Source organism: Roseovarius sp. PS-C2 (assembly GCF_018862045.1).
Lineage (GTDB): Bacteria > Pseudomonadota > Alphaproteobacteria > Rhodobacterales > Rhodobacteraceae > Roseovarius.
The window spans coordinates 53,062-107,457 of record NZ_JAHKSQ010000010.1 but is presented as its reverse complement, the minus strand read 5'-3'; the positions used below and the strand labels follow the sequence as shown (position 1 = coordinate 107,457).

At 60.4% G+C, this 54,396-nt stretch carries 62 protein-coding genes (2 of these 62 cut by a window edge); 32 read left to right on the top strand and 30 right to left on the bottom strand.

The genetic code is table 11. From position 1 onward, the window contains the following. Positions 1–227, top strand: partial view of a hypothetical protein gene (locus KPG71_RS17045; RefSeq protein WP_216339534.1) — the 3' portion only. 61 nt of this gene lie to the left of the window's left edge; the window shows 227 of its 288 coding nt (coding positions 62–288); the start codon falls outside the window, past its left edge; its stop codon occupies positions 225–227. Between the two features lie 178 nt (positions 228–405). Continuing rightward, positions 406–747: a hypothetical protein gene (locus KPG71_RS17040; RefSeq protein ID WP_216339532.1), complete on the top strand. Its 342-nt coding sequence runs from the start codon at positions 406–408 to the stop codon at positions 745–747. 688 nt (positions 748–1,435) lie between these two features. Here the strand turns inward: KPG71_RS17040 and KPG71_RS17035 are convergent. The 4 genes from KPG71_RS17035 to KPG71_RS17020 form a co-directional block, all read right to left on the bottom strand. Then, entirely contained in the window at positions 1,436–1,963 is a 528-nt protein-coding gene (locus KPG71_RS17035; RefSeq protein WP_216339531.1) for a hypothetical protein, read from the bottom strand. Next, positions 1,960–2,301, bottom strand: coding sequence for a hypothetical protein (locus KPG71_RS17030; protein WP_216339528.1), 342 nt, complete (start codon positions 2,299–2,301; stop codon positions 1,960–1,962). The genes KPG71_RS17035 and KPG71_RS17030 overlap by 4 nt, the downstream gene beginning before the upstream one ends. Further along, the gene (locus KPG71_RS17025; RefSeq protein ID WP_216339526.1) at positions 2,291–3,655 is read right to left on the bottom strand and encodes a YfjI family protein; all 1,365 of its coding nucleotides are present in this window, start codon (positions 3,653–3,655) and stop codon (positions 2,291–2,293) included. The genes KPG71_RS17030 and KPG71_RS17025 overlap by 11 nt, the downstream gene beginning before the upstream one ends. Before the next feature lie 128 nt (positions 3,656–3,783). After that, the gene (locus KPG71_RS17020) at positions 3,784–4,665 is read right to left on the bottom strand and encodes a toprim domain-containing protein (RefSeq protein WP_216339524.1); all 882 of its coding nucleotides are present in this window, start codon (positions 4,663–4,665) and stop codon (positions 3,784–3,786) included. Positions 4,666–4,807: 142 nt separating this feature from the next. Between KPG71_RS17020 and KPG71_RS19860 the strand changes: the two genes are divergently transcribed. After that, entirely contained in the window at positions 4,808–5,122 is a 315-nt protein-coding gene (locus KPG71_RS19860) for a Rap1a/Tai family immunity protein (protein WP_216339522.1), read from the top strand. Between the two features lie 2 nt (positions 5,123–5,124). Here the strand turns inward: KPG71_RS19860 and KPG71_RS17010 are convergent, their stop codons facing one another. Beyond that, the gene (locus KPG71_RS17010) at positions 5,125–5,529 is read right to left on the bottom strand and encodes a hypothetical protein (RefSeq protein WP_253196328.1); all 405 of its coding nucleotides are present in this window, start codon (positions 5,527–5,529) and stop codon (positions 5,125–5,127) included. Positions 5,530–5,532: 3 nt separating this feature from the next. Beyond that, positions 5,533–5,718: an AlpA family transcriptional regulator gene (locus KPG71_RS17005; RefSeq protein WP_216339520.1), complete on the bottom strand. Its 186-nt coding sequence runs from the start codon at positions 5,716–5,718 to the stop codon at positions 5,533–5,535. A 346-nt stretch (positions 5,719–6,064) separates the two neighbouring features. Between KPG71_RS17005 and KPG71_RS17000 the strand changes: the two genes are divergently transcribed. Further along, positions 6,065–7,762: a patatin-like phospholipase family protein gene (locus tag KPG71_RS17000; protein WP_216339518.1), complete on the top strand. Its 1,698-nt coding sequence runs from the start codon at positions 6,065–6,067 to the stop codon at positions 7,760–7,762. A 112-nt stretch (positions 7,763–7,874) separates the two neighbouring features. Then, positions 7,875–8,072: a hypothetical protein gene (locus KPG71_RS16995; RefSeq protein ID WP_216339515.1), complete on the top strand. Its 198-nt coding sequence runs from the start codon at positions 7,875–7,877 to the stop codon at positions 8,070–8,072. A 224-nt stretch (positions 8,073–8,296) separates the two neighbouring features. On the opposite strand, the gene KPG71_RS16990 is transcribed toward KPG71_RS16995, so the two are convergent. Both KPG71_RS16990 and KPG71_RS16985 read right to left on the bottom strand, forming a co-directional pair. Further along, complete coding sequence (locus KPG71_RS16990) at positions 8,297–9,541, bottom strand: site-specific integrase (RefSeq protein WP_216339513.1); 1,245 nt, start codon at positions 9,539–9,541, stop codon at positions 8,297–8,299. A 375-nt stretch (positions 9,542–9,916) separates the two neighbouring features. Further along, positions 9,917–10,564 (bottom strand): hypothetical protein, encoded by a 648-nt coding sequence (locus tag KPG71_RS16985; protein ID WP_216339511.1) that lies wholly within the window; start codon positions 10,562–10,564, stop codon positions 9,917–9,919. 259 nt (positions 10,565–10,823) lie between these two features. Here KPG71_RS16985 and KPG71_RS16980 point away from each other — a divergent pair, with 259 nt between their 5' ends. From KPG71_RS16980 to KPG71_RS16920, 13 genes are all read left to right on the top strand, one after another. Further along, positions 10,824–11,453, top strand: a complete 630-nt coding sequence (locus KPG71_RS16980; RefSeq protein WP_073035629.1) for a helix-turn-helix domain-containing protein — start codon at positions 10,824–10,826, stop codon at positions 11,451–11,453. A 268-nt stretch (positions 11,454–11,721) separates the two neighbouring features. Beyond that, a complete protein-coding gene (locus tag KPG71_RS16975) occupies positions 11,722–12,615 on the top strand; it encodes a glutamine amidotransferase family protein (RefSeq protein WP_216339509.1) in 894 nt (297 codons plus the stop codon). A gap of 1 nt (position 12,616) precedes the next feature. Further along, complete coding sequence (locus tag KPG71_RS16970; protein ID WP_216339507.1) at positions 12,617–13,294, top strand: protein GlxC; 678 nt, start codon at positions 12,617–12,619, stop codon at positions 13,292–13,294. 11 nt (positions 13,295–13,305) lie between these two features. Further along, positions 13,306–14,649, top strand: a complete 1,344-nt coding sequence (locus tag KPG71_RS16965) for an FMN-binding glutamate synthase family protein (protein ID WP_216339505.1) — start codon at positions 13,306–13,308, stop codon at positions 14,647–14,649. 71 nt (positions 14,650–14,720) lie between these two features. Then, positions 14,721–16,052, top strand: a complete 1,332-nt coding sequence (gene glnT / locus KPG71_RS16960) for a type III glutamate--ammonia ligase (protein WP_216339504.1) — start codon at positions 14,721–14,723, stop codon at positions 16,050–16,052. A gap of 297 nt (positions 16,053–16,349) precedes the next feature. Then, positions 16,350–16,646: a hypothetical protein gene (locus KPG71_RS16955; protein WP_253196327.1), complete on the top strand. Its 297-nt coding sequence runs from the start codon at positions 16,350–16,352 to the stop codon at positions 16,644–16,646. A gap of 10 nt (positions 16,647–16,656) precedes the next feature. Beyond that, the gene (locus tag KPG71_RS16950) at positions 16,657–17,034 is read left to right on the top strand and encodes a hypothetical protein (protein WP_216339502.1); all 378 of its coding nucleotides are present in this window, start codon (positions 16,657–16,659) and stop codon (positions 17,032–17,034) included. Positions 17,035–17,060: 26 nt separating this feature from the next. Next, entirely contained in the window at positions 17,061–17,237 is a 177-nt protein-coding gene (locus tag KPG71_RS16945) for a hypothetical protein (protein WP_216339500.1), read from the top strand. A gap of 3 nt (positions 17,238–17,240) precedes the next feature. After that, on the top strand, positions 17,241–18,662 hold the full coding sequence (locus KPG71_RS16940; RefSeq protein ID WP_253196326.1) for an APC family permease: 1,422 nt from the start codon (positions 17,241–17,243) through the stop codon (positions 18,660–18,662). 12 nt (positions 18,663–18,674) lie between these two features. After that, positions 18,675–19,100: a universal stress protein gene (locus tag KPG71_RS16935; RefSeq protein ID WP_216339498.1), complete on the top strand. Its 426-nt coding sequence runs from the start codon at positions 18,675–18,677 to the stop codon at positions 19,098–19,100. Next, positions 19,097–19,777: a hypothetical protein gene (locus tag KPG71_RS16930; RefSeq protein WP_216339496.1), complete on the top strand. Its 681-nt coding sequence runs from the start codon at positions 19,097–19,099 to the stop codon at positions 19,775–19,777. The genes KPG71_RS16935 and KPG71_RS16930 overlap by 4 nt, the downstream gene beginning before the upstream one ends. Next, positions 19,761–20,054, top strand: a complete 294-nt coding sequence (locus KPG71_RS16925; RefSeq protein WP_216339494.1) for a hypothetical protein — start codon at positions 19,761–19,763, stop codon at positions 20,052–20,054. Before KPG71_RS16930 ends, KPG71_RS16925 begins: the two co-directional genes overlap by 17 nt. Positions 20,055–20,226: 172 nt before the next feature. Continuing rightward, positions 20,227–21,195, top strand: a complete 969-nt coding sequence (locus tag KPG71_RS16920) for a hypothetical protein (RefSeq protein ID WP_216339492.1) — start codon at positions 20,227–20,229, stop codon at positions 21,193–21,195. 120 nt (positions 21,196–21,315) lie between these two features. On the opposite strand, the gene KPG71_RS16915 is transcribed toward KPG71_RS16920, so the two are convergent. Further along, on the bottom strand, positions 21,316–21,882 hold the full coding sequence (locus KPG71_RS16915) for a YqgE/AlgH family protein (protein WP_216339489.1): 567 nt from the start codon (positions 21,880–21,882) through the stop codon (positions 21,316–21,318). 146 nt (positions 21,883–22,028) lie between these two features. Between KPG71_RS16915 and KPG71_RS16910 the strand changes: the two genes are divergently transcribed. Beyond that, the gene (locus KPG71_RS16910; protein WP_216339487.1) at positions 22,029–22,838 is read left to right on the top strand and encodes a protein-disulfide reductase DsbD domain-containing protein; all 810 of its coding nucleotides are present in this window, start codon (positions 22,029–22,031) and stop codon (positions 22,836–22,838) included. Between the two features lie 9 nt (positions 22,839–22,847). On the opposite strand, the gene moaB is transcribed toward KPG71_RS16910, so the two are convergent. Genes moaB through KPG71_RS16890 form a run of 4 tightly spaced genes read right to left on the bottom strand, consistent with a single transcriptional unit; the run spans position 22,848 to position 25,397 of the window. Further along, positions 22,848–23,390 (bottom strand): molybdenum cofactor biosynthesis protein B, encoded by a 543-nt coding sequence (gene moaB / locus KPG71_RS16905; RefSeq protein WP_216339485.1) that lies wholly within the window; start codon positions 23,388–23,390, stop codon positions 22,848–22,850. Positions 23,391–23,395: 5 nt separating this feature from the next. After that, positions 23,396–24,022 (bottom strand): LysE family translocator, encoded by a 627-nt coding sequence (locus KPG71_RS16900; RefSeq protein WP_216339483.1) that lies wholly within the window; start codon positions 24,020–24,022, stop codon positions 23,396–23,398. Then, positions 24,019–24,618, bottom strand: a complete 600-nt coding sequence (locus KPG71_RS16895) for a metallophosphoesterase (RefSeq protein ID WP_216339481.1) — start codon at positions 24,616–24,618, stop codon at positions 24,019–24,021. Before KPG71_RS16895 ends, KPG71_RS16900 begins: the two co-directional genes overlap by 4 nt. Beyond that, entirely contained in the window at positions 24,615–25,397 is a 783-nt protein-coding gene (locus KPG71_RS16890; protein WP_216339479.1) for a uracil-DNA glycosylase family protein, read from the bottom strand. Before KPG71_RS16890 ends, KPG71_RS16895 begins: the two co-directional genes overlap by 4 nt. Before the next feature lie 112 nt (positions 25,398–25,509). Between KPG71_RS16890 and KPG71_RS16885 the strand changes: the two genes are divergently transcribed. Genes KPG71_RS16885 through plsY form a run of 5 tightly spaced genes read left to right on the top strand, consistent with a single transcriptional unit; the run spans position 25,510 to position 29,324 of the window. Beyond that, the gene (locus KPG71_RS16885; protein WP_216339477.1) at positions 25,510–26,460 is read left to right on the top strand and encodes an aspartate carbamoyltransferase catalytic subunit; all 951 of its coding nucleotides are present in this window, start codon (positions 25,510–25,512) and stop codon (positions 26,458–26,460) included. Continuing rightward, positions 26,457–26,993 carry a hypothetical protein gene (locus tag KPG71_RS16880; RefSeq protein ID WP_216339476.1) on the top strand — a complete coding sequence of 179 codons (537 nt, stop codon included), beginning with the start codon at positions 26,457–26,459 and terminating at the stop codon, positions 26,991–26,993. The genes KPG71_RS16885 and KPG71_RS16880 overlap by 4 nt, the downstream gene beginning before the upstream one ends. After that, positions 26,990–27,442, top strand: a complete 453-nt coding sequence (locus tag KPG71_RS16875) for a hypothetical protein (protein WP_216339474.1) — start codon at positions 26,990–26,992, stop codon at positions 27,440–27,442. Before KPG71_RS16880 ends, KPG71_RS16875 begins: the two co-directional genes overlap by 4 nt. After that, entirely contained in the window at positions 27,439–28,719 is a 1,281-nt protein-coding gene (pyrC, locus tag KPG71_RS16870; protein WP_216339473.1) for a dihydroorotase, read from the top strand. Before KPG71_RS16875 ends, pyrC begins: the two co-directional genes overlap by 4 nt. Next, the gene (plsY, locus tag KPG71_RS16865; protein ID WP_216339471.1) at positions 28,719–29,324 is read left to right on the top strand and encodes a glycerol-3-phosphate 1-O-acyltransferase PlsY; all 606 of its coding nucleotides are present in this window, start codon (positions 28,719–28,721) and stop codon (positions 29,322–29,324) included. Before pyrC ends, plsY begins: the two co-directional genes overlap by 1 nt. Positions 29,325–29,417: 93 nt before the next feature. On the opposite strand, the gene KPG71_RS16860 is transcribed toward plsY, so the two are convergent. The 3 genes from KPG71_RS16860 to KPG71_RS16850 all read right to left on the bottom strand — a co-directional run bounded on the left by KPG71_RS16860 (position 29,418) and on the right by KPG71_RS16850 (position 32,087). After that, positions 29,418–30,788 (bottom strand): glutamate--cysteine ligase, encoded by a 1,371-nt coding sequence (locus KPG71_RS16860; RefSeq protein WP_216339469.1) that lies wholly within the window; start codon positions 30,786–30,788, stop codon positions 29,418–29,420. A gap of 64 nt (positions 30,789–30,852) precedes the next feature. Next, positions 30,853–31,365, bottom strand: coding sequence for a hypothetical protein (locus tag KPG71_RS16855; protein WP_216339467.1), 513 nt, complete (start codon positions 31,363–31,365; stop codon positions 30,853–30,855). Then, positions 31,362–32,087: a 16S rRNA (uracil(1498)-N(3))-methyltransferase gene (locus KPG71_RS16850; RefSeq protein WP_216339465.1), complete on the bottom strand. Its 726-nt coding sequence runs from the start codon at positions 32,085–32,087 to the stop codon at positions 31,362–31,364. Before KPG71_RS16850 ends, KPG71_RS16855 begins: the two co-directional genes overlap by 4 nt. Positions 32,088–32,098: 11 nt before the next feature. Here KPG71_RS16850 and ubiA point away from each other — a divergent pair, with 11 nt between their 5' ends. From ubiA to KPG71_RS16835, 3 genes are all read left to right on the top strand, one after another. Beyond that, positions 32,099–33,067, top strand: coding sequence for a 4-hydroxybenzoate octaprenyltransferase (gene ubiA, locus KPG71_RS16845; RefSeq protein ID WP_216339463.1), 969 nt, complete (start codon positions 32,099–32,101; stop codon positions 33,065–33,067). 62 nt (positions 33,068–33,129) lie between these two features. Further along, positions 33,130–35,043, top strand: a complete 1,914-nt coding sequence (locus KPG71_RS16840; protein ID WP_216339461.1) for an OmpA family protein — start codon at positions 33,130–33,132, stop codon at positions 35,041–35,043. Continuing rightward, positions 35,030–35,356: a hypothetical protein gene (locus KPG71_RS16835; protein ID WP_073035536.1), complete on the top strand. Its 327-nt coding sequence runs from the start codon at positions 35,030–35,032 to the stop codon at positions 35,354–35,356. The genes KPG71_RS16840 and KPG71_RS16835 overlap by 14 nt, the downstream gene beginning before the upstream one ends. Positions 35,357–35,361: 5 nt before the next feature. On the opposite strand, the gene KPG71_RS16830 is transcribed toward KPG71_RS16835, so the two are convergent. The 3 genes from KPG71_RS16830 to KPG71_RS16820 all read right to left on the bottom strand — a co-directional run bounded on the left by KPG71_RS16830 (position 35,362) and on the right by KPG71_RS16820 (position 37,668). Then, the gene (locus tag KPG71_RS16830) at positions 35,362–36,300 is read right to left on the bottom strand and encodes a sterol desaturase family protein (protein WP_216339458.1); all 939 of its coding nucleotides are present in this window, start codon (positions 36,298–36,300) and stop codon (positions 35,362–35,364) included. Next, complete coding sequence (locus tag KPG71_RS16825) at positions 36,297–36,689, bottom strand: hypothetical protein (RefSeq protein ID WP_216339456.1); 393 nt, start codon at positions 36,687–36,689, stop codon at positions 36,297–36,299. Before KPG71_RS16825 ends, KPG71_RS16830 begins: the two co-directional genes overlap by 4 nt. Before the next feature lie 76 nt (positions 36,690–36,765). Further along, complete coding sequence (locus KPG71_RS16820) at positions 36,766–37,668, bottom strand: DMT family transporter (RefSeq protein WP_216339455.1); 903 nt, start codon at positions 37,666–37,668, stop codon at positions 36,766–36,768. Positions 37,669–37,930: 262 nt separating this feature from the next. Between KPG71_RS16820 and KPG71_RS16815 the strand changes: the two genes are divergently transcribed. The 3 genes from KPG71_RS16815 (at position 37,931) to gndA (ending at position 41,571) form a co-directional block, all read left to right on the top strand. Then, complete coding sequence (locus tag KPG71_RS16815; RefSeq protein WP_216339453.1) at positions 37,931–39,115, top strand: aspartate aminotransferase family protein; 1,185 nt, start codon at positions 37,931–37,933, stop codon at positions 39,113–39,115. A gap of 88 nt (positions 39,116–39,203) precedes the next feature. Then, positions 39,204–40,130: an ornithine carbamoyltransferase gene (gene argF / locus KPG71_RS16810; RefSeq protein ID WP_216339451.1), complete on the top strand. Its 927-nt coding sequence runs from the start codon at positions 39,204–39,206 to the stop codon at positions 40,128–40,130. A 40-nt stretch (positions 40,131–40,170) separates the two neighbouring features. Then, positions 40,171–41,571: an NADP-dependent phosphogluconate dehydrogenase gene (gene gndA, locus KPG71_RS16805; RefSeq protein WP_216339449.1), complete on the top strand. Its 1,401-nt coding sequence runs from the start codon at positions 40,171–40,173 to the stop codon at positions 41,569–41,571. On the opposite strand, the gene KPG71_RS16800 is transcribed toward gndA, so the two are convergent. The 3 genes from KPG71_RS16800 to hrpB all read right to left on the bottom strand — a co-directional run bounded on the left by KPG71_RS16800 (position 41,572) and on the right by hrpB (position 46,156). Then, the gene (locus KPG71_RS16800; protein ID WP_216339447.1) at positions 41,572–43,071 is read right to left on the bottom strand and encodes an inorganic phosphate transporter; all 1,500 of its coding nucleotides are present in this window, start codon (positions 43,069–43,071) and stop codon (positions 41,572–41,574) included. 76 nt (positions 43,072–43,147) lie between these two features. Then, positions 43,148–43,606 carry an NUDIX hydrolase gene (locus KPG71_RS16795; protein WP_216339445.1) on the bottom strand — a complete coding sequence of 153 codons (459 nt, stop codon included), beginning with the start codon at positions 43,604–43,606 and terminating at the stop codon, positions 43,148–43,150. 75 nt (positions 43,607–43,681) lie between these two features. Beyond that, positions 43,682–46,156, bottom strand: coding sequence for an ATP-dependent helicase HrpB (gene hrpB, locus KPG71_RS16790; protein ID WP_216339443.1), 2,475 nt, complete (start codon positions 46,154–46,156; stop codon positions 43,682–43,684). A gap of 130 nt (positions 46,157–46,286) precedes the next feature. On the opposite strand from hrpB, the gene meaB reads away from it, so the two are divergent. Continuing rightward, positions 46,287–47,261, top strand: a complete 975-nt coding sequence (gene meaB, locus KPG71_RS16785) for a methylmalonyl Co-A mutase-associated GTPase MeaB (protein ID WP_216339442.1) — start codon at positions 46,287–46,289, stop codon at positions 47,259–47,261. A gap of 3 nt (positions 47,262–47,264) precedes the next feature. Here the strand turns inward: meaB and KPG71_RS16780 are convergent, their stop codons facing one another. The 3 genes from KPG71_RS16780 to KPG71_RS16770 form a co-directional block, all read right to left on the bottom strand. Next, complete coding sequence (locus KPG71_RS16780; RefSeq protein WP_216339440.1) at positions 47,265–47,945, bottom strand: amino acid racemase; 681 nt, start codon at positions 47,943–47,945, stop codon at positions 47,265–47,267. Positions 47,946–47,979: 34 nt separating this feature from the next. Next, positions 47,980–49,287 carry a histidinol dehydrogenase gene (gene hisD / locus KPG71_RS16775; protein ID WP_216339438.1) on the bottom strand — a complete coding sequence of 436 codons (1,308 nt, stop codon included), beginning with the start codon at positions 49,285–49,287 and terminating at the stop codon, positions 47,980–47,982. A gap of 156 nt (positions 49,288–49,443) precedes the next feature. Beyond that, the gene (locus KPG71_RS16770; protein WP_216339436.1) at positions 49,444–49,881 is read right to left on the bottom strand and encodes a low molecular weight protein-tyrosine-phosphatase; all 438 of its coding nucleotides are present in this window, start codon (positions 49,879–49,881) and stop codon (positions 49,444–49,446) included. 43 nt (positions 49,882–49,924) lie between these two features. On the opposite strand from KPG71_RS16770, the gene KPG71_RS16765 reads away from it, so the two are divergent. After that, positions 49,925–50,617: an NAD-dependent deacylase gene (locus tag KPG71_RS16765; protein WP_216339434.1), complete on the top strand. Its 693-nt coding sequence runs from the start codon at positions 49,925–49,927 to the stop codon at positions 50,615–50,617. Between the two features lie 56 nt (positions 50,618–50,673). Here the strand turns inward: KPG71_RS16765 and KPG71_RS16760 are convergent, their stop codons facing one another. From KPG71_RS16760 to KPG71_RS16740, 5 genes are all read right to left on the bottom strand, one after another. Next, complete coding sequence (locus KPG71_RS16760; RefSeq protein WP_216339431.1) at positions 50,674–51,153, bottom strand: copper chaperone PCu(A)C; 480 nt, start codon at positions 51,151–51,153, stop codon at positions 50,674–50,676. A gap of 46 nt (positions 51,154–51,199) precedes the next feature. Next, complete coding sequence (locus tag KPG71_RS16755) at positions 51,200–51,547, bottom strand: hypothetical protein (protein ID WP_216339429.1); 348 nt, start codon at positions 51,545–51,547, stop codon at positions 51,200–51,202. Positions 51,548–51,655: 108 nt separating this feature from the next. Beyond that, a complete protein-coding gene (gene rpmB, locus KPG71_RS16750) occupies positions 51,656–51,946 on the bottom strand; it encodes a 50S ribosomal protein L28 (protein ID WP_216339580.1) in 291 nt (96 codons plus the stop codon). 609 nt (positions 51,947–52,555) lie between these two features. Next, positions 52,556–52,924 (bottom strand): hypothetical protein, encoded by a 369-nt coding sequence (locus KPG71_RS16745; RefSeq protein ID WP_216339427.1) that lies wholly within the window; start codon positions 52,922–52,924, stop codon positions 52,556–52,558. Positions 52,925–53,895: 971 nt separating this feature from the next. Further along, positions 53,896–54,396, bottom strand: the 3' portion of a protein-coding gene (locus KPG71_RS16740) for an inositol monophosphatase (RefSeq protein WP_216339425.1). Its footprint extends 348 nt past the window's final position; only the last 501 of its 849 coding nucleotides appear in the window; the start codon falls outside the window, past its right edge — the gene reads right to left on this strand; it ends in the stop codon at positions 53,896–53,898.

Sequence of the window (54,396 nt, the reverse complement as noted above, 5' to 3'; positions counted from 1 at the left end):
AATCAGAGGTAACACAAGACTTCCTCGATCCGTTCAGCGCACAGTTCCGAAACATCCGTGCGGTAGATGTGTCGCTTGCCAACGGCCAACAAGAAAGGCGCGTGTGCGGTGAAGTGAATGGCAAGAACCGTATGGGAGGCTATGTCGGCTTTTCAATGTTCGGCGGAGTCATTGTTAATGGTGACTTCCAGCAGCGTGATTTTTTCTCGCCGTGTGAGAATTGGTGATTTAGTGCTTTCTAAAAATAGAAAAGCGAGAGCACGACGTGCGTCTGCAAATTTGCGTCGTGGTGCATTCCTGCATCAGGCCGAAATTTTCAGGGTTTCCGGTTCCTAACAGACAACCCCATCGTTAGCGTAACCTTCGTGATGCTCAAGCATCCAGCCAAGAATTCTGGAGGATTATATGAAGCCTGTAACATTATTGATGTGTTCGGCAATTGCAGTAACCGCAGCTTGTGCCAAAAAACCGGAAACCATTGATGCAGCTTATGTATCGCCTACCACTTATCAAGATTGGAATTGCCCTCAGTTAGCGGCTGAAGCTCGCCGCGTTGACAACGCCCTAGCAAAAGCCTCTGCGGCTCAAAACAAGGCGCGCGGGAACGATACAGCAGGCGTTATTTTGCTCGGCCTTCCGGTTTCCACGTTGTCTGGCGGAAATGTGGCCGATCAGATTGCACAGCTAAAGGGTCACAAGCAGGTCATTGAGCAGACACAAATCCGCAAGAACTGCATGCCCTCTTGATGTGTATGTAACCAAAATCGTTTGCGGCAGCCGAAAGAACCGGCTGCCGTTCGCTAGAGAAATTACCAAAATCGTATCAAGATTTCTCACCTAAGATGTCGGAGCACCGTGCTTCACGCATTAGTCGGTTAATCAGCCCGCGCAATGCAACGGCCTCTTGGCTGCGCTCCCCGTGTTTCCAGTTCGGATGCCCCTTACCGGGTTTTGCCCCGCCTCGCGCGCCGTGCATGCGACAGACAGCCCAGCCGCGCACCGCTGGATTGCGACAAGGCAGGCCGGTGCGTTTTGATTTCGCCGTGCAACGTGGCGCACGGTGCATGGGGTAAGCGTCAGAATTTAACATGTGCCCTCCCCCTTTTCATTGGCGGGCCAGTTAACTTCTACTACCTTTCGCAAACAAGAGAAAAACAAAGCCGATGCAAACCGCCCACCATGGGTGCTCAAACTTTGCCCAATTCCACATAGAGGATGGAATGCTCCAAGCTGCCTCTAAACCGGCGAACAGTGCAGCTAAGGGCACAAGCCATATCTCCCCCCACTCAATCGGCCCATTGAGAAAAAAATATATTGCCCGCCAGAAGAAGGCAAACGCTGCCATTATCACCCCCCATAAGAACGATGCGAAAATCCATAGGGGTGAGGTCACAAACAATAGAAATATTGCGGCTATCGTTTCCCAAAACAAAATCTATCTCTCCACGTTTCCGACTACTGCTTGTCCACCCTCGTTAACAGTAACACGCTCAACCCTGACTGTCTGTTTCCCCTTTGAGCGATACCGCTTGAGCGTATCCATTTGAGCCGCGAAGGTCCGGGCCAGCTTGTTCAAAGCCCGCTCGGCTGAGTCTTGTTGTGGTAGGTTCTCCACATGGTTCAAACGGCGCGCCATCATCATTGTCGCTTGATGGATTGCCGCCATTTGTGTTGTCAAAAGCACCTCGGCTGCATCCTTGGGCTTCATGGCGTCCACAAAGCCCAGCGCAAAATCGGTTGCTTCGGCGTCGATGCGCTTGCCATGTGAGCCAAGCACCGACAACTGCCCAACGATGGAATTTGCAACGCTCGTGTGTTCGGTTGCGTCCAGAATGCGCATGTAGTCGCCAGAAATTTCTATCCCGAGGGTGTTATCCTCTTTCCATTCAAGCGCCGCCCTGGGCGGCTTTCGCTGGGGGATATCCAGCGCGTCGGATTGTTGCTTTTCAGTCTTTTTGGTCATGTCTTTTCCTCTTGGTTTCCCCAGCGCCGATTGACGCCACACCAGAGCCGCCCGCACGGCCCGTGCCGTTCCCATTCTGTCAGGTTGCGCCACGCCTCCAGCGACACCACGCGCCCGGTGTAGGTGAGCGGCCTTCCCCCTGCGGATGCGCCGTAGGGAAAGACTGTTTCTGGCGGTTTTGCGCTGGGCGGCGTTTTGGGAATTTCAGCCTGCACACCTGCTACACCCGCTACATTCGCTACACGCGGGGTTTCCGGTTCTGCCGGGGGCGCGGAATTGGAGCGGGGCATTTCAGCCCCGTCCAGATGTTCCAGCGCGGCTTGTGCATCAAACCACATCGCCGCCCCCTCGCACGATGCGCCATGCCACCTTGCGCGCCGCCCCACGAATAACGATGCCGTCATCCAAGGGCGCAAGCCAGCCGTGCCTTTCCAATATTGTCAAAGCCGCCGTTGCCGTTTTGCTATCGCGTAAAGCGTTCGGCCCATATTGCAGCACCTCGCGCGGCATTATGTCCGCCTCTGGCCAGCTTTCCAGAAGCCACTTGCGCAACCGCTCGGCCCGGTCGATTTCAGCCGATACATTTGCCGCATCTGCCAGCCGTGCCGCCTCGGTCAGGTAGAACTGCGCCAGCGTGATTGCATCGGCCATATCCTGCGCGGCAACCTCAGCCGCCTGCAAATCCCGCCAGAGCGTCAAAACTCCTGCGATACGCGCGGCCTGTTCCGCCGCCTTCGATGCCGTGCCGGTGATGTGTTCGAGATTGCCGCCCTTGCCCTGCGCCACCTCGATAGCATCCGCAAACTGTATCAAGAGCGCCCGCGCATCGCCGCCCAGCGCAAGGGTGCGTGGCTGCAATTCACGGGTTTCAGCATCCATCGGCAAGGGTGTTTCAAGGATGGTGCGCAGCCGGTCCGAGAATGCCGCCAGCGCGCCATTGTCTGGCCTTACCTGCGCATGCAGCCGCGTCCCTATGTTGCTTTGCGGTTCGCATATCAGGAAGCGGGGCAGAAAACCGCTATCCGCCGCCAGCGGGTCAGCCATAAACGCCCGCGCCACACCCGGTTGCGCCATCAGATGCACCGCCAGCCGCCGCCCATAAAGCGCATATGCCCCGTCACCGGCCCGCGTGCGCCGTATCGGGTTGCCCTGCCACAAATCGTTTAAGGCGGTTAGCGTCTTTTGCCGGTTGTCGCTGTTCATGGCATGTCCGCCAAGGAATTGCCCGCCTTCATCCGAGAAGATGCCAAGCGACGGTTGCCCGGTTGCATAAAGCCGGGTCAGCCCTTCAAAGGTCGGCTCCGTCACCACGCGGTCTGTGCAAGGCGGTGCGGACGGCTCCGCGCCCAAGCCGTCCAGGTCAGCGCGTGCCGCCGTCTTTTTCTCGCCCTTTCCATTCTTGATAGCAGCCAAGATGCGCTTGCGTTCTTCGCTGTAAATCGCGTGCGCGTTTTGCCATGCCTGCACATCCTCGCGCTGGGCCTTGGCCTGTTCCTTTTCGTGTTCGCGCAAAGCGTCCATCAAAGGTGCATCGCAACTTGATTTGCGCTCCCCGCTTGCGGCGATGGTCAGGCAATAGAGAGACAGGGGGCGCGGCCCGCCAAGCGTTTCCACATTGGCAAAGCCCTGCACGGCCAGCGAGGCCACTGACAGCGCAGATTGCGCGGGTATGGCAACAGGGGCAAGAGACATGCCTTGCACTGTTTCTACAGCGTTTAACAGTGGGCCAAGCGCAACCACAGGGTAAGGCTTCCCATACGGGATTTCCCGTAATAGGGGTTGCGGTCCTTCGGATTTGAACGGGATAGGTTCGGGGGCGTTCATGCGGCTTCCCCTTTCATTGTCAGAATATCATTCCAGTCGCGGCCATCCGGTGCGGGCAAGAGCGATACCTGCCAGCCCAGCGCGTGCGCGCGTTCAGCCAAGGCATGCGCCGCCGCCTTTCCGGGTGCATCGCCATCGGGGGCAATTGTCAGCCGATGCGGCTTAGGGGGCAAATGCAGCCCTCGCATGCCTGACGTGGACAATGCCGCCCAAAGGGTCACAGGCTTGCCCAGAAGGCCACAGGCAAGGCTTAAGGCTGTCTCGATGCCCTCGGCCACCACAAGAGGCCCGTGCGCTTCTGGCAGCCTTACAGCGCCGCCAGAGACACGCCCCAGCATCAGCTTGTCAGGCTCAACGACAGCTTTGCCCCTGCCATCGGTGGCAAGGTAGGTGCGATGCACCGCAAAGCCTTGACCGCCGTCCACGCGGGCCAGCATCGCGGGAAACCGCTTTGCGTTTGGGTGCCAACATTCCGGCAGGAAACGCAGGGATTCAGGAAGGGGGCAGGATATGCCCCGCCCCCTCAGATAGGTTTCCGCCAGCGTGCCGCCGATAGGGTGCGCATCTTGCCAGAGCCGGTGCGCTTGCTTGGCCCGTTTTTCGGCCTCGGCCCGGTCCTGGACTTGGCGCGCGTGGCTTTCCAGCGGGTCGGGCGCGGCATAATCACCGGGGGCAAGCCCAGCCGCCGCCAGAATATCCCGAAAATCGCAGCCGGATTTCTTGCAATGCGCCAAGAGCCGCCCGCCATCGCCATCGGCCAGCGTCAAGGCGTTCTGCCCCTTGCGGCCTTCCGCCTGACATACCGGGCAAGGCGCGCTGCCATAGCGGCGATACCATTTGCCATGAAGGGCTTGGGTAATCTGTTTTGCGTCCATCATCCGCACGCCCCCCAGATTAAAGCCGCCATTGCATGCGCCTGCGCTTCTGTCAGCCCGTGCGCACGCATCAGGAAAGCGATTTGCAGCCGGTTCATGCTGCACCGCCTTGCGCCGATGAGCTTAATTGAGGCAAACTCAAATTATGAGATGGATTGCGATGATAGTGGCGATTTGGGCAAGCCCAAGTGGAGCTCAAGACGGAAACTTCCTTCTTGATATATGCACAAAAGGCGCGACTTACTCGCCTGACATGTGTGCAGGCTTTGTGGGCGGCGCGACTGGCCTCATACCCTATGCGCCTCAGTTCTCCTCCACGGTTTGTTTGCCTACGGGCGTCACGTATCCACAAATGACCGACGTAGTTATCGCTTATTTGCAAGATAACCCAGCGCAACGCCACAACTTTGCATCGCCTCTGATAGCAATAGCCTTGGGTGAAGCGTTTCCCTGCAAATAAAATCATGCTGCACCCCCTTTCCAGCCCAGAGACACACCAGAGCGCAGCACATAGCGCGCATGCGTGCCGGGAAACTCGCCTTCATGCGGTTCGGTGATGGTTTCGATTTCCACGCCCAGCGCCCGCAAATCGTGGACATAAGCGGCCCAACGTGGCGCGGGGTTGTGAATCGGCGTGCAGCCCTCAGCCCCTGCCTTGCGCAATTGTTCGAGCGCCCAACGGTCGCGGCCTGACACCACGATGCAGAAAGCCTTGCCTGCGCTGGGCGCGATGCGATAGGCAGTGCCGCTGCTATGGCGTTTGCTGCGCTTGCCTGTTATGTTTCGGGTGTTCGTCGCATCCGCAAACGATACATCTCGCGCCGTGCCAGCCTGCCCGCTGCACGGCGCTACTCTTTTGCCTCTCATGGTTCATGCCGCGTCTGTTGTGCGGCTTTCGAGCCATGCGGCAATATCGGATTCACGCCAGCCGACAGCGCGCTTACCAAGCTTGATAGGCTTGGGAAACTCACCTTCGGCCATCATGGCGTAAAGTGTTGAACGAGAAAGCCCTGTGATGCGTTCTACATCCGGGCGGCGAAGAGTCTTGGGAAGCATTTTGGCATCCTTCGAATTTGGATGCGCCGTCGAGCTATTTTCCACGACGCAAAAGTTAATCTGCGCTATAGCCCAACACTATCTTCACTAGTCTATTTTGTTCCCAAGGTCAACTCCGCCACCACATGTAGGCTCCGCAGGCAACGTTGAGGCCAAAGCGACCGATCTCTGCGAAAATTGTTATTATGCCGACTGGGTGAATACCAAGGCAGCCGACAAAGCGCCTTTTGGATCGGTGTTAATTGAAGATACTACTTACCTATCTGCAGGGGGCGCTGGAAAAATTCGCTGAAAAATGTATTAGGAGGATATAGGAAAACGCTATTTGAATAGTCGGGTTAAAGAAATGATAAAGACATTCTGTGTGTTTGAAGGCGGGGGTGCGAAAGGTGTCGCACATGCCGGAGTGTTGAAGGCAATTGAAGAAATCAATGAGTTCAAAGTTCAAGGATACGCAGGCACTTCAGCGGGAGCAATTGTAGCAGCACTTGCAGCTTCTGGTTGGAGCGCAGATGAGCTTTTTGAAAAGGGGGCAGACAAAAAAATTAGTAGCAAGGCTTTCTCTAGGTTGTCCTGTAGAGACGTATCTTCGTTAGCAGATATTCTAAGTGGAGACTGGAAGAGGTTGGAACGCTTTGTGCGGTCTTTCCGAGCGCTTAAGAACCCGAGAAGTATCCAGGCTCGTCGAGCTAAGCTATATTTCGCTTTTGCTGCATTTCTGTTTTTCTGGCCTTTGATTTACCCTTTGGCTAGCTTTGGCATTGCTAAGCTTGAAGTTGCTTTGCCTAAATTTGGATCGCTTATAAGTATTGTCTTTTACGCTATAGTAGCACCAGTATCATGGGTCGGATATTTTGGCGGATTGCTGCTGATATTGGCGGTCATTTACTATTTGTTTTTTAAATTCAGAGGGGTATCGGACTTACGACATGCAGTCGAAGCGCTGGATGAATTGCTTTCCGAAAAAATTACACCTATGAAAGGAAACCGAGTTTCCTTCTTGGACATCAAAGAGCAGAAAAACTGTGATCTAAAGATTGTTGCCGCCAATATTCGCACCGGCGTAATGAAGTTGTTTGATGCGACATCAACCCCCGACGTACCTGTTTCAGATGCAGTGGCAGCATCAGCCGCAATTCCAATTGTGTTTCGGCCAATTTCTATAGGTGGTTCTCAGTATTGTGATGGTGGACTAGTTTCTAATCTCCCGGCATGGACGTTTGATCGAGAGCGCCTTGTCGACGATGAATGCGTTGTAATTACTAGTGAACTTTCTGACCAGATCGAAGCAATTGATGACTCTCTCAATACACCACAACCCGTGACGAAAGCTGGGTTTGAGTTGCTGGAGCGGATAGCCAGAACGGCTGTTTTCGGAGCATCGGGCCTAAACACTAGGGGGTTGCATCATCATATTAGCTTAAAGTTGGATGCGGACATTGGTGTTTTGGAGCTGGATAACACTGAGAAACACGCGGCCATCATTGAAAATGCGCGTATTACTGCATCTGGGAGACTTAAAGACTACATCGACGAACTCAAAAGCTTAAAGTTTGCGTATGAGGCTGCGGAGCGTTTGTTGATCGATAAAGGCGTACCGAAAGGAACGCTTCGTGCAGGTTTGGTTCGTGAAGTTAAGCTGGTTGATAGCGAATGCGCAGCTTATCAGCTTTGGCATTCACAGGGTTTTGATGAGCATTTTGATGACAGGGTTCTTTTGCCAGTGAATGAATCTTTGGTTGGGGGCGCCGTACTGGATAAGCGTTGCGTATCACTAGACCTTACGATTGAGCAAAATAGAGATAAATTTTATCATCTGAACACAGTGTTTTTCAGGAGAAAGTTTGTCCCTTCTGATCGGGATTGGGTGGTTGTAATCCCTTTAAATCGCGAAGATGTGGGCACTTCTGGATTTCCGCCGGATCATATCTCGATAGCAGTTACGTTTGACGGGAGCACACTTGCCAAGCTTTCGGTGGACGAATTAATGACCGATTTGCGAGGCATCGTTGATGCAAATACCATATTTACGCCTTACTCGTAGCGTAAATTTTAAGGAAATGTTAATTTTAGGCTTGGTCACAAATACATGATGTGGTTGCCGGGAGTTGAAATAACATGGTGCTCATGCTTAGATTCCGAGGGAGGAGGCAGTCATGCATAATCAACTGATAGATTCAGAAGTGGTTTATGATGATGAGGAGGAGGACAACGGCGCGTCTCTCAAAGCAAGATATGAGGGCAGGAGAAAGAAGCTCAGTGAGTTGATTGATGAAATGGAAACGGAAGATCGAAAAATGGCGCGTTCGGCTCGGCGAATTCTGTTTCCTTCGCATCAAAAGCGAGCTGGCTAACCCTATAATTTGAACGGTGAGTGGAGGTGCAGGAATATTCTGCCTCCCTGTAGTGTGCTTGATTTTGGACTGCCGATTGTCCAGCAGTGGTGGGCGAAAATGAATAGAAGGTTTTCGATGGGCTTGGTCTGGAAGGCCCAGCCCGAAACCTACCGAGATTGAGCGAAATAATTCGACATATAGAGTTAATAAGTCTGTCGCCATCAAGAATTCTTGAAACTTGCTCAAGTTTCGCGCTTTGAAGCAAGAGCAACAACCTCACCGCCGCGCGCTTCCAAATGCCCCGCCCAGCTTTTCATCATCTTGCGCCGTTTCTCGAACATATCGGAGCGGGCATAAGCGGCCTCGGCTTTATCCTTCACCACATGGGCAAGGGCGGCTTCTGAAACTTCATTTGGGAAATTCGTTTGCTCCTGCGCCCAAGTCTTAAATGAAGTGCGGAAACCGTGAACATGCACATCAAAGCCCTGTTCCTTCACCAGCTTGGAAAGCGTCATGTCGGATAGCGGCTTATCCCGAGCGGACGGAAACACCAGCCCGGATGCGCCGCGCAATGCCTCAGCCTCTTTCAGGATTTCCAGCGCGCGGCCTGACAGCGGCACGCGATGCGCCTTTTTCGCCTTCATGCGGCTGGCCGGGATTTCCCATGTAGCAGATGTAGCGGATGTAGCGGCGTCGCCGCCGTGAAATTCAATTTCCTCCCAGAGCGCGCCGCGCACCTCGCCAGAGCGGGCTGCAGTCAGGATAAGAAACTCCAACGCTAGCTTTGTTGCGGGCCATGCGTTCGACGCCTGCACCGCCCCGATACACTCTGACACCTCGGCATAGGGCAACGCCTTGCGATGGTTCTTTGTGGTTTCGTGCTTGGGCAATGCCTGCCCGATATTCTCGGCAGGATTGTCTTGCCGCCAGCCTTGCGCAATCGCCCATTTCATAACAACGCCAACCCGTTGCCGCACCCGTCGCGCGGTTTCGGGCTTTTCCAGCCATATGGGTTGCAGCACCGCCAGCACATCCGCCGTGGTTATGTCGCCAACCCTAACCGGCCCTATCTTTGGGAAGGCATAGGATTCCAGCGTGGTGATAAACTGCGCAGCGTGCTTCTTGTTGCGCCAAGTCGGCTTGCGGATTTCGTGAACCTTGCGCGCGGCCTCGGCAAACGTCAGCACCGCCTGCGCCTCGTGCTTGGCCTGCAACGGGTCGCCACCAGCCCGCGCCAGCTTCTTGTTTTCCAGCGCCAATTCGCGGGCCTCAGCTAGAGAAACGTATCCCGCGCCACCCAAGCCTATATCCCTGCGCTTGCCGCGAATGGTGATGCGCTGCACCCACGACTTGGAGCCATTCGGCTGCACCAGAAGAAACAAGCCATTTCCATCGGAATATTTGCCCGGTTCGACTACCTGGCGCACAAACACGGCAGACAGCGCCTTTTCCGGGTGCCGTTTGCTGCTTTTGTCCACATTCGCCATTGTCCGCCCCATGCATTGCTCGAATAGATTCCCTCATTTTTTCCCACACTTTTTGTGGGAAGTAAACGGAAACCATCGGAACAACATGGAAGGCAGGACGCAAATAAGCACCTGAAATTACGGATACTATCGGCATGTTTCGGAACATATCGGAAAGCGCAATGGCGGACTTCGTCTCCGCCATTAACTATTGATTTCATTGGATAACTTGGCGCCCAACCAATCCTCCTCATGAACTACCCATGCGATTTTCAGGGCTTCGAGGGGGTCAGATTGGCCCGCGAACGCTCTAGTAGACGTGACGGCACGTCGCACCTTGCGAGTCACTTGTTGCCGGTTCGCTACGATGATGCCGCGAACCGGCCATTGCGCAGTTCACGCTTCAATTACGATCTTAACTTTTTCAGCATCAACTCCCAACGACTGCGCCAACCGCCTTTTTGCTTCGGCGATGGTCAAGGGCGCTTCGTCGCCGGGCGTCGACGGCTTGACGGAAGTATCGGGCATGTCTTCGTCGGCGGGCGCGGCAAGCTTCATGGAAAGCAACGCCTCCCTATTAAGCGCGATACCGCCACCAACTGAAGAAGCCGCGTTCGGGTCTTCCGGCAGAAACATGGACACCCAAACGCCGCGACCGACGGGAATTTTGTGGCCTGCGTCCAGCCGTGCGCGATATGCGCGGTCGAAGCGGTCCCGCATTTCGTCGCCGTCCACCATATAGGCTAGCCCCTCCTTCGGGTCGTCCTTGTCGTCAACAGTGACAGCCACGACGTAATCTACGTCATCCAACGTCACCCAGCCGTTGTCATCGTCGTTGCGTGGGAAGGCAATCCAAGTGTCCTGCGTGGTCCGAATGGATACGGTATGTTGTTCATCGCCCTTGACGATCCTTCGGACACTTGACTTGCCAATCCCTTGGATGCGTTCGACCCGCCAACCGACTTGTTCCAAGGCCCGCTCGCCCAACTCAAACAACTTACGGCGGTTGGATACCTTTTGGGGTGTTCCAGAAACGTTTGTCATACCGATTCTCCTGTGTGTGTTTCGTCTGGTTTGCATATGGGACAAAATCTGGAATACGTCAAGACGACCTGGATTTAGTCCTCGGACGAAACGCGGGCGAACCAAAAGAAACTCCGGTTGCGACGGTGAACGCAAACTGGGGTCAGTTGCCCTTGGCGCTTATCGTCAAAAACTGCAGGTTTTTGACGATACTTGCATTTCCCTTCCGGATTTTTGATCTTGGGATGCCGCTGATCCGGCGGTGCTGACAGGAGTCATGATGGCGGAAAGCAAGCTGAGCCAAGACCCGCACAAGTTGCGTGAGGGGCGCGAGAAGAATCTCGAGATCGCGATCGGGCGTGAGGTGCGTGATCTGCGCCGGGCCCGTGGCATGACGGTGGCCGATCTGGCGGCTGCGGCGGGGTTGTCGGTCGGGATGTTGTCGAAGATCGAAAATGGTCTGACATCGCCGTCGCTGACCACCCTGCAAGGTCTGTCCAGCGCGCTGAGCGTGCCGGTGACAAGTTTCCTGCGCCGCTTCGAAGAGCGGCGCGAGGCGGTTCACGTCAGGGCGGGGGAGGCGCTTGAGATCGAGCGCGCCGGAACACGCGCGGGGCATCAGTACAATCTGCTAGGGCATCTGGGGGCGAATAGCAGTGGTGTGGTGGTCGAGCCTTATCTGATTACCCTGAGCGAGGAATCCGACGTCTTCCCGACCTTCCAGCATGAGGGTGTCGAGCTGCTGTATATTCTGGAAGGGGAGGTCGGCTATCGGTATGGCGACCAGAGTTTTCACCTCAAGCCCGGTGACAGCCTGTTTTTCGATGCCGACGCCCCGCATGGCCCGGACGATCTGAAGAAACTGCCGATCCGGTATCTTTCCGTCATCTCGTATCCGCAGGGCAATTGAGCGGGCAGGCCGGGTTCGAGCGGGGCGCTGGCCCCGTCTACATGAGAATCATCAGCAGAACGTCCCCGGACCGATGGTGGCATCGGTCCGGGAAACGGGCGTATTCGTCTGAGGTGCAATTGTTTCAAGCTCAGGGCGCGGCTTCCCATGAGGAAAAAACAGGCCTATTTGGCCCTGAAAATATTCCTCAGTGGAAAATTAAATTCTTTTATTGAAACTTGAACGGCTTGGCGCTAGCCTCGATTCTGACAGATTTATGGAGGCGTCGATGTGTGGAATCGTCGGACTGTTTTTGAAGGACAAATCGCTGGAGCCGCAGCTTGGGGCATTGCTGACCGATATGCTGGTCACGATGACCGATCGCGGCCCTGACAGCGCTGGCATTGCGATCTATTCGGAGGATCGCGAAGGCTTTGCCAAGCTGACCGTGCAAATGAACGACCCTGCAGGGTTCGAAGGGCTTGGCGACGAGATGTCGAAGGCGCTTGGCACCGATGTCAGTGTCGAGGTCAAGGATACTCATGCCGTGATCGAACTGGCCGAGGCCAAGCTGGACGAGGCCCGTACCGCACTGGCCGAACTGCGCCCCGAAGCGCGGATCATGAGCCAGGGCGAGGTCATCGAAATCTACAAGGAGGTGGGCTTGCCCGCCGATGTGGCAAAGCGTTTCGATATCGCTCATCAGCATGGCACCCACGGGATCGGGCACACGCGGATGGCGACCGAGTCGGCGGTGACGACCCTTGGAGCGCACCCGTTCTCGACCGGCGCGGATCAGTGCCTTGTGCATAACGGATCGTTGAGCAATCACAATTCGCTGCGGCGCAAGCTGGCGCGCGAAGGCGTCAAGGTGAACACGCTGAACGATACCGAGGTCGCCGCCGCCTACCTGACGTGGAAGATGCAGCAGGGCAAGAGCCTGGGCGATGCGCTGGAGGCGAGCCTCGAGGATCTGGACGGGTTCTTCAACTTTGTCGTGGGCACCAAGGACGGGTTCGGTGTGGTCCGCGATCCGATCAGCTGCAAACCCGCCGTGATGGCCGAAACCGATCAATATGTCGCCTTCGGCAGCGAATACCGCGCGCTGGTGAACCTGCCCGGTATCGAGGATGCCCGCGTATGGGAGCCGGAACCCGCAACCGTTTATTTCTGGAAGCACTGACATGCAGACATTCGATTTGGAAGCCAACGGCCTGCGTGGCCTGAACGAAGCGCTACAGGCGCAGAGCCAGACAACCAATGCCACGGCGTGGGAGGTTGTGAACCCCCGCGGGTCTCATGCGGTCGCTGTCGGGCTGGATGCCCCGATCGAAGTGACCGTCAAGGGCTCGACCGGGTATTACTGCGCCGGCATGAACAAGCAGGCTACGATTCACGTCGAAGGCAGCGCCGGACCGGGCGTGGCCGAGAACATGATGAGCGGCACGGTGATCGTCGAGGGCGACGCCAGCCAGTATGCCGGGGCCACCGGGCATGGCGGTTTGCTGGTCATCAAGGGGAATGCCAGCGGACGCTGCGGGATTTCGATGAAGGGCATCGACATCGTGGTGCAGGGCAATGTGGGCCATATGTCGGCCTTCATGGCGCAAAAGGGCAATCTTGTGGTCTGCGGCGATGCGGGCGATGCATTGGGGGACTCGATCTACGAGGCGCGGCTTTTCGTGCGCGGTTCGGTCAAGAGCCTTGGCGCGGACTGCGTCGAGAAAGAAATGCGCCCCGAGCATCTGGAAATCCTGGCCGACCTGATCGAACGGTCGGGCGTGGACGCCAAGCCGGAAGAGTTCAAGCGCTACGGCTCGGCCCGCAAGCTGTATAACTTCGATATCGACAACGCCTACTGAGGAGACCTGTCATGGCCAAGGACGATAAACATGTGCCGCGCACCATGCCGGTTTACTCGAGCACCTTTACGCCTGAGATAAATGCCGAAATCCGCCGTGCTGCGGCGACCGGGATTTACGACATTCGTGGCGGTGGCGCCAAGCGCAAGGTTCCGCATTTCGATGATCTGCTGTTCCTGGGCGCTTCGGTCAGCCGGTATCCGCTGGAAGGGTATCGCGAACGCTGTGATACCAATGTGGTGTTGGGCACGCGCTATGCGAAGAAGCCGATCAAGCTGGATATTCCGATCACCATCGCCGGTATGTCCTTTGGGGCGCTCAGCGCGCAGGCCAAAGAGGCCCTTGGCCGGGGGGCGTCCGCTGCGGGCACCTCGACCACCACGGGCGATGGCGGCATGACCCCCGAGGAACGCGGTGAATCCAAGACGCTGGTCTATCAATACCTGCCGTCGCGCTACGGGATGAACCCCGACGATCTGCGCAAGGCCGATGCGATCGAGGTGGTCGTGGGGCAGGGCGCCAAGCCGGGCGGGGGCGGTATGCTTCTGGGACAGAAGATTTCCGACCGCGTGGCCGCGATGCGCGATCTGCCCAAGGGGATCGACCAGCGCAGCGCTTGCCGCCACCCCGACTGGACCGGGCCGGACGATCTGGAAATCAAGATCCTCGAACTGCGTGAAATCACCAACTGGGAAAAACCGATCTACGTCAAGGTCGGCGCGACGCGGCCCTATTTCGACACCACGCTGGCGGTCAAGGCCGGGGCGGATGTGGTCGTGATCGACGGGATGCAGGGCGGCACGGCCGCGACGCAGGACGTCTTCATCGAACATGTGGGCATTCCGACACTGGCCTGTATCCGCGAAGCGGTGCGCGCGCTTGAGGATCTGAACATGCATCGCGAGGTGCAACTGATCGTGTCGGGCGGTATCCGTTCGGGCGCCGACGTGGCCAAGGCGCTTGCGCTTGGCGCGGATGCGGTCAGCATCGGCACGGCGGCGATGATCGCCCTGGGCGACAATGATCCCAAGTGGGAAGACGAGTACCGCAAACTGGGGACGACCGCGGATGCCTATGACGACTGGCACGAAGGGCAGGACCCTGCCGGTATCAGCACGCAAGACCCGGAACTGTCCTCACGTCTCGATCCTGTCGAGGCCGGGCGCCGGTTGCGCAACTATCTCAAGGTCATGACGCTGGAGGCACAGACGCTGGCCCGCGCATGCGGCAAGAACCACGTTCAGCATCTGGAACCCGAAGATCTGGTCGCCCTGACCATGGAGGCCGCGGCCATGGCCCAGGTACCGCTGGCGGGCACCAGCTGGTGGCCGGGGAAACCGGGAACACAGTTCTGATCACACAAACAAAACACGAGGGGCGGCGGTAGCCGCCCCGTTTCATGCCAACAGGGAACAAGGAACCAACCATGACGAAAGATCTGGCCGCCTTTGCCGCCGAAAACGGCATCAAGTATTTCATGATCTCATTCACCGACCTGTTCGGGGGACAGCGGGCCAAACTGGTGCCCGCTCAGGCGATTTCGGACATGCAGGAAGACGGGGCCGGGTTTGCCGGTTTCGCGACATATCTGGACATGACCCCGGCGCATCCCGACATGTTGGCCGTGCCAGATCCCGACAGCGTGATCCAACTGCCTTGGAAACCCGAGGTCGCCTGGGTCGCCGCCAATCCGGTGATGGAAGACGAAGACGTGGCGCAGGCCCCGCGCAACGTGTTGCGCCGCCTGATCGACGAGGCCGCCCAAGAGGGGATGCATGTCAAAACAGGCATCGAGGCCGAATTTTTCCTGCTGACCCCGGATGGCAGGGAATTGTCGGATGAATTCGATACCGCAGCCAAACCCTGCTATGATCAGCAAGCGGTGATGCGTCGCTATGACGTGGTGCGCGAAATCTGTGACTACATGCTGGAACTGGGCTGGGGTCCGTATCAGAACGACCACGAGGACGCGAATGGCCAGTTCGAAATGAACTGGGAGTTCGACGATGCGTTGAGCACCGCTGACAAGCATTCGTTTTTCAAGTTCATGACGAAATCCGTGGCCGAAAAGCACGGGTTCCGCGCCACGTTCATGCCCAAGCCCGTCGAAGGGCTGACCGGCAACGGGTGTCACGCGCATATTTCCGTCTGGGATGCACCGGGCGACAAGTCCAAGGCCAATGTCTTTGCCACCGACACGGGCGAAGGTCCGGCGGGCGAGCTGGGCCTGTCCGAGAAGGGCACGCATTTCCTGGGCGGGATCATGAAACACGCCAGTGCGCTGGCCGCGATCACCAATCCGACGGTGAACAGCTACAAGCGGATCAACGCGCCCCGCACCATCTCTGGTGCGACATGGGCCCCGAATACGGTGACATGGACGGGCAACAACCGCACCCATATGGTGCGGGTGCCGGGGCCGGGCCGGTTTGAACTGCGCCTGCCGGACGGGGCGGTGAACCCCTATCTGCTTCAGGCGGTGATCATCGCCGCAGGCCTGAGCGGTGTCCGCAGCAAGGCCGATCCGGGCAAACGCCATGACATCGACATGTATGCCGACGGTCACAAGGTGCGCGGCGCCCCGAAACTGCCGCTGAACATGCTGGATGCCCTGCGCACCTATGACAAGGACAAAGAGCTGAAAGCGATGATGGGCGAGGAGTTCTCGAGCGCCTACATCAAGATGAAGCATGAAGAGTGGAATTCCTTCATCACTCATTTCAGCCAGTGGGAACGCGATCACACGCTGGATATCTGATCCCGATTGCCCGGTGTCATAGGTGCCGGGCGAAAGGTCATGCATGGCCAAGACATTGGCCATGCAGCGAAAACTTCGGAACGGAAATCTCCGGGCAGGGTTAAACTTTGCACCGGAATTGTCTGCGTTCAGTGAATAGGTGTTCAAGCGCTTCGAAGAACGCGCGTTGACACGTGCCGTGCCGTTCACAAACTGATTTCGATTTATGCGAATTTCAAAAAAAACTTGATTTTTTAATCGCGGCCTCTCTACCATAATTAAAAAAGTTTAATCCAAGTGAACAAGGGAGGAAGTTAAATGCCAGAGGAAATGCAAGCCCGCATTGCCGCGATGTTCCGGGGCGACAAGATATTCGCCTTGGGTTTCGTGGCGGTTCTTTGGGTGGTTGTGTTGTTCGTCTACTTCAGCGTCCGCGACACGATCGGCGGCGGTGCGATCGCCAATGTGCTGGTCGTGGCCGGGGCACTGGTGCTGTTGTTCAACACGGCGGCGATTTTCGCGATGATCCGTCAATACGCGGCTGAGCGCGATTTCATCTATGGGCTGGATATCCGGCACCTGGACGAAATGAAGCGCGCCAAGCGCAATCGCTGAGGGGGCGGATATGTCAAAGCATTACGAACCGCCCAAGCAAAGCAAGCTGGGCCAGCTTTTCGATTCGGCCTTCTTGCTGGTTCTTGTCTACGTTGCCCTGTTCATTCCGCTTATCCTGGGACTGACGGGGGCCGGAAGCACCACGCATATCCCGGAAGAGGTGAACTGGGACACGTTGGGGCAGAACCCGACCATGCAAGCCCAATGGGAAAAGCTGGGTTACACGCCTGACAGCGCGGCTGAAATCATCAGCACGCGTTTCGATTACACGATTGACCCGATGCTTCTGTTGATCACCGCAATCGTGATCATTGGCTATTTCGTGTTCCTCGTGAAGGTATCGGACAAGGAATACCGCGAGGTCATTCGGGAAAAGTTCGATCAGTGATCTGATCGGCAGGGAGGAAACAAATCATGTGGATTTTGTTGGAATACGCAGCCTGGGCCATCGCGGCGCTCTTGCTGCTGTGGATGGTGATGGATGCGGCGCGGGTCAACCGCGAGTTTGACGAAGACACCCTTCTGTCATCGCGTGAAGGTATCGATGAACTGCTGGAACATGGCGATGTTCCCGAAGCGAAGGAGGGCTGAACAATGAGCGATCAAACAGCGAATGGCTCGGCCTCTTCGGCGGTTGAGGCCGCAGTGCAGGAAGACCGCGTCGGACTGCTGAGGGTTCTGGGGCCGGTTCATGTCTGGGCGCTTGGCGTCGGGATCGTTCTGGTCGGCGAATTCATGGGCTGGAATTTCTCGGTGGGCAAAGGGGGCGCCATGGGGGCGCTGATCGCCTGTTGGGTGATCGGGCTACTTTACACCTGCGTCGCCATGATCGATTCCGAGGTGACTTCGACGGTTGCGGCGGCTGGCGGACAATACGCCCAAGCCAAGCATATCATGGGGCCGCTGATGGCCTTCAACGTGGGGCTTTACCTTGTGATGGCCTACACGATGCTCGAGGCGGCGGATGCGCTGATCGTCGGTGACCTTCTGGTCATTCTGGCCGAGCAGACAGGATACGAGGCGCTTGATCCCAAGCCATTCGTGATCCTGATCATCGCGTTTCTGGCGTTCCTGAACTATCGCGGTGTCTTCATGACGCTGACGCTGAACTTCATCATCACGGCGGCGGCGTTCGTGTCGATCATCATTCTGTTCCTCGGCGTTCAGCCCTGGCAACCGGGTGCGATGCTCAAGCACAGCGAGTTGCTGACCGACCTGCCATATGGCTGGATCGGGGTGATCGCGGCGTTCCAGTTCGGTATCTGGTACTATCTGGGGATCGAAGGCACCTGTCAGGCCGCCGAAGAAGTCCGCTCCCCCAGCCGGTCTTTGCCGCTTGGCACGATGACCGGGATCATGACGCTGCTGATTGCCGCGACGCTGACATGGTATGTCTGCTCGGGGCTGTTGCCGTGGGAGTATCTGGGTCAGGCGACCGTGCCGCTTTACGATGCCGCGCGCATGACCGGCAGCACCACGCTTCAGATCTTCCTGTTCGTGGGCACGATGTTTGCCGCGACGGCGTCGGCCAACGGCTGTATCAACGATGCATCGCGGGCGTGGTTCTCGATGGGGCGTGACCGTTATATGCCGCTATGGTTCGGGGCCGTGCATCCGCGCTATCGGACGCCGTACCGGTCGATCCTGTTCCTGATCCCGATTGCCGTGTCCTTTGCCTTTACCGGGCTGCTGGACCAGGTGATCACCTTCTCGATCCTGTCGGGTCTGCTGGGCTATACGTTCATGCCGATCAACATGGTGATCTTCCGCAGGAAATGGCCCTTGGGGACGATCCGGCGCGGGTATGTGCATCCGTTCCACCCGATTCCGGCAATCGTGCTGATGGTGCTTTGCATCACCACCTTCTTTGCCACGTACCTGGGCTTCGGGGTGCAGTTGCTGGCGATGATGATCTTCTACATTGTCGTGTCGATCTGGTTCTCGGTGCATCGCTACAAATACGTCCGCCGGTCGGATCAGTTCACGATGAACTGGCCGAAACCGCAGGGCTACTGAGGGGGAAAGACCATGATGGACAGAATCCTGTGTGCAATCGACGGGTCGAAGGCGGCGCAACGCGCCGTCACCTTCGGGATCGCCCTGGCCGAGAAATGCGATGCCGAACTGTGCTTTGTCACGGTCTCGACAGTGTCGCAATCCAGCGCGGCGGACAGCCCCTTTTGGGATACCAAGCTGTTCGACGCGGGCGAGGCATTGATCGAGCGCGAGTTGGGCGATGCCATGCGCGAGGCGTCCGGCAGTTCGGTCAAGGCCAGTTGCGCGACGATCTCGGGGCGCGACATCGCCCATGCGATCGTGGCCTATGCCATGGCTGAAGGTTATGACCATATCGTGATGGGCTCGACCGGGCATACCGCGTTCGGTCGGTTGCTGACCGGCTCGGTCGTGGACGATGTGCTCAGCCAGAACCATCCGCCGGTCACGGTGGTATGAGCGCGACGACGCTTGCCCTTGTCGCCGCCGGCGTGGCCGGATTGGGGACGCTCTATGTCAAGGATAACCGGCGCGAGAAATCGCGCCGGGCTCTTTCGTTCGAGGGATGCCGTGGGTATCTGGAGAACGAGCGCGTGACGCTGGAGGATACCGGATATCCGAAAGTGACCGGGCGCTACCACGGAACCGAGGTGGAAATCCGTCTTGCCGTGGATACGATTCAACTGCGCAAACTGCCGGTGTTGTGGTTGATGGTGACAGTGCAGCGGCCTGTGCCTGTCACGGGTGTGGTCGATATCATGACCCGTGCCACCAATTCCGAGATATTCTCGCCCCATAACGACTTACCTGCCGCGCTGCCCTTGCCGCAAGGATGGCCGAACGAAATCAATATCCGCACCGATGACCCGCAGGCGGCAGGCCCCGTTCTGGACAAGGTTGCGGATCACGTCCAAGCCTTCGTGGCCGATAACCGGGGCAAGGAAATGCTGATCACCCCGCGCGGTGTGCGTCTGGTCCATCGCTTGTGCGAAAGCGACCGGGGGCACTACCTTATGACCCGGTTACCGAGATTCGACGGGGATCAGGTGCCGTTCGAAACCGTGCAGCCGCTTATTCAACAGGCCATTGCCGTTGCCGAAAGCCTCAAGGACATGCCGAATGACCAAACCGATTGACATGCCCAAGCCTCCGAACCCGGCCCTCGTTATGGCGGTTGCCGCTGTTCTGACCGGAATGGGGCAGGTCATGAACGGGCAGGCGAACCGGGGCCTGATGATGGCGTTTACCGCACTTTCGCTGGCCTGGGTCAGCTACAACCTGACGACGCCGGAGCATTCATTCGTCGGGCGCTACGCGGGTGGCTTCATGATTCATGCTATCGCCTTCATGGACGCCTATCGCGTGGCCAAGTTCCGTTGGCAGGAATGGAAAACGGGGCAGCGGCACGATTGAGTGGCAGGCGGCCAAGTGCCGTCACATCAAGGGGTTTTCAGGCACGACATACATTTGCGGGACGCTGAACGCATTATATTGCGCGCAGGGGATCTGGGGTATGTGAAAACCATTGGAAGATAGGGTAAACCAACGCTGACAGTACGAGCATGCAAGGTTTCAAAATTCCAAAATGAGCAAGAGCAGTAGAGGTATCGGTTCGAAGCAGCGCGTGGTGTTCCTGCACCGGCGGGGGCATGTGTCCAGTGGGGCCAAGATCATGCGTTGCGATCAGCTTTCGCAGATATGCGACCGGCATCTCGGAAATGCTTATGATTTCTCCGTACAGTCTCAATCCCCGATGCGCGATGGCGACATGCTGCGCCAGTCGGTCGAAGATTTGAAGGGCGCAATCGTGATCCTGCTCAAAGGTGTTGCCAAGCTTTTCGGCCCCGAGGGGATGGAGATGCTGCACGAAAAGGCGCGTGGCATTTGTATCGACTATGTGGATGCCACCGTTGCCGAAAGTTTCTCGCCCTTTGCCGATGTGCACATCGGGGCCTCGCATGCGGGATGCGCGATCCTCGAGAACCGGCTCGGGAAATCCGATCGAGTCGTGGGACGGCCCGAAGTCGCGCTTTTGACTCATCATGCCGATCCGCGCCTCGATCGGTACGAAATGCAGGAGCTGCACAGCCTGCGGACCGTGTATTTGGGCCATCCGCAAAACCTGTTCCTGCCCGAAGCGGCGGCTAGGCAGGTGTCCCTGTTGAATTATTTCGACGATTCAAGCATCGGGGATGTGTTCTCGGCGCTGTGCTGTTTCAACATGCACTATTGCGTGAGGCCTCCGCAACGTCCGGCTCTGGCGCGCAATATGGCGAAACCCTTTACCAAGGGCTTCAACGCCGCCGCTTTGGGGGCGAATGTGATGACCACGCGCGACACCGCGGATGCCGAGCATTACCTTGGTGCCGACTATCCTTTCCTGCTTGATGACGCCGAGGAGGCCACGATTCTGGCCGGGTTGGAAAAGGCCAGGGAACTTTACGACACCCCCGCCTGGAAAGAGGCGAGCGAGCGTATGGCCCATGTCCGGGAACTGACCTCCGAAGCCCACATCATGGGCGAGATGACGGCGATCTTGTCCCGGTTCGCCTGACAGATTGTTGTCGCATCCCTCATGCTTGATGCGCTCGATACCCTGTAAAAAGGCATTGCGGCAGAATGTTCGGCGGGTGGCCGATGCGGATTTGGTCGCACCATCCGATCTCGTTCGTTTTCAGGCGCGTCCCGCATCCGCGGACAGCGTCAGCGCACTGACACCAAGCTTGTTCAGGGCACCTTCCCATTTTTCGGGATCGGGCGTGTCGAAAACAAGCCTGCGGTCGGCGTCGCAGGTCAGCCAGCCGTTCTGAGCGATTTCGGATTCCAGTTGCCCCGGCCCCCATCCGGCATATCCCAATGCCATGATGACTCGTGCCGGACCGCGCCCTTCGGCCAGGTCTTCGAGTATGTCCAGGGTGGCGGTCATCGCGAAATCGTCGTTCACGTCCAGTGTCGATATGGACGAGTGATAGCCATAGTCATGCAAGACGAATCCGCGCCCATGTTCGACCGGACCGCCGAAATGCACCGCCATTTCGCGCAGGTCGGGTCCGGGTTTGATTGAAAGCTGCTCCAGCAGGTCTTTGAATTGCAGGTCGCGGGTGGGTTTGTTGATCACCAACCCCATGGCGCCCTCGTCGGAATGGGCGCACATGAAGATTACGGAATGCTCAAACCTCGGATCGCCCATGCCGGGCATGGCGATCAGAAGTTTTCCGGTCAGGTCGATTGGGTTGGTCAAGCGTGCACTCCGCAGGGTTCACGACCAAGAATGGGGCGACTGGCGGCGCAGTTCAAGCGTTGCAATCCTGTGTGTGCGACATTTCTCTCGCTGTGCTCGCTGGAAAGTGAGTTGGAATTTCAGGCAGGATCGCCCATTTGAAGGGTATGAACGCTCGTATCCTTCTTTTCCTTGCCGCGCTGTGGGCACCCTTCCTGTCGGTCCACACAGCGCAGGCCGATCCCGACATGGTGGATGCCCATATCCTGACCGGCTGGCGGCAAGAGGATGGCCGCCATATTTCGGCATTGCACCTGACGCTGAAGAACGGTTGGAAAACCTATTGGCGGGCTCCGGGGGATGCCGGTATCCCCCCTCAGTTCGATTGGCGCAAATCGCGCAATCTGGCGGGGGTGCAGGTAACGTGGCCGACACCGCGCACCATTCAGCAAAGCGGCGTGCGCACGATCGGCTATGCCGAGAGCATGACCCTGCCGCTGACCTTGATACCCGAAACACCGGGTCAGCCCATCGTGCTGGACGGAACGATCGAAATCGGGGTTTGCAAGGATGTCTGCGTTCCCGTCACCTTACGCCTTTCGCAGGATCTGGGGGCACAACCGGCAAAGCGTGATCCGCGAATCGTGGCGGCGATGGCCGCGCGACCGTTTTCCGCGAAAGAGGCTGGCGTGACGCGCGTGGCGTGCTCGATCAGCCCGATCAAGGGCGGGCTGCGGCTGCGCGCCGAGGTGGACCTGCCCGATACCGGCGGTCAGGAGGTTGCGGTGATCGAAACACCCAACCCGGCGATCTGGGTGGCGCAGGCCGACACTGCGCGCCGGAACGGGCGGCTGGTGGCCGAAACCGATATGTATCACGTCAACGGCGGCACCTTCGCTCTGGATCGTTCCGGGCTGCGGATCACGGTGATCGGTGAAAAACGCGCGGTGGATATTCGCGGTTGTCCGGGGGGATGAGTTCCGGGCTTACTTGCGCCGTTTATGTTCATCCAGCCGGGGCATGATCTCGACGAAATTGCAGGGGCGATGACGATAGTCCAGTTGCAGGCTCAGGATGTCGTCCCAGGCATCCTTGCAGGCGCCGGGGCTGCCGGGCAGGGCGAACAGGTAGGTGCCCCCGGCCACGCCACCCGTGGCGCGCGATTGAACCGCACTGGTGCCGATCTTCTGCAAGCTGACCATGGTGAAGACGGTGCCGAAGGCGTCGATCTCTTTCTCGTAGACATCGCGATGCGCCTCGACCGTCACGTCGCGTCCCGTCAGGCCGGTGCCGCCGGTGGAAATCACCACGTCCACCTTGTCCGATGCGATCCATTCGCGCAGCTGGTCGGCAATCTGGTCACGCTCGTCGCGCACGATCATCCGGTCGGCAAGCACATGGCCTGCCGCTTCGATCCGGTTCACCAGCACTTCGCCGGAACGGTCCTCGGAAATGTCGCGGCTGTCGCTGACGGTCAGAACGGCGATGCGAACGGGGATGAAGTCCTTGCTTTCGTCGATACGGCTCATGCGGGTCAACTCCTTTGGATTAGGGCCAGCCGCACGGCCAGCCCTGCGAATATCGCGGCACTGGCATAGCCAAGGCCGCGTGTAAACCGGGCCGAGGTGGCCAGACGGCGGCCAACGCCCCCGGCAAACATTCCCACCGCCCCGTTGATGACGAACCCGCCGAGGCCAAGGATCAGCCCGTAGATCAGGAACTGCCCGAGGATCGCGCCGCGCGCGGGGTCCACGAACTGCGGTACGAAGGCCAGCACGAACAGGATCACCTTGGGATTTAGCAGGTTGACCACCAGCCCCTGACGAAAGGCGCGCGCGGCGGAGATGCTCAGCGGCGTTGCCACAGATGGCGCCGGACGGCGCAACGCAGCCCATGCCAGCCACAGAAGATAGGCCACCCCGATCCAGCGGATCACGTCGAACAACCACGGCAGCGCGGCCAATGCCGCGCCAAGGCCAAGCCCGGCCAGCGTGACATGGACCATGCCGCCCGCCGCGATTCCGGCGCTTGCGGCGATGGCCGGGCGCGGCCCCGAGCGCAGCCCGAGCCCGAGGCAAAACATCATGTCCGCCCCCGGCGTCAGGTTCAGCGCCAGACCGGCCGGAACGAATGCCAAGAGGACAAGCGGGTCAATGATCATGGGCCGGCCTCGAACCAGTTTGGCGTCGGACCCAGATTGACGACGCGGGAGTTGCCAATCATGCCTTCCCGCCCCCAACTGTCATGGATATGGCCGCACAGGACCAGTTCGGGGTGCAGGCGTTCAATCGCGGCGCGAATGGCGGTCGAGCCGACCGATGCCCCTTGCGAGGTGACATCGGCGACACCCTTGGGCGGCGAATGGGTGATCAGGATATCGACATCGGTACATGCGTTCAGCAGGGTTTCGGCCTCTGCTTCGCTCAGATCGCAGGACCAGTCGCCAAAGGGCGTGACCGGCACACCATAGCCAAGGCCGAAAATGCGCAGCCCCTCAACCGTGGTTCCGCGCCCGTGCAAAACCGTGGTGCCTTTGTTCACGGCTTGGCGCAATTCCTCGTCGCTTTCGGCATTGCCGGGCACCACGATCATCGGGGCCGTGATGCCGTCGAGCAGCGCCAAGGCCTGTTTCAGCCCTTGCCGGTGATTGCAGAAATCCCCGGCACCGATCACCATGTCGGCATCTTTACTGGCGGCAACCAGATCGGCGGCATGCCCCCGTGACAGGTGCAGATCCGAGAAGGCGAGGATTTTCACGATTTCCCCCTCAGTCGTGCCTGCAACTCCAACAGGTCCGCCCATGCTTCGCGCTTGAATTGCGGACTGCGCAGCAGATAGGCGGGGTGGAACATCGGCAGGGTCGGTTTGCCATAGCTTTCGCTCCAGTGCCCGCGCAGCCTGCTGATGCCGCGTTTGCCCAGACCGGCCTGACAACTGATATTGCCCATCAGCACGATCACCTCGGGCGCGATCAACTCGACATGGCGCTGCACGAAGGGCACCATCATGGCGATTTCCGTGGGTTTCGGATCGCGGTTCTGCGGTGGGCGCCACGGTAGCACATTGGTGATATACACCGATTTCTCGGCATCCGTCGCGTCGCGCGCCATACCGATTGCGGCGAACATCCGGTCCAGCAATTGCCCGGCGCGCCCGACGAACGGCCTGCCCTGAATATCCTCGTCCCGCCCCGGTGCCTCTCCGATAATCATCACGCGCGCGGTCGGGTTGCCATCGGCAAAGACAAGGTTGCGCGCGCCGCGTTTCAGGTCGCAATGCTCGAACGCGGCCATCGCGTTCTGCAAAGCCTCAAGCGATCCGGCGTTCTGCGCGGCGGCCCTGGCCTCCTCCACCGGATCGGCAGCAGGGGCAGCGGCGGGCGGCGGGGCTTTGGCCGTTGCGGCGGCAGGTTTCGCCACCTTCTCGGGCACCTCGTAGCGATTCACCGGTGCGTCGCAAATCGCCTCGGTCACGCCGAGTTCGATCTGCCAGTCCAGCAGGGCCTTTGCGGTATGATAGTCCAAAGCCGATTCCATGATATGCGCAGGCTACTCCCCTGTCGCGCCGGTGGAAAGCGGGCAAAGCGACACCTTGCCCCTGACCGCGACCCTTCCTATAAGCGGGCAGGATCACGGAACGGAGCGGCGGATGACCTTTTCACACTCCCACCTTCTGGGGATCGAACCCCTCTCGCCGCCCGAAATCACCGAGATTCTGGATCTCGCCGATCAATACGTGGCCCTGAACCGGCGGGACATGAAGCACTCCGATGCTTTGGCGGGCCTTACCCAGATCAACATGTTTTTCGAAAACTCCACCCGGACGCAGGCCAGTTTCGAGCTGGCGGGCAAACGTCTGGGGGCGGATGTGATGAACATGGCGATGCAGGCAAGCTCGATCAAAAAGGGCGAAACCCTGATCGACACGGCGATGACGCTCAACGCCATGCACCCTGATCTTCTGGTCGTGCGCCACCCGCATTCCGGTGCGGTGGACCTTCTGGCGCAGAAGGTGAACTGCGCCGTTCTGAACGCGGGCGACGGACGCCACGAACACCCGACGCAGGCGCTTCTGGATGCGCTGACCATTCGCCGGGCCAAGGGCCGCCTGCACCGGCTGAACATCGCCATCTGCGGCGATATCGCCCACAGCCGCGTGGCGCGCTCGAATATTCTTCTGTTGGGCAAGATGGAAAACCGTGTGCGCCTGATCGGCCCGCCCACGCTGATGCCCTCCGGCATCGCCGATTTCGGGGTCGAGGTCTATGACGACATGGCCGAGGGGCTGCGCGACGTGGACGTGGTGATGATGTTGCGCCTTCAGCGTGAACGCATGGATGGCGGTTTCATCCCCTCGGAGCGTGAATATTATTTCCGCTACGGTCTGGACGCCGAGAAACTGGGATATGCAAAGGAGGATGCGATCGTCATGCATCCCGGCCCGATGAACAGGGGCGTCGAGATCGACGGCGAGATCGCCGATGACATCAATCGCAGCGTCATTCAGGAACAGGTCGAGATGGGCGTTGCCGTGCGCATGGCCGCGATGGACCTTCTGGCGCGCAACCTGCGCGCCCGCGCGCAAGAGGTGCTGGTATGAGCGACCGGATCGAGATCAAACCGACGGAACACGGCGTCGTCCGTGTGTTTGCCGTCGATTTGACCACTGATCGGGTCGAGGCCTTCAACCGCCGCAATGGCGACTGGCCGCTGCAACAGGCGCTTGGCGCGGATGTGCTGAATCCCGACCATGTCGAACTGTTCCCGCTCTCCGATCTCGATGACCTGGGGTTGAGCGGCTATCTGGAACAGGGCCACGGGATTCCCGATGCCGAACTGGCAGGCATGCGGGCGCGGCTTGACGGGTTGGCGGGCCATGTTCTGTTCGTGACCTCCCGCGCCTTTGACGGGCAAGCGCAGGTATTGACGCCCCGTGCGCCCCTGCACCTGATTGCCAGCTTCAACGAGGGAACCGCGCCGGTGTCGTTCGATCCGCTGCCGTCCGAGGCCGCGCGCGGCACGACTGGCGACAAACCCGGCCCAAGCGATGCCGCCATGTCGGGACGCATCGCCAGCCTGGCGCTGCTGGTGCTGTTCTTGTTGGTCGCGGTTGTCATCTGGATCGCGTCATGAGTGAAAGCCTGATCCATTCCATGACGCCGACCACCCCCCTCGCCGAGGGCGAGCGGGTTGTGCACAGTTTCCACCCTGACAGGGCGGCCTATTGGCGCGATCACGCGTGGCTGGCGGCCGGGGCCATGGCCATCGGGATGGTGATCTTGTGGGGGATGGGCAATCCGCATGTCTGGACCGGGGCCGTCGGCGGGCTGGCGGCGGTGGCGGTGCGCGCCTTTTACGTGGCTTCGGACGAAATGCAGGCCCGGTGGGATTTGACCGACCGCCGTCTTCTGGGGCCGCAAACCCGTGCCGTTTTCCTGCGCGACATTCAGACCATCCGCACCCTTGGCAGCGCCGTGCAGATCGTGACGCGCTCGGGTGACAAGCATCTTCTGAAATACCAAGCCGACCGCGACGCCACCCGCCAGCGGATCGAAACCGCGATCACCGGAGCCGTGCAATGACCACAACCCTTCTCACCAACGCCCGCCTGATCGACCCGGAACAAGGCACCGAGGCGCCCGGTTGGCTGCTGATCGAAAACGGCGCCATCGCGGCAACCGGGGCGGGGGCCGAGGGGCCAAAGGCCGACAAGATGGTCGATTGCGGGGGCAAGTGCCTTGCGCCGGGGATCGTCGATATCGGCGTCAAGGTGTGCGAGCCGGGGGAGCGGCACAAGGAATCCTATCGTTCCGCCGGTCTGGCCGCGGCGGCGGGCGGGGTCACCACCATGGTCACCCGCCCCGATACCAGCCCCGCCATCGACAGCCCCGAGACGCTGGAGTTCGTTGCGCGCCGCGCCAATGCGTCCGGCCCCGTGCATGTCCGCCCGATGGCGGCGCTGACCAAGGGGCGCGAGGGCCGCGAGATGACCGAGATCGGGTTTCTCATGGATGCGGGCGCGGTGGCCTTTACCGATTGCGATCATGTGATCGCCAACACCAAGGTGTTCAGCCGCGCGCTGACCTATGCCCGTTCTCTTGGCGCGTTGATCATCGCCCACCCGCAAGAGCCGGGGCTGAGCGCCGGGGCAGCAGCCACGAGCGGCAAGTTCGCATCGTTGCGCGGGTTGCCCGCCGTGTCGCCTATGGCCGAACGCATGGGGCTGGATCGCGATATCGCCCTGCTGGAAATGACGGGCGCGGCCTATCACGCCGACCAGATCACAACCGCCCGTGCGTTGCCCGCGCTTGAGCGTGCCAAGCGCAACGGGCTGAACATCACCGCTGGCACCTCGATCCATCACCTGACCCTGAACGAACTGGACGTGGCCGACTATCGCACCTTCTTCAAGGTCAAGCCGCCCCTGCGCTCGGAAGACGACAGGCAGGCGGTGATCGAAGCGGTGCGGTCGGGCCTGATCGACGTGATCAGTTCCATGCACACCCCGCAGGACGAGGAATCCAAGCGCCTGCCATTCGAAGAGGCCGCAAGCGGCGCGGTGGCGTTGGAAACCCTGCTGCCGGCGGCGCTGCGCTTGTATCATTCGGGCGATCTGGACCTACCAACGCTGTTCCGGGCTATGGCGCTGAATCCGGCGCGGCGGCTCGGCCTGCCCTCGGGGCGGCTGTCGGCGGGCGCGCCTGCCGATCTGGTGCTGTTCGATGCCGACAAACCCTTTGTCATGGACCGCACGACGCTGCGCTCGAAATCCAAGAACACGCCGTTTGACGGTCAGCGTATGCAAGGTAAGGTGCTTGCGACCTATGTTGCCGGAACCCCCGTTTTCGAGGCTGCCTGATGCCTGATCTTGAAACCAGCCAGTCGCTTTTGATCCTGTGGGCCGTCATCGGGTATCTGCTTGGTTCCATTCCGTTCGGGATGGTGCTGGCGAAGGCCATGAACCTCGGCAATCTGCGCGAGATCGGGTCGGGCAATATCGGGGCGACCAATGTGTTGCGGACCGGCTCCAAGGGGGCGGCGGCGGCCACGCTTTTGCTGGACGGGGCCAAGGGGGCGGTGGCCGTTCTGCTGGCGCGGGCGATCAGCGGTGAAGACGCCGCGCAGCTTGCGGCGCTGATGGCGTTCCTCGGGCATTGCTATCCCGTTTGGCTTGGTTTCAAGGGCGGCAAGGGGGTGGCGACCTTTCTCGGCTTGATGCTGGCACTGGCCTGGCCCGTCGGTCTGGCCTGTTGTCTGACATGGCTGGTGACCGCCCTGATCGTGCGGATATCGTCCTTTGCCGCGATCGTGGCAGCGGCGTCATCGACGATCTGGATGTTCTTCCTTGGGCAGGGGAAAATGGTGGTGCTCGGTTTCGTGCTGATGCTGCTGATATTCTGGCGGCACCGCGCGAATATCACACGGCTGAAGGCCGGGACCGAACCGAAGATCGGCCAGAAATAAGCCGTGATCCCCCGGCCTGCCCGTCTGGCAGATACCGACGTCATACCGACACGATACCGACGTTGTACCGAAGGGCGAAAATGCCCCCGGTGATCAGTAGGAATATTCCTTGTAAATCCGGGTCAGATCGCCCTGCCAGTCGCCGTTGTAATGCTCCAGCAACTCGTCGGCAGGCACCTGCCCGCTTTCCATGCTTTCCTTGAGTGCATTGAGGAAATGGGTCTCGTCCGGGATCATCCCGTTGGCGCCCGTGCGTCCGCGCGCCTTGAGGCCCGCCTCGGAAACCGCCAGAACCTCGCGCGCCAGATCGTGCATGTCGATCCCGCCCACCTTGGCCTGCAACGCGTCCTTGCCCGCCGCCACACGCAGCGCTTCGCGGGTCTGCGCATCCCAGCCTTTGACCAGATCCCACGCGGCGTCCAGAGCGGTCTGATCGTAGGTCAATCCAACCCAGAACGCGGGCAGCGCACACAGCCGCCGCCAAGGCCCGCCATCGGCGCCGCGCATCTCGATGAATTTCTTGATCCGCGCCTCGGGGAAGATCGTGGTCAGGTGATCGGCCCAGTCCGAGAGGGTGGGTTTTTCACCGGGCAATGCAGGCAGTTCGCCCTTCAGGAAATCACGGAAGGACTGACCGAGCGCATTGATGTAAACCCCGTCACGATAGACAAAATACATAGGAACATCAAGGGCATACTGGACCCATGCTTCGAACCCGAAGCCCTCGTCAAAGATGAAGGGCACCATCCCCGTGCGGTCGGCGTCAAGGTCGCGCCAGATGCGGCTGCGCCAGCTTTTGAAGCCGTTGGGTTTGTTCTCGAAGAAGGGAGAATTGGCAAAAAGAGCGGTGGCAACCGGTTGCAGGGCGATCGCAACGCGCATCTTCTGCACCATGTCCGCCTCGGAGCCGAAATCCAGATTGACCTGAACGGTGCAGGTCCGGCGCATCATCGAGGTTCCCATTGTGCCGACCGATTGCATATAGGAATCCATCAGCTTGTAACGCCCCTTGGGCATCAGCGGCATTTCCTCGTGCGTCCATATCGGTGCTGCGCCGAGCCCGATGAAACCGACGCCGATCTCGTCGGCGATGTCTTTTACCTCGCGCAGGTGTTCGTTGACCTCGTCGCATGTCTCATGGATCGTTTCCAGCGGTGCGCCGCTGAGTTCCAGCGCCCCACCGGGTTCGAGGCTGACATTCGCACCGTCCTTCATCAGGCCGATCAGCTTGTCTGCTTCGCGCAGTTCGGACCAGCCGTGACGGTCGCGCAGGCCTTCGAGAACGGCCAGAATCGAACGCTCGCCTTCATAGGGCAGGGGCTTGAGCGTGTCCTTGCAATAGCCGAACTTTTCATGCTCGGTGCCGATGCGCCAGTCTTCGGGCGGTTTGCAGCCGCTTTCCATATACTCCGCCAGTTGTTCGTGCCGTTCGATCGGCCCGCCTCCGGATTGGGGTATGGACATGAGCGTCTCTCCTGCCTTGCCGCGCAACAATGATTGCCACAAGTGGCCGTATTCTCGCGGGGTGTCAATGCAGGGCGTTTGTGCGTTTCTGCCAGATCACGATGGTGTCATGGCCGTCACGATGCATTTGCGACAGCATCCGTTCCGTCCGAATGCCCGGAAGCGTGGCGAAAGCATCGAACAGAAGATCCGAACCGCCGGCGGTGAGCGGGATGTAAAGATCCGGCTGCCCCGGCTGGCTGAGAACCCAATGCGCGGGGTGGGCGGCACGGTCGAGCGACAGGCGGGTCAGCTCACCAAGGGCCACCACGCCGCCGGTCAGCGGCCCGAAATAGGCGATCTGCCGTTCATCGACCTGTACGATGCCTGGGCCACCTTGGGTGGTACGAAAACGGGCCCGCTGAAACCCTGCGATGGCCAACACGATCCCGGCCAGGATCAGGGCATAGCCCAGCCAGTGAAGCATGCCAAACGTGCCAAGAGCCCACCAAAGTCCAAGCGCAAGCAATGCCGCGCCGGTCAGCCCTTCGCGCCACCGCCAAAGTGCTGCGCGCGCCTGAGGACGGACAAAGCTCAAGACCAGTCCCCAAGTGTCATCTGCCACACGGTCAGGGCGGCCACGGCAGCGGTATCGGCGCGCAGGATGCGAGGGCCAAGGCTGACGGGGTGGGCAAAGGGAAGGGCGTTCAACCGGGTACGCTCCGCGTCGGAAAAGCCGCCTTCGGGGCCGATCAGGATCGCCCATTTGTCACCGCCCGTCGTCCCAAGGGTCTGAGCCGCACCGACAAGGGCTTCGTCGCAGAACATCAGGTGCCGGTCTTCGGGCCAGTCGGACAGCAGGCGGTCGAGCTTCTGCAGGCTGGTGACTTCGGGCACATAGGTGCCGCCGCATTGTTCGGCGGCCTCGACCGCGTGCGCCTGCAGGCGATCCTGCCGAATCCGTTCGGAATTCGTGAACGCGGTCTGCACCGGCAGAATCCGCGCCGCACCCATTTCGGTGGCTTTCTCGACGATAAAGTCGGTGCGGGCCTTTTTGATCGGGGCAAAGAGCAGCCAAAGGTCAGGGGGCATTTGCTGCGGCTGCGTCTGCTCGTCGGTCCTGAGCAGACCGTTTCGCTTGGAGGCCTCGCGCACCGTCGCGCGCCATTCTCCATCCCGCCCGTTGAACAGCAACACCGCATCGCCCTCGCCACGTCGCATTACGCCGAACAGGTAATGCGCCTGATCGCGGTCCAGAGGAACCGTTTGCCCTTCCCCCAGGGGGTGATCTACATAAAGCCTGATTTTCGCATCTGCCATGGGGGCAACATATGACCGGCAAGAACCAGACGCCAGAGGCCACGACAGGTCAGGTGGCCGACGCGGTCAAGGGCAACTGGGTGGACCGGTTGGCCCCGGCCCCGACACGTCCCTATCTGCGGCTTGCCCGCGCCGACCGCCCGATCGGAACATGGCTGTTGCTGCTGCCCTGCTGGTGGGGTTTGCTGCTGGCGATGCTTCATGACGGGCTGGCTGGCTGGCATGATCTGTGGATATTCGCGGGATGTGGGATCGGTGCGTGGCTGATGCGTGGGGCGGGCTGCACGTGGAATGACATCACCGACCGGAATATCGACGGCAGTGTGGCGCGTACCGCATCGCGCCCGATTCCGTCGGGGCAGGTCAGTGTCAAACAGGCGCTGATGTGGCTGGTCGTGCAGGCCCTGATTGCGTTCTGCATCCTGTTGACCTTCAACCTGGCCGCCATCGGGCTGGGTGTTCTGGCGTTGCTGCCTGTGGCCATCTACCCGTTTGCCAAGCGGTTTACGTGGTGGCCGCAGGTGTTTTTGGGTCTGGCCTTCAACTGGGGCGCGCTATTGGCATGGACGGCGCATACCGGCCAGTTGGAATGGCCTGCGGTTCTGCTTTACCTCTCGGGGATCGCCTGGACACTGTTCTATGACACGATCTATGCCCATCAGGACAAAGAGGACGATGCGCTGATCGGGGTGAAATCCACGGCCCTCCTGTTCGGCGATGCGACACCACGTTGGTTGCTGGGCTTTATGATCCTGACGATGCTTCTGCAGATGTTCGCGGTGATACTGGCCGGTATCGGGGGAAGTTCGCTTGCCTTACTGGTGGCGCTTCTGGGGCCTTGGGCGTTGGGGCTTCACATGCATTGGCAATTGCGTCGGCTGAAGCTCGACGATGGCGATCGGCTGCTCAGGTTGTTCCGGTCGAACCGCGATGCCGGATTGCTGCCTGTGCTGATTTTCGCCGTTGCGCTGTTGCTGTGATTGAACTCGGCTCCGGCAGGGCCTAAACACTGCCTCAACAATAACTTGCGGGCCTAACCCTCATGCGCCTGTCTTCGATACTGGTTATCGCAGCCACTTTTCTGATTTCCGCCGCCATGTGTCTGATGGCGGCCCGTTTCGCCGTCACCGCGATCGAGGATTCGTCGCGCACCGCCGTGCGTGACACGCTCGACCAGAATGACATGGTTTGGGCCGAGGTCGACGCCAACGGCTTACAAGTGTTCCTGGCCGGCACAGCCCCGTCGGAGGCGGTCAGGTTCAAGGCGCTGTCCGTGGCGGGAACCGTGGTAGACGCAGCCCGGGTTATCGACCAGATGCTTGTGGCTGACAGCGAGAATGTTGCGCCGCCCAGATTCTCTATTGAAATCTTGCGGAATGACAGTGGCATCTCGCTTATTGGGCTGGTCCCTGCCGCAACCGACCGTGACGCTTTGATGGAAGAGATCACCGACGTCGCGGACGGAGCGGCAGCGTCGGATTTGCTGGAATCGGCAGATTACCCACAGCCCGAAGCCTGGGAAGAAGCGTTGGAATATGCCGTCGACTCTCTGAAGCTGTTGCCGCGTGCAAAGATTTCCGTGGATGCCGATCGCGTTCTGATCACGGCCATGGTCGACAGTGAGGCCGCGAAACGCCAGCTTGAGATCGACCTCGCGCGTACTGCGCCAACCGATATTCGTCTGGCATTGGATATTTCTGCTCCGCGTCCGGTGATCACGCCATTTGCCCTGCGGTTTCTGATCGAAGATGGTCAAGCGCGCTTCGATGCCTGCGCCGCCGATACCGATGAGGCCCGCGACCGTATATTGACCGCTGCGGGCAGGGCTGGCCTTGCGGAAAAAACGGACTGCGTCATCGGCCTTGGCGTTCCCTCCCCGAAATGGGGAGAGGCTGTGGAAATGGTTATTGGTGCGCTTGCCGAACTGGGAAATGGCAGCCTGACATTTTCGGATGCCGATATCTCACTTATCGCGGCAACCGGCACCTCCGAGGCGCAGTTCGACGAAGTCGTCGGCCGTCTCGAAACCTCGTTGCCCGAAGTGTTCGCATTGCATGCGGTTTTGCCCAAGCCCGAGAACCAGGAAACGATCAAGCCGGAATTTACCGCCACGCTGTCGCCCGAAGGACTGGTGCAAATCCGGGGGCGTGTCGCGAGTGAACTGGCGCGGGAAACCGTCGACAGTTTCGCCAAGGCGCGGTTCACCTCGGATGCGGTGCACACAACCGCCCGTGTGGTCGAAGGATTGCCGCGCGACTGGTCGCTGCGTGTGCTGACAGGGGTTGAGGCGCTCAGCTACCTGTCGAACGGTTCGGTCGTGGTCAAGCCCGATGAGGTGACGGTCAACGGCAATACCGGGCGCAAGGACGCCAATGCGATGATCTCGAGCTTTCTGTCGGACAAACTGGGCGAAGGAGAGCAGTTTTCGATCGACGTCACCTATAAGGAAGAGCTCGATCCGATTGCCAGCCTGCCGACCCCCGACGAATGCGAGGCCGACATCGCCGAAATCCTGACCGAGCGTAAGATCAACTTCGAACCTGGGTCGTCGCGGCTTGATGCGGCCGGGGTGGAGATCATGGACGATATCGCCACCATCCTGAAGGAATGCGGCGATATTCGTATGGAAATCGGCGGTCATACCGATAGTCAGGGCCGCGAAATCATGAACCAGAACCTGAGCCAGGAACGCGCGCAGGCGGTTCTGAACGAGTTACGCAATCGCCGGGTTTTGACTTCGTCCTTTACCGCAAAGGGGTATGGTGAAAGTCAGCCGATTGCGGACAACGATACCGAAGAAGGCCGCGAAGCCAATCGCCGTATCGAGTTCCGCCTGATCCGGCCAAAGCCGGTCGAAGAAGAGCAGACAACGCTTGAAAGCCTTGAAGAACCGCGCGAAGAAGGTGACGATCAGGCCCAGCAAGGTCAGGAAGACACGTCAGATGAACAGAACTGAATTCATTATCGTTACGGCGATTATTCTTTTCGTGGCTTTCTGCATGGGGTGGTTCGCAAACTGGCTGGTGCATCGTTTCATCCGCGTTGCGCAATCGGATGTGGGTGAACTCGAAAAAATGGCGCAAGAGCTGCACGAAGCCGAGGAAACGCGCGATCAGGCGATCACCTATCTACAGCAGCGTGAAGCCGAACTGACCAATCAACTGGCACAAACCGAGGCTGAACTGGCTGCCACGATGGACGGGTTGCGCGAAGCCCGGTACGAGGCCGAGCAACTGCGCTCTCATTTGGATCGCGTCGGAACCGGCTGAGCGGATCAATCGGTTGCGGAAAAACCCGGCGATCCGCGGTCTTCGGGGTGATGGGCCAGATGCTTGCGCTTGATTTCCTCTGACGTGTCGCGACTGCCGTCATGGCTCCATCCCGGTGGTGCGATGCAATACATCAGCCGTTCGCGCCAGGTCAGGCCCGGCTGCGTGGCGTCGCGGAAAATGCCCACCCATTCGTGAAAGGCCACGCGGATCGGATTGAAGGTGCCCAGGTTGTGAACCAGCCCGTACCGGGGTTTTTCCTGTTCCAGCTCCGGCACGAAGGTGCCGAACATCTTGTCCCAGACGATGAAGACGCCGGCATAATTGGCATCCAGGTACCGCGCGTTGCGTCCGTGGTGAACCCGGTGATGGCTTGGGGTGTTCATCACGGCCTCGAACCAGCGGGGCATTCTTCCGATGGCCTCGGTGTGAATCCAGAATTGATAGATCAGGTTCAGCCCCCCGCAGAACAGAACCATGGCCGGATGGAACCCCAGCAGGATCAACGGTGCGCGCACGACCATCATGAATGTGAACGTGCCGGTCCAGGTCTGCCGCAGTGCGGTTGTCAGGTTGTAGTGCTGGCTTGAATGGTGGTTGACGTGGCTGGCCCAGACCCACCGGATGCGGTGGCCAAACCGATGCACCCAGTAGTAGCGCAGATCGTCCAATATGAAACAAAGCGCGATTGCCCACCACGATGTGCCCAGGTCCAGCGGTGTGATCGCCCACAAGGCCATGAAGAATCCATAGGCAATGAACCCCAGAAGGATACCCGAGGCGACATTGCCCGCCCCCATGATCAACGAGGTCAGCGCATCGCGCGTTTCATAGCGCCCGCCACGGCCCTTGATCACGATCCAAAGCAGCTCAATCAGAATGGCGGCGATGAAAAAGGGCACGGCCCAACTGACAACATCGGGAAAGGTGATCTGATCGGTCATGCCGGGGTCTCCATCAGGTGCGGCCAAAGCTCTGCCTCGTCCGGGTCCAGGCGAAGCCGGATGCGCGGCGCGGTATAGTCGGGCAGGTCGATACGCAACCCCTTGGCCGTTCGTTCGATCCTGGCGCCTGTCAGGTAACGGGCGGTTGTATCGGCCCCCATCGGCCACACGATGCCATGGCTGTCGCCGGTTTCGATCAGGGCAGCCGTATGGTCGTGGCTCAGCACGATACGGAGCGCGGGATCGTCGGGAAATTCATCCAGCCATGCCGTGCGCGCGGCGTTTTCGCTTGCCAGCGTCGCGGGGCGGGACAGTCCCAGAATATGCAGCAGCACCGCAATCCCTGCGATTCCGGCAATCACCAACGGCACCAGAATGCCAAGCGGCATGGCATGTTCCTCCCTGCCTTTGATCTAGCCAAAATCCGTGCCGGTTTGTCAAAGGTGGCGTAGCGTCAAACCCGCCCTATTGCCCCGCACTGCCGGGGACGCGGGGCCTGCGCCCTTCGCGCCATGCCAGCAACCCGGCGCCGGTCAGGATGATGAGTGCTCCGGCGATCGAAACCGTGTCGGGCAATACGTGAAAGACCAACGCATCGTAGATCGCGGCGAACACGAGCGCCGCATAGAAAAACGGGGCGACGAAACTGGCATCGGCGCGCGCCATGGCGTTGACGAAACAGGCTTGCGCCATGGCCATCAACACTCCGACTCCGGCAAGGGCCGCCCATTGCTGCGCCGTCGGCATCTGCCAGACGGGGAGCATGGCGAAAGTCGCGATGAGCAGGCCGATACCGTTGTTGACCAGCAGGATCTGATACGGCCCTTCGCGCCCGGACAGCCGCTTGATAGCAATCAACTCGGCCCCCAGAAGAAGTGCCGACCCAAGCGCCAGCATTGCGCCGAATTCAATGGCACCACGGCCAGGCCGGGTCAGGATCGCGGCCCCGGCAAGTGCGATCAGGGCTGCGGACCACCTGATCGGCCCGACTTTTTCGCCCAACAGGGGGATAGCCAGCATCATGCCGAATACAGGGTTAAGGAAACTGATCGCCGTGGCGTCCGACAGCGGTATGAACGTCGCTGCCGCGAACATCAGTGTCACCCCACCCCAGCCGAATGCCGAACGGATGGCATGTAGGCGAAAGTCGGGGCGCGTCATGCGTGGGCGCATGAGGGCGATCATCGTGGTGATGGCGACGAAGGCGAACAGGAACCGCCCATGACTGATTTGCAACGGGTGCATCTCGGGGCCCAGAACGCCTGTTCCAAGGGCCTTGGCCAGCAGGGTGGTTCCGGCGGCAAAGGCCGAGGCCGCCAGGGTCAGCATGGCGGCAAGCGCCGGGTTCTGTGCGCGCGGTATCTCCATGTAAAAAGCTGTGGCCGTAAAACCGTATGGCGGCAAGCGCGAAAGCGCCGTGCAGATTTTGCTTTCCGTAAAGGGCCGAAGGCGCTAAGGGATGAGCATGATCAAACGCCGCACTCATATTGCCTGCCGACGTCGACGCTCCTGCGTCTGAGACGTCCGCCTGTTTGATCCCTGGCGCCGCATGCGCCGCACTTTAGCGAAAATATTGACTTGCCCCCACACCTGATGCACTCAAGGGGCTTTCCTAGCAAAGGATACGCACATGATCCCGTCCGTTCTGCCGACCTATAATCGGGCACCGCTGAGTTTCGTCAAAGGCGAAGGCAGCTGGCTGATCGAGGCTGACGGGCGCCGATTTCTGGATATGGGGGCCGGGATCGCCGTCAATGCGCTTGGCCATGCGAATCCCGATCTGATCGAGGCGTTGACCGAACAGGCAGGAAAGCTGTGGCATACCTCGAACCTTTACCAGATTCCCGAGCAGCAGGCGCTGGCTGACAAACTGGTCGATGCGACCTTTGCCGATACGGTGTTCTTTACCAATTCCGGCACGGAATCCTGTGAACTGGCCGTCAAGATGGCGCGCAAGTATTTCTATGAAAAGGGCGAACCCGAACGCATTGGCATCATTGCCTTTGAAGGGGCGTTCCATGGACGGTCTCATGCGGCCATCGCCGCGGCGGGGTCGGAAAAGATGGTCAAGGGCTTTGGCCCTGTCTTGCCGGGTTTCACACAGGTGGCATGGGGCGATCATGACGGTCTGCATGCCGCGATTGACGATACCACCGCCGCAATCCTGATCGAGCCCGTTCAGGGCGAGGGCGGCATCCGCCCGCTACCTGATCAATGTCTCAAGGGGCTGCGCGATCTGTGTGACGAAAAGGGCATCCTGTTAATCCTCGACGAGGTTCAATGCGGCATGGGGCGCACGGGCAAGCTGTTCGCCCATGAATGGGCCGGGGTGGATCCGGATATCATGATGGTGGCCAAGGGTATCGGCGGTGGTTTTCCCCTAGGGGCGGTACTGGCCACCGAGGACGCTGCCAGCGGCATGACAGCAGGCACACACGGATCGACCTATGGCGGCAACCCGCTGGCCTGTGCCGTCGGAGCAAAGGTGATGGACATCGTGTCGGACCCGGATTTCCTGCAATCGGTCAACGAACGTGCCGGACGGTTGCGGCAGGGGCTGGAGGGGCTGGTGGCCTCGCACCCGAAGGTGTTCGACCATGTACGCGGCTCGGGGCTGATGCTTGGGCTGAAATGCAAAATCCCTGCCGCTGACGTGGTGAGCGCCGCCTATGACGCGCAGATGATCACGGTGCCGGCTGCCGACGATGTGGTGCGCCTGCTGCCGCCGCTCAACCTCAGCGACGAAGAGGTGACCGAGGCGCTCGCCCGCCTCGAAACCGCCGCTGTCCAGATTGAAACCAGCCAGGATTCCTGAGTCTCACTGTTCTGAAAAAACTCTGGGGGAGTCGCGTATGGCGCGGCGGGGGCAGAGCCCCCTGACCCCGACAACCAAGGCCGTAACCATGAACCATTTTCTTGATATCCACAAAACCGACCCCGCCGACCTGCGGAGCATGATCGACAACGCCCGCGCGATGAAAGAGGCCCGCGAGGGCCGTCTGCGGGGAACGGTCGACGATGACACGCCGCTTGCCGGTCATATGGTCGCCCTCATTTTTGAGAAACCTTCGACGCGGACGCGCGTCAGCTTTGATGTCGGGGTGCGCCAGATGGGCGGGCAAACCATGGTGCTTTCCGGGACCGATATGCAGCTAGGTCATGGTGAGACCATCGCCGATACCGCCCGTGTGCTCAGCCGCTATGTCGATCTGATCATGATCCGCACCTTCGATGAATCCGTGTTGCTGGAAATGGCCGAATATGCGGATGTGCCGGTGATCAACGGCCTGACCGACCGCACCCATCCCTGCCAGATCATGGCCGATATTCTGACCTATGAAGAGCATCGCGGCTCGATCGCCGGGAAAAAGGTGGTCTGGTCCGGCGACGGGAACAATGTTTGTGCAACGTTCCTGCAGGCCGCCGCGCAGTTCGGTTTCGATCTTACCTTTACCGGCCCGTCGCAACTCGATCCCGAGGACGAGTTCATCGGTCTTGCCCGCAAGGCGGGCCGTACGGTGCAGATCGAGCGTGATCCGGTCAAGGCCGTCGAGGGCGCCGATCTGGTCGTGACCGATACGTGGGTCAGTATGCATGACGGCCAGTCCACCAAGGAACGCCGCCATAACATGCTGCGCCCTTATCAGGTGAACGAAGATTTGATGAAACACGCCAAACCCGATGCGTTGTTCATGCACTGCCTCCCTGCGCATCGCGAAGACGAGGCGACCAGTGCTGTCATGGACGGCCCGCAATCGGTAATCTGGGATGAGGCCGAAAACCGTCTGCACGCGCAAAAGGCGGTGATGCGCTGGTGTCTGGGCGTCTGAAGCCATAGCCTTGCCTGACAGACACAAGGCGGGGATTGATATGACGACGGCGCAGATTGGTATCTACGGGCTCGGTACGATGGGCAGCGCCTTGGCGTTGAACCTGGCCGGGCAGGGCATTGAGGTGGCCGTTACCAACCGCGAGCCGGAACGGATTGCGCAGTTCATGGAGGACAGCGGCGATCTTGCCGCGCATCTTCGGCCACATGAAACCCTGGCGGGTTTTGTCGCGGGGTTGCAGGTGCCGCGCATCGTTCTGTTCATGATCCCGTCGGGCCAACCGATGGACGACATGATAGAATGGATCGTACCGCTGCTTGATCGGGGCGATACGATCATAGACGCGGGCAATGCCGATTTTCACGATACACGCCGCCGTGCCGCGGCCTTGGCCGAACAGGAGTTGCATTTCGTCGGCATGGGCGTGTCGGGAGGCGAACAAGGCGCGCGGCATGGGCCGTCGATGATGGTGGGCGGCAGCGATCACAGCTGGCAGCAATTGTCCCCGATCCTGCGCCGCATCGCCGCAAGGTTCAACGATCAGCCCTGCGTGGCGCATCTGGGACCGGACGGGGCAGGGCATTTCGTCAAGACCGTCCATAACGGCATTGAATACGCCGACATGCAGATGATTGCCGAGGTCTATGGACTGATGCGCAATGGTCTGGGCCTGCCGCCGCACGAGATTGGCGATGTGTTCGATAGGTTGAATGATGGGCCGCTGGCATCTTACCTGATCGAGATCACCGCCCGCATTCTCCATAGCATCGACCCCGAAACCGGCCACCCGATGCTTGATGTCATCAAGGACAGCGCCGGGCAGAAAGGTACAGGCCGCTGGACCGTGATCGAGGCCCTGCGCCTTGGCCAATCGGCAAGCACGATCGAGGCCGCCGTGGGTGCCCGCAGTTGGTCGTCAGAGAAAGACACCCGCCAGATTGGCGAAGAAACCCTTGGCGGTGCGCGGCTTGGGCTGGACTTGTCGGTGCAGTCGCTGGCCGATGCGTTGATGGCGGCGCGCATCCTGGCCCATGCGCAGGGGTTTCGCGTTCTGACCGCCGCTTCGCAAGAGTATGATTGGCAGCTCGATCTGGCCCGGATCGCCGAAATCTGGCGCGCGGGATGTATCATTCGCTCGGCCTTGTTGGACGATGTCGCTGCAGCCTTTCACGCCGGGCCTCGGGCCGGGGAACTGATCCTTGCCCCGGCCATTGCCGAACGGTTGGCGCTTTGTGTTCCGGCCCTGCGCGAGGTGGTCGCGGCCGCGGTACATTCCGGTCATGCGGTGCCTGCGCTGTCGGCGGCGTTGGCGTGGTACGATACGATGCGTCAAGGGTACGGGACGGCCAATGTCATTCAGGCGCAGCGCGACGTTTTTGGTCGGCACGGGTTCGAACGACTGGGCCAGGGCGGTAAGTTCCATGGCCCGTGGTGGGAGTGATCAGCTGATCAGCGTATTCAACAGCAGGAAGATGACCGCCGACATGGCCGCTGCGGCGGGGACTGTCACGATCCATGCGGCGACGATTGTCATGAAGTGACTGCGGCGCACCAGTTTGCGGCGGCGGCGTTCCTCGGCAGGGATACTCTTGGGCTTTCCCTGATTGGCGGAGTTGTTGCGCAGGCGGCGCTCCATGTGCCACTCGCGGAAGAAACCGACGCCAAAGACCCCGCCGACGGCGATATGGGTGGAACTGACCGGCAGGCCGAGCCAACTGGCCACGATCACGGTGATCGCCGCTGATAGGGCGACGCAATAGGCGCGCATCGGGTTCAGCTTGGTGATCTGGCTGCCGACCATGCGGATCAGTTTCGGGCCGAAAAGGAACAGGCCGAAAGAGATGCCGAAGGCACCGATCACCATCACCCACATCGGGATTGCGACCTTGCCGGCAAAGGCGCCGAATTCATTGGCGTGCACAATCGCGGCCAAGGGGCCGACGGCATTGGCCACATCGTTTGCCCCATGGGCGAAGGACAACAGCGCGGCCGACAGAACCAGGGGAAGCCCGAACAATGCCTTGAGAGATTTGTTACGGTTCTCCATCCCTTCGGACTGACGGCGGATCATCGGGCGGGTTGTGAAGTATGTGACGACCCCAAGCGCAAGGCCGATCAGCAAGGCGGTTTCGAGGTCGATTTTGACAATGCGTTTCAGCCCCTTGAGCGCCAGATAGGCGGCAAAGGTCCCGGCCATGATGGCGACAAGGATCGGGACCCATTTGCGAGCGGCTGCAATCTTGTCGTCCTGATAGATGATACGGTTCTTGATCAATGCCAGAAAGGCCGCCGCGATCACACCGCCAAGCACGGGCGAGATGACCCAGCTTGCTGCAATGGCGCCCATCGTCGGCCAGTTGACAGCTGTAAACCCTGCGGCGGCGATCCCTGCCCCCATGACGCCACCGACGACTGAATGGGTGGTCGAAACCGGTGCGCCGACCTTGGTGGCAAGGTTGACCCAAAGCGCTGCGGAAATAAGGGCGGCCATCATGGCCCATGTAAAGACGCGTATTTCCTCCATCCCGCTTGGGTCGATGATCCCCTTGGAGATGGTCGAAACCACATCGCCCCCGGCCAGCAACGCACCGGCGCTTTCGCAGATGGCGGCGATGATGATCGCGCCACTCATGGTCAACGCGTTGGCGCCGACGGCGGGCCCCATGTTGTTGGCGACATCATTGGCCCCGATGTTCAGCGCCATGTATGCGCCGAATACTGCTGCCGCGACGACAATCATGTTGTTGGGATAGGTGCCAAACAGGACAGCGGCGGCAAGTCCGGCGATCACCATGAATGCCAGGGCGATGCCCGGACCGATCAGAGGGCGCGCGACATAGCTTGTCGCGTACTCGATCTGGGAAATGCGGTTAAGGTCCTTGTCCAGTGTCTTCCACTGGTTGCTGTCAGAGGGCTCGGCCACAGCGCTCTCTCCCGTCATTTCGTGTCGGGGGACAGCGCTAGAGTGACTCCGGGCTCATTTCAATGGCCGAAGTCATGAAATCGTTACAAATCCGTTACAGTTGCATCAAAATCGCTTTGAGGCCGGGTTCGTTCACCATCTCCGCAGCCTGATCGGCGCTTACCCATTTGCGGCGGCGTTCGCGCGCTTCGGGGAAGATGTCGGTCATTTCGGCAACATCGAGGCGGAATACCTGTACTTCGACCGGGGCATCGTACCCATCGTCGAGATGCTTGTCATAGCTGAAGGTGCCGACTGGCTCTTGCCCGATCTTGGCAGATTTGACGCCCGCTTCTTCCCAGGCCTCTTCCCTGGCCGCCTGAGCAGCGGATTTGTCCTCCATCAACCAGCCCTTGGGCACGATCCAGCGACCGCTGTCGCGGCTCGTGACCAGCAAGACTTCGGTGCGGTTGTCTCGCTGGCGACAGCACAGCGCGGCGACCTGGCATTCCGGGGGGCGGCGCAAAAGTGGCTGGACGACCTCGGCCCAGGCTTTTCTCAATCCATCAGTCATGGGTTTACGTTAGTCTGCTCTTATTTAAATATTTGTTATCGAAGTAATATATGCGCGATCCGTGGAAATATCAAATCAGCCGTTGTTTTTGCGTTTGGCCCGCAGTGTCGGATCGGCCTGTGTCGGGTCTTCGGGCCATGGGTGTTTGGGATATCGCCCGCGCATGTCCTTGCGCACATCGCCATAGCTGCTGGCCCAGAAACCGGGAATGTCGGTGGTTGTTTGCACCGGGCGTCCGGCGGGCGATAGCAGCGTCACACGCAGCGGTGTCTGCCCCACCAGGGGATGGGTCGTCTGGCCGAACATCTCTTGCAGGCGCAGGCTGATTTCAGGCGCTTCGCCGCCATAATCTATCGGGATTTTACGCCCTAGCGGTGTTGTGAAATGCGCCGGAGCCAGGGTGTCCAGCAATTGCATTTGTTCGTAATCCAGACGCGCCCGCAGGGCGTCCAGCATGTCGAACCTTTTCCATTCCTGTGCGGTTTTGACCTTGTCCAGATAGGGCAATAGCCAGCGTTCCAGATCGCCCATCAACGCGGTTTCCGTCATCTCGGGCAGGTTCTTTCCCGCCGCGCGGATCAGTTCGACCCGCGCCGCAAACCGTTTAGCTGCGTCGCTCCAGTTCAGGCCAAGTTCGCGGACACCGTCCAGCATGGCGCGGGCGGTGTCCTCGGGCGGGGCGTCTTTCCATATCCGGTCATCCAGAACGATCGCACCGAACCGTTCCTGCCGCCGCGCGATTACCCGCCGCTCACGCTTGTCCCACAGGCAGACATCGTGCCATTCGATCTGATCGCTGAACTGCGTGCGCAACTCGTTTTCCGTGATCGCGATGGCCTGCCGGATACGGGCCTCGCGCGGGTTGCCGTCCAGATCGGTGGCCACGATCAGGCGCGTGCCTGACAGATCGTCGCCTTCTGGCATCACGGCACCTTTCCCCCCTGACAGAACATAACGCGGCGCATCGCCTTTGCGGCGCAGTCCGACACGATCAGGATAAGCAAGTGCCGCCATTTCGGCGTCGCTCAGGTTGACCGACCCGGCAGGGTTTGCTTGCCGGGCAAGACGTTTGGCTTCGGATTTGATCCGTTCCAACGCGCCCCGGTTGACGGTGTGCGGGTGGCGTTGTTCGTATGCGCGCAGGTCTTTCAAAGCGGTTAGGCGCAACGCCAGATCAACGGGGGCGCCGCGAGACAATGGATCGCGATCAGATAACAGGGCCGCCAGCAATGCGCCGTCCGGCCCCGCCTTGGCCATCATATGCGCAAGGCGTGGATGCAGGGCCAGGGCGGCGATTGCCTTGCCATGGGCGGTGATGCGGTTCTGTTCGTCCAGTGCGCCTAGCATTCTCAGCAGTGCTTGCGCCTCGGCATAGACACCGGGATTGGGCGGGGTGAGAAAGGCGAGTTCATCCGGTGTCGCCCCCCATGCCGCCAGTTCCAGAGCAAGGCCAGCCAGATCGGCGGCTTCGATTTCGGCCGGGGGATAGGCGTGCAAAGCCCCCTCTTCGCCTTTGGTCCACAGCCGGTAACAGGTGCCTTCGGCCACACGTCCGGCGCGGCCTGCGCGCTGTGTGGCTTCGGCGCGGGTCACGGGTTCGGTCACCAGCCGTGACATGCCGCTGCCGGGGTCGAACCGTGCCCGCCGCGCCCGCCCGCCATCGACGACAACGCGAATATCCTCGATCGTCAGCGAGGTTTCCGCAATTGATGTGGCCAGCACGATCTTGCGCCCCTCGGCGGCGGGGGCAATAGCCGCGCGTTGCCGGGCAAAGTCCATCGCGCCAAAAAGCGGGCGGATCTGGCAATCCTCGGGCAGGCGGCCTTGCAACAAGGCCTCGACGCGCCGGATTTCGCCTTCACCGGGTAAAAATACCAGAACCCCGCCCTCGGTTTCCGAAACGGCGCGGTTTACCAGATCGGCGAGGGCGGTCTCATAACGGGTCTGTTTGGGCATCGGTCGGTCCAGCCAGCGAGTCTCGACCGGAAAACTACGCCCTTGCGAGGTGATGACAGGCGCGGCTCCCATCAATTTAGCCACCGGTTCGGCGTCCAGCGTGGCCGACATGGCCAGCAGGATCAGGTCGTCCCGCAATGCGCCCGCTATTTCAAGACACAGGGCCAGACCCAGATCGGCATTGAGCGAGCGTTCGTGGAATTCGTCGAAGATCACGGCACCTACGCCCGTCAGTTCCGGGTCGGACTGGATCATGCGAGTCAGGATGCCTTCGGTGACCACTTCGATTTGGGTGGATTTCGAGATTTTCGCATCGCCCCGCACCCGATAGCCCACAGTTTGTCCGGGACGTTCATTTTGTCCGGGACGTTCATTCAGAGTATGCGCCATGCGCTCGGCGGCGGCGCGGGCGGCGAGACGGCGCGGCTCCAGCATCAGGATGCGCCCTTTGGTCAGCCCCGCGTGCAGCATTTCCAGCGGCACGACCGTGGTCTTGCCCGCGCCGGGCGGGGCCTGCAGTACAGCGCGCCCGTGATCGCGCAATGCGGCAATCAGCGGCGCAATGGCGTCATGAATGGGCAAGTTACTGGTCATGGCTACCTTATCGGCCATGCGAGCGTGATTTTCCATAGCCGGGGCAGAGGGCATGCTCTGGACATTTGGGGGTGGGCCACGTCATGTAGGCGCCCGAGAGTCACAGGAACGTAGCGGGCCGATTGCCATCATGGATATCGACACATTTAGCGAAAAGATCGTTGCAGGCGACCGCCGGGCATTGTCGCGGGCGATCACCCTGATCGAAAGTTCCCGCGCCGATCATCGTGATCAGGCCGCGCAACTGATGGAGCGGTTGAAGGGGGCTGGCCGACAGGCCATCCGCATAGGCCTGTCAGGAACGCCCGGTGTGGGTAAATCGACCTTCATCGAGAGCTTTGGCAAGATGCTGACGAGGCAGGGCCTGCGGGTGGCGGTTCTAGCGGTGGACCCGTCGAGCGCCCGCTCGGGCGGTTCGATCCTGGGGGACAAGACCCGGATGGAGGAACTCAGCCGCGATCCCAACGCATTTATCCGCCCCTCACCGTCACAGTCGCATCTCGGAGGTGTGGCGCGGCGCACGCGCGAGGCCGTGGCCGTATGCGAGGCTGCCGGGTTCGATGTGGTTCTGATCGAAACCGTGGGGGTGGGGCAGTCGGAAACCGTGGTGGCCGAGATGTCCGACCTGTTCATCCTGCTGATCGCTCCGGCGGGCGGGGACGAATTGCAGGGCGTCAAGCGCGGGATCATGGAAATCGCCGACATCATCCTGATCAACAAGGCCGATGGTGATCTGAAACCGGCGGCGACGCGGACCTGCTCGGATTATTCCGGTGCGCTGCGCTTGTTGCGCAAGCGCCCGCAGGACCCGCAAGGGTTTCCCAAGGCGATGATGGTTTCGGCGCTTGAACGCGACGGATTGCAGAAGGCGTGGGAGGAAATGACCGCGCTGACCGAATGGCGCAAGGAAAACGGACATTTCGCCTCGCGGCGCGAGGCGCAGGCGCGGTACTGGTTCGAGCAAGAGGTGCGTCAGGGGCTTCTGGCGAAGCTGGACACGCCGAGCGCCCGAGAGGCGATGCAATCCTTCGCCGCAAAGGTCGCCGAAGGGGGGATGACGCCCACCGTAGCCGCGCAGGAATTGTTGCAGGGATTGCGGGACTGATCCCTAGCTCTTCGAGAAATCGACGATCCCGTTCACGAGGCAATCAAGACTGTCGCTCCATGGGGCGCCATCCGGTAGAGCATCGGTCATTAGCGACAATTCCGTGCAGGCGATCAGCAGGTGGTCGGCGCCCTGATCCATGAGCAGGCGGGCTTGTGTCTCAAGCTGCGGGGCCAGTTGCCCGAGTGGCTGCCCCGCTTTCACCGCACGGATGATGTCCAGCAGGGGGCCGTCATCCGCCAGTGTCACGGGGGTCAGGCCGCGTGCCTCGAAGGGCGCGGTGAATACGCCGGTCAACCGCGTCGCGGGCGAGGCCAGCATGCCCACATTGCGCGCCCCGGATGCGGCCAGCGTATCGGCGGTCAGGTCCAGCATGTCGAGGAAGGGCAGGTCGGTCGCGCAGGTCACGGCCGCGGCATAGTGATGCGCGGTGTTGCAGGGCATGGCCAGGGCTTCGGCCCCGGCGCGTTCCAGATCCTGTGCCATGCGCGCCAGCACCGGGCCGGGGTCTTCTCCGGTGCCGTCGATCAGCGCCTTGATCCGGCTGGGCACCTGCGGGTTCTGATGCACGATCAGCGGGATGTGATCGGCATCGTCGCGGGCGGGAACGGCATCCAGCAGTTTTTGCATAAGCAGGATCGTGGCCTCAGGCCCCATGCCCCCCAATATACCTGTTGTTTTCACTGTCCGGTCGCCCTTGCGTTGCCTGTGCGCAGGGCTAGCCATGCGCCTTCAGCGGCATCTTGCCAGAGGTGGCCATCTTGTCCAGCCGTATGTCGGCTGATCGGGCGTGTCCTTCCATCCCTTCCTCGCGGCTGATCCGGGCGCTGACACGGGCGAGGTCGGGCAAAGCGCGCTCGTCCACCTTTTGCCAAGTGACGGTCTTGAGGAACTTGTGCACCGATAGCCCGCCGGTGTAGCGCGCCGCGCCCGAGGTGGGCAGCACGTGGTTCGGCCCCGCCGCCTTGTCCCCAAAAGCCACCGTTGTGCCCTCTCCCAGAAACAGCGAGCCATAAGCGCGCAGCCGGGTACGCCACCAATCCGTGTCGCGGGCCTGAACGTGCAGGTGCTCGGGCGCTTTATCATCGGCAAACTGTGCCATCTCATCGCGCGTGTCGCAGAGTACGACCTCTCCGAAATCGCGCCATGCCGACTCGGCGGCATTGCGGTTGGACTCGGGCAGGCGGGCGATCAGAGCCGGAATCCGATCCATGACCGCCCGCGCCAATGGCGCATGCGTGGTGGCCAGCCACACGGGGCTGGTGGCGCCATGCTCGGCCTGTCCTACAAGGTCGATCGCCACGGTGTCGGGATCTGCGCTGTCATCAGCCAGAACAAGGCTGTCGGTGGGTCCCGCGAACATGTCGATGCCGATGGGACCGAACAACTGGCGCTTGGCCTCGGCCACATAGGCGTTGCCCGGACCCACGAGGATATCCGCGGGCAGTGCGCCGAACAGGCCAAAGGCCATCGCGGCCACCCCTTGCACCCCACCCAGGCACAGGATGCGCGTGGCCCCGGCAAGGTGCATCGCGTAAAGCATCGGTGCGGGAATGCCCTGCGCGTCCCTGGGTGGCGAACAGGCGGTGATGTCGGGAACACCTGCCTCGCGTGCGGTGGCGATGGTCATCAGCGCACTTGCGACATGGGTATAGCGCCCTCCCGGCACATAGCAGCCCGCCGCTGACAGCGGAATCTGCCGCTGACCGGCAATCAGGCCGGGGCGCAGTTCCACCTCCATGTCCTGCGCGGTGGCGCGCTGTGCAGCGGCAAAGCGGCTGATATTGTCATGCGCCCAACGTATGTCGTCCCTGAGGTCTTGTGGAACCTCGGCAATGGCCTGCGCTATGCGTTCGGAGGGCACGGCAATCTCGCCTGTCCAGCCATCCAGTGAGCGGGCATATTCCAGTGCGACCTGTGCCCCGCCGGTTCGCATACGGGTCAGCATGATTTGTACGGTGTCGGCAATGTCTGCTTCGGAGTGCGGGGAATGGCCGGGGGCGGTTTTGAGATGGCTCAGGGTCATGGCATGGCTCCTTCCCCTCAATTGGGTGGGGGGAATCGGCCTGTCGGGCAAGCAATTTGCGAAGCTGCGTCAGGGCTTTTTTCAGGTGCTGAAGATATGCTTCGGCAAAGCCGAAAAACTGGGCGCAATATGTACCGGGTGTGTGTGCCGCGCGGGTTACAGCGTGTTGCGCAATCCTTGTGCGGCCTGTTCGATCAGGTCCAGCGTGCCGTCGAAATCGCGGGTATAGTACGGATCGGGGACGTGATCTGTATCGCTTTTTGGGGCATATTCGGTGAACAGGCGGACGGGCGTCGCATTCCCGTGTGGGCGCTGTGCCTCGATCTCGCGCAGGTTGGCGGTGTCCATTGCGATGATCAGATCGAAAACTTCGAAATCGCCCGCATGAAACTGCCGGGCGCGCAGGTCTGACAGGTCATGCCCGCGGGCGCGGGCGGCCTGTTGCATCGGGCCATAGGGCGGCTCGCCGACATGCCAGCCGCTTGTCCCGGCACTGTCGGTTTCGATATGCGGGGCCAATGTGCGAAATACGCCCTCGGCAGCGGGAGAGCGGCAGATATTGCCAAGACAGACGAACAGGATACGGGTGGTCATCGGGGGCTCCTTTGGGCATCAAGGGATAGGGCAAGGAGGCAGCATGGAAAAGATCGTTATTCTGACCGGGGCGGGTATTTCCGCGGAAAGCGGGCTTGGCACCTTTCGCGATGAAGGCGGATTGTGGGCGCAACACGCGATCGAGGAAGTGGCTACGCCCGAAGGGTTTGCGCGGGACCCGGCGCTGGTGCATCGATTCTACAATACCCGTCGTGCGCAGGCGGCCGAGGCGGTGCCGAACCCGGCGCATGCGGCATTGGCCTGGCTTGAGGCACAGCATCCCGGTGAGGTCTGGATCGTGACGCAGAACGTCGATGGGCTACACGAAAAGGCGGGGAATTCCAATGTCTTGCATATGCATGGCGCGTTGGATGGGGCGTTGTGCGCGGCCTGCGATCATCGTTGGCCCGCGCCGTTGGTCATGGCGCCGGGCGATAGCTGCCCCTCTTGCGCCGCTGCGGCGGCGCGGCCCGATATCGTCTGGTTCGGGGAGGTTCCCTATCACATGGAACGGATCTGGCAGTTGCTGGATGAGGCGGAACTGTTCGCGGCCATCGGAACGTCGGGGCAGGTCTATCCGGCGGCGGCATTCGGACAGCATGCCGGGCGGGCCGGGGCGCATACGGTGGAGCTGAACATGGAGGCTTCGGTGAATGCACGCGACTTTGCCGAGGCGCGGCACGGTCCGGCGTCAGTTGTCGTGCCGGAATGGGTTGAGGGGATATTATCCAGTTGATTTCAAATGAAAAGGCCGGGTCGCATTGCCCGGCCTTTGCCATTGTCCTGTGACCGTTATTCGCTCTTGCCGTGCTGTTGCTTCATGCCATGCATCGGCTGGCGTTCGAGGTCCACGGGAACCTCTACAGTGATGTCGCCGGCCTTTTCGAAGGTCAGTGTCAGCGGGATCATGTCGCCCTGTTCGAACGGTTCGGTGATGCCCATGAACATGACGTGATTACCGCCGCGTGCCAGCATCAGCGTTTCACCTGCGGCAACGGGAAAGCCCTCTTCGACATGGAGCATGCGCATGACGCCGTTTTCGTCTTCCTTGTGGGTGTGCAACTGGACCATTTCCGCGACGGGCGATGCCGCGCCGATCAGGCGGTCGTCGGTGTCGCCGTGATTCATGATCTGCATGAAAGCCGCGCCCGAGGTTGCCATCATCGCCGAGGAGCGGGCGTAAGGGTCTTGCACCATGATGTCGGCGGCGAAAGCGGGCAGGGCGAAAGCGGAGGCGGCGACGGCCGCCAGAATGGTGGATTTGAACGACATGGAAACTCTCCTGTCTGGGATTGGATTGAATTCGATCGGTTGGGACTCACGCCGCTTGCGGCGGGCCACGAGCGACTGCGGGACGTGGCGCCGGGCTGTGGAAAAACAATTTGAATTCAATGGGATGTGCGCGCAGCCATGACGTGGGTGCGGCGGTCTCGGGCGCGGTTTCGGCCAGGGTCTGAAACAGCGACAAGGCGCAGTCGGGGCAGATATGGGATGGCCCGATGGGTTGCCCCTGATCGTCCACCAGAACGGCCACGGGGCCGGTGCCGGTGCACAGCACGATCTGCCCGTCCGGGCCGGGCGCGGTGCGGGCCAGGGCCATGCTTTGACCCGTGAGGATCAGCACGAAGGCCAGAGCGAGGGCGAGGTATGAGCGCGTTGTTCTCATGTCAGCGCAAGATATAGGCACTGGCCTGCGCAAAGGTAAAGCGACAAAAGGAAACAGCCCTGCCGGGGTGGGCAGGGCTGCGAAATCTTGCTTGGAAACGCGGGGGGCTTAGGCGTTTGCGGCCTGTGCCTTGGCGATTTCTTTTTTAACTTTCAGGGCGTTATCCGAAAGTTCGCCGTCCTTGGCTTTGGCCAGGTAGGCGTCCAGCCCGCCGCGGTGGTCGACGCTGCGCAGGGCGGCGGCGGTGATCCGCAGCTTGATGGCGCGGCCCAGGGTTTCGGACTGCAGCGACACGTCCTGCAGGTTGGGCAGGTAGCGGCGCTTGGTTTTGTTGTTGGCGTGGCTGGAGTTGTTGCCCGTCATCGGGCCTTTTCCGGTGAGTTCGCAGCGGCGCGACATGGGTTCATCCTCGTGTTGGTCACGGGGCATCGTGCCCCTGCTCAATACAAACGGGCACCGCCAGCGGCAGCGCCCCGAATTCATCGAAGGGTCTTTACGTCCAAAGCGGCGGGGCGTCAAGGGATTCGCGGGCGGGAAATCGCAAACGGTGTGTCGGCCCCGCGTTTTGTACGAAACGTACGATGTGTACGCGGGTTTTGTACGAAAATCGAGGGGCGCGGGCAGGGGTGTGTCCATGATGGACGCAAATCCGGGGAGATACCGCGATGCGCCATATGACGAGACGAGGGGACGGCAGGGCCGGTTTGCCGGACCGTGACATCGAGGCCGGGCACGGGCGCGCGCGGGATTAACCGTTTGGCAAGACCGATGTGTTCGAGTGCGGGCAGTCACAGATCGCCCGATGACATCGTCCATCGTCAGAACAAACGCCGGGGTGTATGAAATGAGATATATTGAAATGCGGCTCGTTGCGCTCCTGCGGGCCGGGATGGCCGGGGCGACAGGCCGCAACGGACAGCGTTGCAAAAAGCCTGCCGCCGAGCGGAAGGCCCTTTGCCGGTGTTCTGCCTTTTGGCCACGCGGCAGCCTGCCCGTGGCGAGGGCGATTCAGAGATGTTGGCCTGCGTCCGCCAGCCGTGCGTCGGTGCAGAATGCTTGTCCGGCTTTCTGAATTTGCGCCCCGTGCCATTGCAGACCGTTCAGATCGTGAATCAGACGACCCGCTTCGGGGAAGTTTCGGGCAAGCATGTCGAGATATGCGTCCCTGTCGAAGTTCAGGCCACAGTGTTCGGCGGTCGCACCGCGTGACCATGCGATTTGCAACGGTTGCGACCAGCCCATCCGGTCCGACGGGTTTGAAAAGCCACTGTCGTAGGCGGCGGTATAGGCGCTTGAGGGAGCCGAGTAATCGCTCAGGGAGCCCTTGCATTGGGAGGTCGCGCTTTCCTGTGTTTTCGTCTGGCAGCCCGCAAGCAAGGCGAGGAACAGGCCACCGGAAAGCCGGTTTTTCCTTTGTTTGTCTTGGTTTGGCGGGGCGGTCAATGGGTGGCGTGGCGAAGACGTGGTATTCTAGGAGCCGGGAGCATTGCGTATTCAGGGAAACGCCGGAGGCAATTGATCGCGCACCGCTTGCCCGGCTGTGATTGAAGGTGTTGAGGCGTGACATATGGATGTTCGATTTTCGGAAGTGGTTTTCCGTTTCGTTGAGGATGGCACGCCAGCGATCCGCGCCGGGGCTGAAAGCGGATGTTTGCGGGACGTAGAGTGAATGACCGCTGTGAGTCCGACGACGACTTTGTGCGCCGGGCATCGCCCGGCCGCGGGTGGGCGACCGACGGTCTTTCGATGGCGATTTATGGTGAGGTCACATCTAACGGTGGTTCGGGGGACGACCGATGCAGGATCGCCCGCCCGGGGGGCGGTCGGGCGATGCCCGGCGGCGCGCAAGGCGCGCCTTGAGGCCGGGCAAGGCAATGTTCTTTCTGTCCCGCATACCAGCCATCGGCATCATGCCCTGCTGTCATCTGGATTGAAGCCGAAGAGGTCTTCCCCTTGCGCGAAACAGCGCCGAAGGCGCCGCGCATCGCCAGACCGCCCGTCGCACCGGAGGTGCGCCAAGCATGATTGGCACGCCTTTGGCGTGACCAGGCTGGCGATTTGGTGAGGACGGCGTCTCATTCATGGCTATTTCGGATTTGGCTGGCATAAACTGCAAAGAATGACCGATTGATCGCCATCCCGCAGTCTGGCGAAGCGCGGCTCAGGCAATGGCAGGTTTGTCCCGCATGACCGCCGCTTCCGTTTCAGGCTGCGAACGGCGGGTCTTGGGAGATGGGCAACCCATCTGCCCCGACAGCAAAGAAGATCGTGTCCGCCGCGCGCCGGGCCTGTGCGTGTTGCGCAGGAACCGGCGGTTTGGAGTGCGATCCCCCGTTGAAACCCTGGCGTTATCCCGTTGCGGCATCGGGGGTGCCCCCGAACAGGCTGTCTCGTGCTGCGAGCCAGCTTTCGCTATCGGGGGCGCAGATGAGGCCGCCAGTGGTGTGGGTCGGGAGGTATTCGGTGCCATCGAAATGCGCGCTATGGCCGCCCGCCTCGCGATGCAGAAGCCAGCCAGCGGCATGATCCCAGGGCATCAGCTTGTTGTAGACGAGCAATTCGCAGTGGCCGCTTGCCGCGATGCGATATTCATGCGCCGCACAGCGTAGCCAGAAATTCATGGAGAAATTCGGGAGGTTCCTTTGTACGACCGGACGCAGATGCGGCGGCAGGAAATTCGTTCCGGCGACGATATTCATTTGGTCCGGGGCGCAGGGGCGCGCGACGCGCAGCGGAATTTCCGTATCGTCGGCGCGCAGTGCCCACGCCCCTTCGCCACGAAGCGCCAGCGAGGTTTCGTTGCAAATCGGGTCGTGAATCGCGGCGAATACGATTTCTCCGTTCAGGAG

Bases quoted from the DNA above. Each gene is read 5' to 3' on its own strand.
- KPG71_RS17040 (WP_216339532.1), top strand. From the start codon at position 406: ATGAAGCCTGTAACATTATTGATGTGTTCGGCAATTGCAGTAACCGCA.
- KPG71_RS17035 (WP_216339531.1), bottom strand. From the start codon at position 1,963: ATGACCAAAAAGACTGAAAAGCAACAATCCGACGCGCTGGATATCCCC.
- KPG71_RS17030 (WP_216339528.1), bottom strand. From the start codon at position 2,301: ATGTGGTTTGATGCACAAGCCGCGCTGGAACATCTGGACGGGGCTGAA.
- KPG71_RS17025 (WP_216339526.1), bottom strand. From the start codon at position 3,655: ATGTCTCTTGCCCCTGTTGCCATACCCGCGCAATCTGCGCTGTCAGTG.
- KPG71_RS17020 (WP_216339524.1), bottom strand. From the start codon at position 4,665: ATGATGGACGCAAAACAGATTACCCAAGCCCTTCATGGCAAATGGTAT.
- KPG71_RS19860 (WP_216339522.1), top strand. From the start codon at position 4,808: ATGAGATGGATTGCGATGATAGTGGCGATTTGGGCAAGCCCAAGTGGA.
- KPG71_RS17010 (WP_253196328.1), bottom strand. From the start codon at position 5,529: ATGAGAGGCAAAAGAGTAGCGCCGTGCAGCGGGCAGGCTGGCACGGCG.
- KPG71_RS17005 (WP_216339520.1), bottom strand. From the start codon at position 5,718: ATGCTTCCCAAGACTCTTCGCCGCCCGGATGTAGAACGCATCACAGGG.
- KPG71_RS17000 (WP_216339518.1), top strand. From the start codon at position 6,065: ATGATAAAGACATTCTGTGTGTTTGAAGGCGGGGGTGCGAAAGGTGTC.
- KPG71_RS16995 (WP_216339515.1), top strand. From the start codon at position 7,875: ATGCATAATCAACTGATAGATTCAGAAGTGGTTTATGATGATGAGGAG.
- KPG71_RS16990 (WP_216339513.1), bottom strand. From the start codon at position 9,541: ATGGCGAATGTGGACAAAAGCAGCAAACGGCACCCGGAAAAGGCGCTG.
- KPG71_RS16985 (WP_216339511.1), bottom strand. From the start codon at position 10,564: ATGACAAACGTTTCTGGAACACCCCAAAAGGTATCCAACCGCCGTAAG.
- KPG71_RS16980 (WP_073035629.1), top strand. From the start codon at position 10,824: ATGGCGGAAAGCAAGCTGAGCCAAGACCCGCACAAGTTGCGTGAGGGG.
- KPG71_RS16975 (WP_216339509.1), top strand. From the start codon at position 11,722: ATGTGTGGAATCGTCGGACTGTTTTTGAAGGACAAATCGCTGGAGCCG.
- KPG71_RS16970 (WP_216339507.1), top strand. From the start codon at position 12,617: ATGCAGACATTCGATTTGGAAGCCAACGGCCTGCGTGGCCTGAACGAA.
- KPG71_RS16965 (WP_216339505.1), top strand. From the start codon at position 13,306: ATGGCCAAGGACGATAAACATGTGCCGCGCACCATGCCGGTTTACTCG.
- glnT (WP_216339504.1), top strand. From the start codon at position 14,721: ATGACGAAAGATCTGGCCGCCTTTGCCGCCGAAAACGGCATCAAGTAT.
- KPG71_RS16955 (WP_253196327.1), top strand. From the start codon at position 16,350: ATGCCAGAGGAAATGCAAGCCCGCATTGCCGCGATGTTCCGGGGCGAC.
- KPG71_RS16950 (WP_216339502.1), top strand. From the start codon at position 16,657: ATGTCAAAGCATTACGAACCGCCCAAGCAAAGCAAGCTGGGCCAGCTT.
- KPG71_RS16945 (WP_216339500.1), top strand. From the start codon at position 17,061: ATGTGGATTTTGTTGGAATACGCAGCCTGGGCCATCGCGGCGCTCTTG.
- KPG71_RS16940 (WP_253196326.1), top strand. From the start codon at position 17,241: ATGAGCGATCAAACAGCGAATGGCTCGGCCTCTTCGGCGGTTGAGGCC.
- KPG71_RS16935 (WP_216339498.1), top strand. From the start codon at position 18,675: ATGATGGACAGAATCCTGTGTGCAATCGACGGGTCGAAGGCGGCGCAA.
- KPG71_RS16930 (WP_216339496.1), top strand. From the start codon at position 19,097: ATGAGCGCGACGACGCTTGCCCTTGTCGCCGCCGGCGTGGCCGGATTG.
- KPG71_RS16925 (WP_216339494.1), top strand. From the start codon at position 19,761: ATGACCAAACCGATTGACATGCCCAAGCCTCCGAACCCGGCCCTCGTT.
- KPG71_RS16920 (WP_216339492.1), top strand. From the start codon at position 20,227: ATGAGCAAGAGCAGTAGAGGTATCGGTTCGAAGCAGCGCGTGGTGTTC.
- KPG71_RS16910 (WP_216339487.1), top strand. From the start codon at position 22,029: ATGAACGCTCGTATCCTTCTTTTCCTTGCCGCGCTGTGGGCACCCTTC.
- moaB (WP_216339485.1), bottom strand. From the start codon at position 23,390: ATGAGCCGTATCGACGAAAGCAAGGACTTCATCCCCGTTCGCATCGCC.
- KPG71_RS16900 (WP_216339483.1), bottom strand. From the start codon at position 24,022: ATGATCATTGACCCGCTTGTCCTCTTGGCATTCGTTCCGGCCGGTCTG.
- KPG71_RS16890 (WP_216339479.1), bottom strand. From the start codon at position 25,397: ATGGAATCGGCTTTGGACTATCATACCGCAAAGGCCCTGCTGGACTGG.
- KPG71_RS16885 (WP_216339477.1), top strand. From the start codon at position 25,510: ATGACCTTTTCACACTCCCACCTTCTGGGGATCGAACCCCTCTCGCCG.
- KPG71_RS16880 (WP_216339476.1), top strand. From the start codon at position 26,457: ATGAGCGACCGGATCGAGATCAAACCGACGGAACACGGCGTCGTCCGT.
- KPG71_RS16875 (WP_216339474.1), top strand. From the start codon at position 26,990: ATGAGTGAAAGCCTGATCCATTCCATGACGCCGACCACCCCCCTCGCC.
- pyrC (WP_216339473.1), top strand. From the start codon at position 27,439: ATGACCACAACCCTTCTCACCAACGCCCGCCTGATCGACCCGGAACAA.
- plsY (WP_216339471.1), top strand. From the start codon at position 28,719: ATGCCTGATCTTGAAACCAGCCAGTCGCTTTTGATCCTGTGGGCCGTC.
- KPG71_RS16860 (WP_216339469.1), bottom strand. From the start codon at position 30,788: ATGTCCATACCCCAATCCGGAGGCGGGCCGATCGAACGGCACGAACAA.
- KPG71_RS16850 (WP_216339465.1), bottom strand. From the start codon at position 32,087: ATGGCAGATGCGAAAATCAGGCTTTATGTAGATCACCCCCTGGGGGAA.
- ubiA (WP_216339463.1), top strand. From the start codon at position 32,099: ATGACCGGCAAGAACCAGACGCCAGAGGCCACGACAGGTCAGGTGGCC.
- KPG71_RS16840 (WP_216339461.1), top strand. From the start codon at position 33,130: ATGCGCCTGTCTTCGATACTGGTTATCGCAGCCACTTTTCTGATTTCC.
- KPG71_RS16835 (WP_073035536.1), top strand. From the start codon at position 35,030: ATGAACAGAACTGAATTCATTATCGTTACGGCGATTATTCTTTTCGTG.
- KPG71_RS16830 (WP_216339458.1), bottom strand. From the start codon at position 36,300: ATGACCGATCAGATCACCTTTCCCGATGTTGTCAGTTGGGCCGTGCCC.
- KPG71_RS16825 (WP_216339456.1), bottom strand. From the start codon at position 36,689: ATGCCGCTTGGCATTCTGGTGCCGTTGGTGATTGCCGGAATCGCAGGG.
- KPG71_RS16820 (WP_216339455.1), bottom strand. From the start codon at position 37,668: ATGGAGATACCGCGCGCACAGAACCCGGCGCTTGCCGCCATGCTGACC.
- KPG71_RS16815 (WP_216339453.1), top strand. From the start codon at position 37,931: ATGATCCCGTCCGTTCTGCCGACCTATAATCGGGCACCGCTGAGTTTC.
- argF (WP_216339451.1), top strand. From the start codon at position 39,204: ATGAACCATTTTCTTGATATCCACAAAACCGACCCCGCCGACCTGCGG.
- gndA (WP_216339449.1), top strand. From the start codon at position 40,171: ATGACGACGGCGCAGATTGGTATCTACGGGCTCGGTACGATGGGCAGC.
- KPG71_RS16800 (WP_216339447.1), bottom strand. From the start codon at position 43,071: ATGACGGGAGAGAGCGCTGTGGCCGAGCCCTCTGACAGCAACCAGTGG.
- KPG71_RS16795 (WP_216339445.1), bottom strand. From the start codon at position 43,606: ATGACTGATGGATTGAGAAAAGCCTGGGCCGAGGTCGTCCAGCCACTT.
- hrpB (WP_216339443.1), bottom strand. From the start codon at position 46,156: ATGACCAGTAACTTGCCCATTCATGACGCCATTGCGCCGCTGATTGCC.
- meaB (WP_216339442.1), top strand. From the start codon at position 46,287: ATGGATATCGACACATTTAGCGAAAAGATCGTTGCAGGCGACCGCCGG.
- hisD (WP_216339438.1), bottom strand. From the start codon at position 49,287: ATGACCCTGAGCCATCTCAAAACCGCCCCCGGCCATTCCCCGCACTCC.
- KPG71_RS16770 (WP_216339436.1), bottom strand. From the start codon at position 49,881: ATGACCACCCGTATCCTGTTCGTCTGTCTTGGCAATATCTGCCGCTCT.
- KPG71_RS16765 (WP_216339434.1), top strand. From the start codon at position 49,925: ATGGAAAAGATCGTTATTCTGACCGGGGCGGGTATTTCCGCGGAAAGC.
- KPG71_RS16760 (WP_216339431.1), bottom strand. From the start codon at position 51,153: ATGTCGTTCAAATCCACCATTCTGGCGGCCGTCGCCGCCTCCGCTTTC.
- KPG71_RS16755 (WP_216339429.1), bottom strand. From the start codon at position 51,547: ATGAGAACAACGCGCTCATACCTCGCCCTCGCTCTGGCCTTCGTGCTG.
- rpmB (WP_216339580.1), bottom strand. From the start codon at position 51,946: ATGTCGCGCCGCTGCGAACTCACCGGAAAAGGCCCGATGACGGGCAAC.